Origin of the sequence: Nonomuraea jabiensis (assembly GCF_014204795.1) — a bacterium.
Taxonomy (GTDB): domain Bacteria; phylum Actinomycetota; class Actinomycetes; order Streptosporangiales; family Streptosporangiaceae; genus Nonomuraea; species Nonomuraea jabiensis.
Map to the genome: position 1 here is coordinate 4527337 of NZ_JACHMB010000001.1, position 57671 is coordinate 4585007.

At 71.3% G+C, this 57671-nt stretch carries 47 protein-coding genes, 1 other RNA gene and 1 pseudogene (2 of these 49 only partly in view); 32 read left to right on the forward strand and 17 right to left on the reverse strand.

The window, feature by feature from the left end:
• Positions 1–1602 carry the 5' portion of a zinc-binding dehydrogenase gene (locus HD596_RS61865; RefSeq protein ID WP_246554673.1) on the reverse strand. The gene continues 63 nt to the left of window position 1, outside the view, so 1602 of the gene's 1665 nt are visible here — the first part of the coding sequence; it begins with the start codon at positions 1600–1602; the stop codon falls past the left edge of the window.
• An 88-nt stretch (positions 1603–1690) separates the two neighbouring features.
• Between HD596_RS61865 and HD596_RS20885 the strand changes: the two genes are divergently transcribed.
• The 5 genes from HD596_RS20885 to rhaS all read left to right on the forward strand — a co-directional run bounded on the left by HD596_RS20885 (position 1691) and on the right by rhaS (position 7467).
• Positions 1691–2632, forward strand: coding sequence for an AraC family transcriptional regulator (locus tag HD596_RS20885; RefSeq protein WP_185071024.1), 942 nt, complete (start codon positions 1691–1693; stop codon positions 2630–2632).
• A 152-nt stretch (positions 2633–2784) separates the two neighbouring features.
• Complete coding sequence (locus tag HD596_RS20890; RefSeq protein ID WP_185071025.1) at positions 2785–4281, forward strand: sugar ABC transporter ATP-binding protein; 1497 nt, start codon at positions 2785–2787, stop codon at positions 4279–4281.
• A gap of 48 nt (positions 4282–4329) precedes the next feature.
• A complete protein-coding gene (locus tag HD596_RS20895; protein WP_185071026.1) occupies positions 4330–5412 on the forward strand; it encodes an ABC transporter permease in 1083 nt (360 codons plus the stop codon).
• Positions 5402–6385 (forward strand): ABC transporter permease, encoded by a 984-nt coding sequence (locus HD596_RS20900; RefSeq protein WP_185071027.1) that lies wholly within the window; start codon positions 5402–5404, stop codon positions 6383–6385. Before HD596_RS20895 ends, HD596_RS20900 begins: the two co-directional genes overlap by 11 nt.
• A complete protein-coding gene (gene rhaS / locus HD596_RS20905; protein WP_185071028.1) occupies positions 6382–7467 on the forward strand; it encodes a rhamnose ABC transporter substrate-binding protein in 1086 nt (361 codons plus the stop codon). Before HD596_RS20900 ends, rhaS begins: the two co-directional genes overlap by 4 nt.
• A 32-nt stretch (positions 7468–7499) precedes the next feature.
• Here the strand turns inward: rhaS and HD596_RS20910 are convergent, their stop codons facing one another.
• Both HD596_RS20910 and HD596_RS64820 read right to left on the reverse strand, forming a co-directional pair.
• Positions 7500–8165, reverse strand: coding sequence for a response regulator (locus tag HD596_RS20910; protein ID WP_185071029.1), 666 nt, complete (start codon positions 8163–8165; stop codon positions 7500–7502).
• Complete coding sequence (locus HD596_RS64820; protein ID WP_221519424.1) at positions 8162–9484, reverse strand: sensor histidine kinase; 1323 nt, start codon at positions 9482–9484, stop codon at positions 8162–8164. Before HD596_RS64820 ends, HD596_RS20910 begins: the two co-directional genes overlap by 4 nt.
• 134 nt (positions 9485–9618) lie before the next feature.
• Here HD596_RS64820 and HD596_RS20920 point away from each other — a divergent pair, with 134 nt between their 5' ends.
• The 4 genes from HD596_RS20920 to HD596_RS20935 all read left to right on the forward strand — a co-directional run bounded on the left by HD596_RS20920 (position 9619) and on the right by HD596_RS20935 (position 13830).
• Positions 9619–10536 carry an ATP-binding cassette domain-containing protein gene (locus tag HD596_RS20920; protein ID WP_185071030.1) on the forward strand — a complete coding sequence of 306 codons (918 nt, stop codon included), beginning with the start codon at positions 9619–9621 and terminating at the stop codon, positions 10534–10536.
• Positions 10533–12086, forward strand: a complete 1554-nt coding sequence (locus HD596_RS20925) for an ABC transporter permease subunit (RefSeq protein WP_185071031.1) — start codon at positions 10533–10535, stop codon at positions 12084–12086. Before HD596_RS20920 ends, HD596_RS20925 begins: the two co-directional genes overlap by 4 nt.
• Entirely contained in the window at positions 12083–12859 is a 777-nt protein-coding gene (locus tag HD596_RS20930; RefSeq protein WP_185071032.1) for an ABC transporter permease, read from the forward strand. Before HD596_RS20925 ends, HD596_RS20930 begins: the two co-directional genes overlap by 4 nt.
• A gap of 134 nt (positions 12860–12993) precedes the next feature.
• Entirely contained in the window at positions 12994–13830 is an 837-nt protein-coding gene (locus HD596_RS20935; RefSeq protein WP_185071033.1) for a L,D-transpeptidase family protein, read from the forward strand.
• Here HD596_RS20935 and HD596_RS20940 read toward each other — a convergent pair.
• The 5 genes from HD596_RS20940 to HD596_RS20960 all read right to left on the reverse strand — a co-directional run bounded on the left by HD596_RS20940 (position 13827) and on the right by HD596_RS20960 (position 20188).
• Positions 13827–15260, reverse strand: a complete 1434-nt coding sequence (locus HD596_RS20940; protein ID WP_185071034.1) for an FAD-binding oxidoreductase — start codon at positions 15258–15260, stop codon at positions 13827–13829. The two genes, HD596_RS20935 and HD596_RS20940, sit on opposite strands and share 4 nt — an antisense overlap.
• An 89-nt stretch (positions 15261–15349) precedes the next feature.
• Positions 15350–16996 carry an NADH-ubiquinone oxidoreductase-F iron-sulfur binding region domain-containing protein gene (locus tag HD596_RS20945; RefSeq protein WP_313044630.1) on the reverse strand — a complete coding sequence of 549 codons (1647 nt, stop codon included), beginning with the start codon at positions 16994–16996 and terminating at the stop codon, positions 15350–15352.
• A 49-nt stretch (positions 16997–17045) separates the two neighbouring features.
• Positions 17046–17909: a hypothetical protein gene (locus HD596_RS20950; RefSeq protein ID WP_185071035.1), complete on the reverse strand. Its 864-nt coding sequence runs from the start codon at positions 17907–17909 to the stop codon at positions 17046–17048.
• Positions 17910–17978: 69 nt separating this feature from the next.
• Positions 17979–19526, reverse strand: coding sequence for a DUF1996 domain-containing protein (locus HD596_RS20955; protein ID WP_246554677.1), 1548 nt, complete (start codon positions 19524–19526; stop codon positions 17979–17981).
• 14 nt (positions 19527–19540) lie between these two features.
• Positions 19541–20188: a DUF4142 domain-containing protein gene (locus HD596_RS20960; RefSeq protein ID WP_185071036.1), complete on the reverse strand. Its 648-nt coding sequence runs from the start codon at positions 20186–20188 to the stop codon at positions 19541–19543.
• 109 nt (positions 20189–20297) lie between these two features.
• Between HD596_RS20960 and HD596_RS20965 the strand changes: the two genes are divergently transcribed.
• The 4 genes from HD596_RS20965 to HD596_RS20980 all read left to right on the forward strand — a co-directional run bounded on the left by HD596_RS20965 (position 20298) and on the right by HD596_RS20980 (position 26865).
• Positions 20298–20852 (forward strand): sigma-70 family RNA polymerase sigma factor, encoded by a 555-nt coding sequence (locus tag HD596_RS20965; RefSeq protein ID WP_221519425.1) that lies wholly within the window; start codon positions 20298–20300, stop codon positions 20850–20852.
• Positions 20852–21049, forward strand: coding sequence for a zf-HC2 domain-containing protein (locus HD596_RS20970; RefSeq protein ID WP_185071038.1), 198 nt, complete (start codon positions 20852–20854; stop codon positions 21047–21049). Before HD596_RS20965 ends, HD596_RS20970 begins: the two co-directional genes overlap by 1 nt.
• Before the next feature lie 99 nt (positions 21050–21148).
• A complete protein-coding gene (locus HD596_RS64825; RefSeq protein WP_221519426.1) occupies positions 21149–21952 on the forward strand; it encodes a tryptophan 2,3-dioxygenase in 804 nt (267 codons plus the stop codon).
• A 38-nt stretch (positions 21953–21990) separates the two neighbouring features.
• Complete coding sequence (locus HD596_RS20980; RefSeq protein WP_185071039.1) at positions 21991–26865, forward strand: NAD-glutamate dehydrogenase; 4875 nt, start codon at positions 21991–21993, stop codon at positions 26863–26865.
• Positions 26866–26949: 84 nt separating this feature from the next.
• Here the strand turns inward: HD596_RS20980 and HD596_RS20985 are convergent, their stop codons facing one another.
• The 3 genes from HD596_RS20985 to HD596_RS20995 are packed head-to-tail and all read right to left on the reverse strand — an operon-like array spanning position 26950 to position 28752.
• Positions 26950–27432: a Clp protease N-terminal domain-containing protein gene (locus HD596_RS20985; RefSeq protein ID WP_185071040.1), complete on the reverse strand. Its 483-nt coding sequence runs from the start codon at positions 27430–27432 to the stop codon at positions 26950–26952.
• Positions 27429–27659, reverse strand: coding sequence for a hypothetical protein (locus HD596_RS20990; protein WP_185071041.1), 231 nt, complete (start codon positions 27657–27659; stop codon positions 27429–27431). Before HD596_RS20990 ends, HD596_RS20985 begins: the two co-directional genes overlap by 4 nt.
• Positions 27660–27705: 46 nt before the next feature.
• Positions 27706–28752 (reverse strand): DUF8094 domain-containing protein, encoded by a 1047-nt coding sequence (locus HD596_RS20995; protein WP_185071042.1) that lies wholly within the window; start codon positions 28750–28752, stop codon positions 27706–27708.
• A gap of 122 nt (positions 28753–28874) precedes the next feature.
• Here HD596_RS20995 and prfB point away from each other — a divergent pair, with 122 nt between their 5' ends.
• Positions 28875–29993 (forward strand): peptide chain release factor 2, encoded by a 1119-nt coding sequence (gene prfB, locus HD596_RS21000; protein WP_185071043.1) that lies wholly within the window; start codon positions 28875–28877, stop codon positions 29991–29993.
• On the opposite strand, the gene HD596_RS21005 is transcribed toward prfB, so the two are convergent.
• Positions 29990–30181, reverse strand: a complete 192-nt coding sequence (locus HD596_RS21005) for a hypothetical protein (protein ID WP_185071044.1) — start codon at positions 30179–30181, stop codon at positions 29990–29992. The genes prfB and HD596_RS21005 overlap by 4 nt on opposite strands.
• A gap of 203 nt (positions 30182–30384) precedes the next feature.
• Here HD596_RS21005 and ftsE point away from each other — a divergent pair, with 203 nt between their 5' ends.
• From ftsE to HD596_RS21055, 10 genes are all read left to right on the forward strand, one after another.
• Positions 30385–31074, forward strand: coding sequence for a cell division ATP-binding protein FtsE (gene ftsE / locus HD596_RS21010; protein ID WP_091079803.1), 690 nt, complete (start codon positions 30385–30387; stop codon positions 31072–31074).
• Positions 31075–31094: 20 nt separating this feature from the next.
• On the forward strand, positions 31095–32006 hold the full coding sequence (gene ftsX, locus HD596_RS21015; RefSeq protein WP_185071045.1) for a permease-like cell division protein FtsX: 912 nt from the start codon (positions 31095–31097) through the stop codon (positions 32004–32006).
• 22 nt (positions 32007–32028) lie between these two features.
• Positions 32029–32496 (forward strand): SsrA-binding protein SmpB, encoded by a 468-nt coding sequence (gene smpB, locus HD596_RS21020; protein ID WP_185071046.1) that lies wholly within the window; start codon positions 32029–32031, stop codon positions 32494–32496.
• Between the two features lie 19 nt (positions 32497–32515).
• A complete protein-coding gene (locus HD596_RS21025) occupies positions 32516–34393 on the forward strand; it encodes a penicillin-binding transpeptidase domain-containing protein (RefSeq protein WP_185071047.1) in 1878 nt (625 codons plus the stop codon).
• A 289-nt stretch (positions 34394–34682) separates the two neighbouring features.
• Positions 34683–35066: a transfer-messenger RNA gene (ssrA, locus tag HD596_RS21030) on the forward strand.
• Positions 35067–35153: 87 nt separating this feature from the next.
• Positions 35154–36494: a WD40 repeat domain-containing protein gene (locus HD596_RS21035; protein ID WP_185071048.1), complete on the forward strand. Its 1341-nt coding sequence runs from the start codon at positions 35154–35156 to the stop codon at positions 36492–36494.
• 163 nt (positions 36495–36657) lie between these two features.
• Positions 36658–37494: a hypothetical protein gene (locus HD596_RS21040; RefSeq protein WP_185071049.1), complete on the forward strand. Its 837-nt coding sequence runs from the start codon at positions 36658–36660 to the stop codon at positions 37492–37494.
• Positions 37491–38096: a hypothetical protein gene (locus tag HD596_RS21045; protein WP_185071050.1), complete on the forward strand. Its 606-nt coding sequence runs from the start codon at positions 37491–37493 to the stop codon at positions 38094–38096. The genes HD596_RS21040 and HD596_RS21045 overlap by 4 nt, the downstream gene beginning before the upstream one ends.
• Positions 38097–38246: 150 nt before the next feature.
• Positions 38247–39626 (forward strand): hypothetical protein, encoded by a 1380-nt coding sequence (locus HD596_RS21050; protein WP_185071051.1) that lies wholly within the window; start codon positions 38247–38249, stop codon positions 39624–39626.
• A complete protein-coding gene (locus tag HD596_RS21055; RefSeq protein WP_185071052.1) occupies positions 39623–40765 on the forward strand; it encodes an ARPP-2 domain-containing protein in 1143 nt (380 codons plus the stop codon). Before HD596_RS21050 ends, HD596_RS21055 begins: the two co-directional genes overlap by 4 nt.
• On the opposite strand, the gene HD596_RS21060 is transcribed toward HD596_RS21055, so the two are convergent.
• Positions 40759–41166, reverse strand: a complete 408-nt coding sequence (locus tag HD596_RS21060) for a hypothetical protein (RefSeq protein ID WP_185071053.1) — start codon at positions 41164–41166, stop codon at positions 40759–40761. The two genes, HD596_RS21055 and HD596_RS21060, sit on opposite strands and share 7 nt — an antisense overlap.
• Before the next feature lie 100 nt (positions 41167–41266).
• Between HD596_RS21060 and HD596_RS21065 the strand changes: the two genes are divergently transcribed.
• Complete coding sequence (locus HD596_RS21065) at positions 41267–42229, forward strand: GlxA family transcriptional regulator (protein WP_185071054.1); 963 nt, start codon at positions 41267–41269, stop codon at positions 42227–42229.
• An 80-nt stretch (positions 42230–42309) separates the two neighbouring features.
• Here HD596_RS21065 and HD596_RS21070 read toward each other — a convergent pair.
• Positions 42310–43502: pseudogene (locus tag HD596_RS21070) on the reverse strand (RNA-guided endonuclease InsQ/TnpB family protein); the annotation flags it as partial.
• Between the two features lie 149 nt (positions 43503–43651).
• On the opposite strand from HD596_RS21070, the gene HD596_RS21075 reads away from it, so the two are divergent.
• The 4 genes from HD596_RS21075 (at position 43652) to HD596_RS21090 (ending at position 49252) form a co-directional block, all read left to right on the forward strand.
• Positions 43652–45205, forward strand: coding sequence for a serine/threonine-protein kinase (locus HD596_RS21075; protein WP_185071056.1), 1554 nt, complete (start codon positions 43652–43654; stop codon positions 45203–45205).
• A gap of 13 nt (positions 45206–45218) precedes the next feature.
• Entirely contained in the window at positions 45219–48065 is a 2847-nt protein-coding gene (locus tag HD596_RS21080; protein WP_185071057.1) for an AfsR/SARP family transcriptional regulator, read from the forward strand.
• A 73-nt stretch (positions 48066–48138) separates the two neighbouring features.
• Complete coding sequence (locus HD596_RS21085; protein WP_185071058.1) at positions 48139–48726, forward strand: hypothetical protein; 588 nt, start codon at positions 48139–48141, stop codon at positions 48724–48726.
• Positions 48710–49252: an OmpA family protein gene (locus HD596_RS21090; protein ID WP_185071059.1), complete on the forward strand. Its 543-nt coding sequence runs from the start codon at positions 48710–48712 to the stop codon at positions 49250–49252. The genes HD596_RS21085 and HD596_RS21090 overlap by 17 nt, the downstream gene beginning before the upstream one ends.
• 309 nt (positions 49253–49561) lie before the next feature.
• Here HD596_RS21090 and HD596_RS21095 read toward each other — a convergent pair whose 3' ends face one another.
• Positions 49562–50632: a trypsin-like peptidase domain-containing protein gene (locus HD596_RS21095; RefSeq protein ID WP_185071060.1), complete on the reverse strand. Its 1071-nt coding sequence runs from the start codon at positions 50630–50632 to the stop codon at positions 49562–49564.
• A 17-nt stretch (positions 50633–50649) separates the two neighbouring features.
• A complete protein-coding gene (locus HD596_RS21100; protein ID WP_185071061.1) occupies positions 50650–52080 on the reverse strand; it encodes an AMP-binding protein in 1431 nt (476 codons plus the stop codon).
• Positions 52081–52421: 341 nt separating this feature from the next.
• Between HD596_RS21100 and HD596_RS21105 the strand changes: the two genes are divergently transcribed.
• A complete protein-coding gene (locus HD596_RS21105) occupies positions 52422–53237 on the forward strand; it encodes a hypothetical protein (protein ID WP_185071062.1) in 816 nt (271 codons plus the stop codon).
• Positions 53238–53299: 62 nt separating this feature from the next.
• Positions 53300–55477, forward strand: a complete 2178-nt coding sequence (locus HD596_RS21110) for an acyl-CoA dehydrogenase family protein (RefSeq protein WP_185071063.1) — start codon at positions 53300–53302, stop codon at positions 55475–55477.
• 3 nt (positions 55478–55480) lie between these two features.
• Here HD596_RS21110 and HD596_RS21115 read toward each other — a convergent pair whose 3' ends face one another.
• On the reverse strand, positions 55481–57343 hold the full coding sequence (locus HD596_RS21115; RefSeq protein WP_185071064.1) for a hypothetical protein: 1863 nt from the start codon (positions 57341–57343) through the stop codon (positions 55481–55483).
• Between the two features lie 154 nt (positions 57344–57497).
• Between HD596_RS21115 and HD596_RS21120 the strand changes: the two genes are divergently transcribed.
• Positions 57498–57671 carry the 5' end (the start) of an MmpA family trehalose lipid delivery protein gene (locus tag HD596_RS21120; RefSeq protein WP_185071065.1) on the forward strand. It continues 1395 nt past the right edge of the window, so the window shows 174 of its 1569 coding nt (coding positions 1–174); the start codon lies at positions 57498–57500; its stop codon lies beyond the right edge, outside the window.

Consider the following 57671-nt stretch of genomic DNA (forward strand, 5'->3'; position numbering starts at 1 on the left):
CTCCAGCTCGGTCAGGGGGCGGTGCTCGGCCGCCTCCACCGCGAGCTCGCCCCGGTCGATGAGCGCGGCCAGCTCGGCCAGCTGAGCCGGGTCGTTGCGGGCCACGAAGTGGGTGCCGCCCTCGATCGGGGTGGCGATCGTGATCGTCCTGCGCCCGAGCCCGGCCAGGGCGGCGGCGTCCTCCTCGGGGAGCGCGGCCAGGTTCAGCACCACGTCCATGCCGCCGGGGAGCGGCGTGGTCGTGTAGTCGATCACCTCGTCGGCGCCGTACCGCTCGACCGCGGCCGCGCTGCGCGGGCTCGCCGTGGCGAACACGGTCGCGCCCGCGAGCTTGGCGAGCTGGACCGCGAACATGCCGACCCCGCCGCCCGCCCCGTTGATCAGCACCCGCTCGCCGCGGGCGAGGCGGGCGTGCTCGTGGATCGCCTGCCAGGCCGTGAGCCCGGCCACCGGGACGGCGGCCGCGTGGGCGAGCGGGATGCTCCGCGGCGCCCTGGCCAGGACGCTCGCGGGCACCGCCGCGTACCCGGCGGCGCCGCCGTCCGCCAGGCCGAACACGCGGTCACCCGGGGCCAGGCCCGTCACGCCCGCGCCGAGCGCGACGACCGTGCCCGAGACGTCCGCGCCGAGCGTGTACGGCAGGCTCACCGGCAGCACCTCGCGCAGCAGCCCCGCGCGCAGGCCGACCTCCGACGGGTTGAAGGAGGTGGCGGCCACTTCGAGCAGGACCTGCCCCGGACCTGGGCGCGGCGTGGGGATCCGGTCGAAGCGGATCTCGTCCCCGTATTCGTGGATGCGGGCGGCACGCATGGTCTCGGGCGGTTCGCCGGGAAGGCGGAACTCCTCGGCGTGGTCGGCCACCCAGGCGCCGAACGTGCGGGGCGCGGCCTTCGTGACCTCCTCGACCGCCGGCGTGACGGGGGCCGGGTGGCGGACGAGGTCCGCCTGGGCCTGGAGCACGCCGTCCACGGCCTGCGGGGGCCAGCCCATGGCCAGGAGCTCCGCGCGGGTCCGGCCGGGCGGGACCTCCTCCCAGCGCGCCGGCAATTTCGTGATCTGGGAAATGATGCGGACCTGGTCCGCCTGCGTGATCGACTCCGGGCCGGTCAGGTCGTGGACGGCGCCGTGGTGTCCCTCCTCCAGCAGTGCCCGCGCCGCCACCGCCGCGAGGTCCCGCTCGTCCAGCACGGGCAGGGCGGCCTGGCCGTACGAGCCGCGCACCACCCCCGCCCGCACCCGCGCCGCCCACCGCAGCGCGTTGGCCGCGAAGGCGTGCGGGCGCAGGACCGTCCACTCCAGCCCCGACTTCTCGATCAGCCGCTCGACCTCGCGTTCGTGGTCGCGTACCGCGGCGGAGGAGAGGTAGACCACCCGCCGCGCCCGGCGCGCGATCGCGTCGATCACCGCCCGCGCCCCCTCCGCCGTGGCGAACGGCCACACCAGGAACACCGACTCCACCCCGTCGAGCGGCAGCGACCCGGGGTCCGCCAGGTCGCCCTGGGCCCTGCCGAAGGGCCTGACCTCGGCCCCCGCCTCCGCCAGCTCCGCTGCCACTAGCCTGCCGACCGTACCGGTCGCGCCCATCACCAACACCGTTGTCATGCAGGCCACCGTAGGGGGCGGCGGCGAGACAACCAATGCGTCATCGACCCGGATTTCATACGCGATCGTCCTCCCGTAGGCTTCCCCCGTGGACGTGCTCAGCGACGTGATCGCCCTCATGCGCACCGGCAGCCCCCGATCGGCCCGCGTCGAATGGCGCGCGCCCTGGGGCCAGCGGTTCCCGTCGGTTCCCGGCTCCGCCGGGTTCCAGGTCGTCCTGCGGGGGTCGAGCTGGCTGATCCGGCCGGACGGCGACCCGATCGCGCTGTCGGTGGGCGACGTGCTCTTCTTCCCCCACGGCCACGGCTACGCCATGGCGGACTCGCCGACGACCCCGCTGGCCGAGCCCGACTGCGACCCGCTGGACGACGGCCCCGGCCTGTTCGCCTCGGCCACGGTGGATGAGGCCGCCGACGGGCCCGCGGCGACGGTGCTGCTGTGCGGCGGCTACCGGCTCGATCCGGGCCGGGCCCACCCGATCCTGCGCGAGCTGCCCGACCTGATCCACCTCCCGGCCGGCGTCGGCCTCCACACCGAGCTGCGCGCCGCCGTCGAGGCCCTGGGCGCCGAGATCCAGCGCCCGCGGCTGGGTGCCGACACGGTGGTGTCGTCCCTCCTGGACCTGCTGCTGCTCTACATCCTGCGGGCCTGGTTCGAGGGGGAGCACGGCCATTGCCAGGTCGGCGGGTGGGCGCAGGCGCTCGCGGACCCCGGCATCAGCGCCGCGCTGGACGCCGTCCACCGGGATCCCGCCCACCCGTGGACGGTCCAGGAGCTGGGCGCGCGGGCGGGGCTGTCGAGGTCGGCCTTCTCGCGCCGCTTCGGCGAGCTGATCGGCCGGCCGCCGCTGGCGTACCTCACCTGGTGGCGCCTGGCCACGGCGGCGCACCTCATGCGCGCGTCCGACGCCCCGCTGGGCCAGATCGCCGCCAAGGTCGGCTACACCTCGGAGTTCGCCTTCGCCAACGCCTTCAAACGGGAGTACGGCGTGGCGCCGGGCAGATATCGCCGCGAGATCTGCCCGGCCTGACTTCTTGCCCCTGCGTAAATAGGTTAAAACGTAACAATCTCCGAACGACTTCCGGCGCTTGGAAATCTTGTATTGGCCAGGCATTGACGCTTCGCCACTCGCTGATTTACGGTCCTCACACCGCTTAAAACGATTTTGCCGGGAGTGCGGCAATGAATGAGACTCCCGTTCTATCCCTTTCGCAGGTCAGCAAGGCGTTCGGTGCGGTGCGCGCCGTACGCGAGGTCTCTCTTGCGCTCTTCCCCGGCGAGGTGCACGCGCTCGCGGGGGAGAACGGCGCGGGCAAGTCCACGATCGTGAAGATCCTGTCCGGCGTGCACCGGCCGGACTCGGGCCGGATCCTGCTGGACGGCGAGCCGGTGGAGTTCGGCGGGCCCGCGGACGCGCAGCGGGCCGGGGTCGCGGTCATCTACCAGGAGCCGACCCTCTTTCCCGACCTGTCGGTCATGGAGAACATCTTCATGGGCCGCCAGCCCCGCGGCCGCCTCGGCATCGACCGGCGGGCCATGCGCGCCGGCGCCGCCGAGCTGTTCGGGCGGCTCGGCGTGCACCTCGACCCCGACCAGCCGGCCCGCGGCCTGTCGATCGCCGACCAGCAGCTCGTGGAGATCGCCAAGGCGCTGTCGCGGCAGGCGCGGGTGCTCGTCATGGACGAGCCCACCGCCGCCCTGTCGGGCACGGAGGTCGCCCGGCTGTTCGGCGTGGCCCGGACGCTGCGCTCGCAGGGCTGCGCGCTGCTGTTCATCTCGCACCGGCTGGAGGAGATCTTCGAGCTGTGCCGGCGGGTCACCACCCTGCGCGACGGCGCGTACGTGGCCGAGGACCTGATCGCCGACATCACCCCCGACGACCTGGTACGCCGCATGGTCGGCAGGGAGCTGGAGGCGCTGTTCCCCAAGCAGGAGACGGAGGCCGGCGAGGTCGCGCTCAAGGTGCGCCGGCTCACCCGCGAGGGCGTCTTCACCGACGTCTCCTTCGACGTGCGGCGGGGCGAGATCGTCGCGCTGGCCGGGCTCGTCGGGGCCGGGCGCAGCGAGGTGGCCAGGGCCGTGTTCGGCATCGACCGGTGGGACGCGGGCAGCGTCGAGGTGGACGGCAGGCGGCTGCGGCCGGCCAGCCCCACGGCGGCCATGGCGGCGGGACTGGCCCTGGTGCCCGAGGACCGGCGGCAGCAGGGGCTCGTCATGGACCTGTCCATCGAGCGCAACATCGGGCTCGCCGGCCTGGCCGACGTGCGGCGGGGGCCACTGGTCTCCCGGGCGGCCGAGCGGGAGCGGGCCCGGGACTGGGCGGTGCGGCTGCGGCTGAAGTTCGCGCGGCTGACGGACGCCGTGAGCGTGCTGTCCGGCGGTAACCAGCAGAAGGTCGTGCTGGCCAAGTGGCTGGCGCGCCGGCCGTCGGTGCTCATCGTGGACGAGCCGACCCGGGGGATCGACGTGGGCACCAAGGCCGAGGTGCACCGGCTGCTGTCGGAGCTGGCCGCTAGCGGGGTGGCGGTGCTGATGATCTCGTCCGAGCTGCCCGAGGTGCTGGGGATGGCCGACAGGGTGCTGGTCATGCACGAGGGGCGGCTGGCCGCGGAGATCCCGCGCGCGGACGCCACCGAGGAGAGCGTGATGGCCGCCGCCACCGGAAGGAGCCGCGCGTGACCGCCACCGGAAGGAGCCAGGAGTGAGCGCCACCGGAAGGAGCCGCGCGTGACCGCCACCGCCACCAGGACCGAGGCCGTGCGGCGCAACGGCGGGCGGCGGCTCGTGGACCGGGTCGCGCGGGTGCGCGAGCTCGGCATCGTGGTCGCGCTGGGCCTCCTCTTCGGCGTCACCGGCGCCGTCAACCCGTCCTTCCTCACCACCGCCAGCCTGCGCGACATCCTGCTGAACTCCGCCATCGTCGCCATGCTCGCCGTCGGCCAGACGCTCGTGGTCGTCACCAGGAACGTGGACCTGTCCGTCAGCTCCGTGGTGGGGCTGTCGGCGTTCGGGGGCGCGCTGGTCCTGGCCGACCACCCGGGCGTGCCGATCCCGGCCGTGATCGCGGGCTGCGTGGTGCTCGGCGCCCTGTGCGGCGCGGTCAACGGGCTGCTCGTCGGGGCGGCCAAGGTGCCCGCGCTGGTGGCCACCCTCGGCACCCTGTACGCCTTCCGCGGCATCGACTTCGCCTGGGCCGGCGGACGCCAGGTGAACGCGGCCGACATGCCCGAAGGCTTCCTGTCCCTGGGGACGCGCTCGGTGCTCGGCGTGCCGCTGCTCGCGCTGGTCGCCCTGGTCGTGCTGCTGGTCGTCGGGTGGATGCTGGGCAACCTGCGCGCCGGCCGCGAGCTGTACGCCATCGGCTCCAACCCCGAGGCGGCGGTGCTGGCCGGGATCCGGGTGCGGCGCAGGATCGTCGCGGCGTTCGTGGCCAACGGGGCGCTGGCGGGGCTGGCCGGGGTCATGTGGGCGGCCCGCTTCGGCACCGTGGACGCCACCGTGGCGACCGGCAAGGAGCTCGACGTGATCGCCGCCGTCGTGGTGGGCGGGGTGGCCATCTTCGGCGGCAGCGGCACGGTCTACGGGGCGGCGCTCGGGGCGCTGCTGCTGACCGGCATCACCAGCGCGCTGGCCGTGCTCCGGGTGGACGCGCTCGCCCAGACGGCCATCAACGGCGCCCTGCTGCTGGCCGCCATCGTCCTCGACCGCGTGCTCGCGCTCCGCGTCGCCGCGGCCCTGCGCCGCCGCAGATTCCACGAAACCACAGATCCTGTAGAGCCCGCTCCGGGGAGGACCGCCGATGGCAGCTGATCTCGCTCGGATGGCGCGCCGGTGGGAGGGGCTCATCCTCGTGCTGCTCGTCGGCGTGAGCGTCTGGGCCTCGCTCGGCGTGGACGGGTTCGCCAACGGGTCCAACGTCTCCTTCCTGCTCCTCGACACCACCGAGATCGCCCTCATGGCCCTGACCATGACGCTGGTCATCGTGGCGGCCGAGATCGACCTGTCGGTGGCCTCCACGCTGGGCCTGTCGTGCGCGGTGCTCGGCTGGCTCTGGAACGCCGGGCTCCCGATCGAGGCGATCATGCCCATCTGCCTGCTGGTGGGCGCCGCGTGCGGCGCGTTCAACGGGCTGCTCGTCACCCGCCTCGGCCTGCCCTCGCTGGCGGTCACCATCGGGACGTTCGCGCTGTTCCGCGGCCTGGCGTACGTCATGCTGGGCGACCAGGCGGTGGCCGACCTGCCGCCGGCGTACACGAGCCTGGCCACCGCGTCCATCGGCCCGATCCCGCTGGCGTCCGTGCTGGTCGCGGTGCTGGCGGTGGTGGCGGCCACGCTGCTGCACGCGACCGGGCTGGGCCGCTCGATCGTCGCGCTGGGCTCGAACGTGGAGGCCGCCTGGTTCGCGGGCGTCCGGGTCAAGCGGATCAAGTTCTGGCTGTTCGTGGCCTCCGGGGTGATGGCCTCGCTGGCCTCCCTCGTCTACACGTTCCGCTACGCCAGCGCCAGGGCGGACAACGGCGTCGGGCTCGAACTGGCCGTGGTGGCCGCCGTGCTGCTCGGCGGCGTGTCGATCTTCGGCGGGCGCGGCACGCTGCCCGGAGTTCTCATGGCGGTGCTGCTGCTCGGCGTCGTACGCAACGCGCTCATCCTCGCCGACGTGGCCAACGAGGTCCTGAACTTCGTGACGGGCCTGCTGCTCGTCGCATCCGTGCTGGCGCCGAACTTGGGGGCGGTATGGCGGCGGCGCACATCACCACAAGTGGAAGGGAAGCCCGCTTCATGAAAACGCGTACCCCTTGGCGGCCCACCGCGCTCCTTGCCGGACTCGTCCTGCTGACGGCCGCCTGCGGCGGCACCACCAAGAGCGACGTGGCACAGCAGTCCTCCGCCTCCGCCACGGCCGCCGCCTCCTCGGCCCCGGCCGCGGATCCGAACGCCCCGCTCAAGCAGGGACTGAAGATCGCGTTCCTGCCCAAGCAGGTCAACAACCCGTACTTCACGATCGCCGACAAGGGCGGGATCGAGGCCGCCAAGGAGTTCGGCGGCGAGGGCAAGGAGGTCGGGCCGTCCGACGCCAGCGCGTCCTCGCAGGTCTCCTACATCAACACGCTGATGCAGCAGAAGCAGGACGCCATCGTCATCTCCGCGAACGACCCCAACGCCGTCGTGCCCGCGCTCAAGCAGGCCATGGCCGCCGGGGTCAAGGTCGTCAGCTACGACTCCGACACCGCCCCCGAGGGCCGCCACGTGTTCGTCAACCAGGCCGGCGCGGAGGACCTGGGCCGGACCGAGGTGCAGCTGCTGGCCGAGCAGATCGGGCACAAGGGCAAGATCGCCGTGCTCTCCGCCACCCCCAACGCGACGAACCAGAACACCTGGATCGACTTCATGAAGGACGAGCTCAAGAAGCCCGAGTACAAGGACATGGAGCTGGTCAAGGTCGCCTACGGCAACGACGACGACGACAAGTCGTTCGCCGAGACGCAGGGGCTGCTGCGCTCGTATCCGGACCTGGCGGGCATCATCTCGCCCACGACCGTGGGGATCGCCGCGGCGGCCCGCTACCTGTCGGACTCGCCGTCCAAGGGCAAGGTCAAGCTGACCGGGCTCGGCACCCCCAACCAGCTCAGGAAGTTCGTCAAGGACGGCACCATCGAGGCGTTCGAGCTGTGGAACCCGGCCGACCTGGGCTACCTGGCCTCGTACGCGGCGGCGGCGCTGGCCTCCGGGCAGGTCACCGGGGCCGAAGGGGAGAAGTTCAAGGCGGGCAAGCTCGGCGAGTACACGATCGGGGCCAAGGGCGAGGTGCTGCTGGGCAAGCCGACCGTGTTCAACAAGGACAACATCGACAAGTTCAACTTCTGAGGCTTCTGACGCTTCTGAGGGCTTCTGAACGCTCACGCCCGGCCGCGCGGCACGACCAGGCCCGTCTCGTACGCCATGACGACGGCCTGGGTCCTGTCGCGCAGGCCGAGCTTGTTCAGCACCCGGCTCACGTGGGTCTTGACCGTCTCCTCGGTGACCACCAGCCTGGCCGCGATCTCGGGGTTGGACAGGCCCTCGGCGACCAGCCGCAGGACCTGCGTCTCGCGCGGGGTCAGCGCGGACAGCGCCTCAGCCTCCGGTCTCGGGCCGCCCATGCGGGCGAACTCGCTGATGAGGCGGCGGGTGACGGCCGGGGCCAGCAGCGCCTCGCCGGCGGCGATCACGCGTACGGCGTCGAAGAGGCGCTCGGCCGTGACGTCCTTGAGCAGGAAGCCGCTGGCTCCGGCGCGCAGGGCGTCGTAGACGTACTCGTCCAGGTCGAACGTGGTCAGGATGAGCACCCTCGGCCCGCCGTTGAGGCGCCTGGTGGCCTCGATGCCGTCCATGACCGGCATGCGGACGTCCATGAGCACCACGTCGGGGGACAGCTCGCGGCAGATCCGCACCGCCTCGGCCCCGTCGGCGGCGGTGCCCGCGACCTCGAAGTCCGGCTGGGTGTCGAGCAACTCGGCGAACCCCGTCCGCACCACCAGATGGTCGTCGGCGATCACGATCCTGAGCCTGGCGGGCTCGCTCATCCGCCCTCCTCGTACCGTCCGGGCAGGCGGGCCTCCACGAGGAAACCGCCGCCCTGGGCGGGGCCCGTGCGGAGCTCGCCGCCGACGGCCGCGGCCCGCTCGCGCATGCCGGACAGGCCGTGCCCACCATTGGGCCCACCACTGGGCCCACCTTCGGCGTTCGAGGGGCCAGGGCCATTGTCGCGGACGAGCAGGCGCAGGCCGGGCCCGGTGTAGTCGAGCTCCACGTCCACGGCGGCCCCGGGCGCGTGGCGGCGCGCGTTGGTGAGCGCCTCCTGGATGATCCGGTACGCGGCCAGCTCCACGCCGGGATCGAGCTCCACCGGCGAGCCCCGCAGGACGAGCCGGGTGGTCGTGCCCGACGCCTCGCGCGACTCGTCGAGCAGCTCGTTCAGCTCGTGCAGGCGCAGCCCCGGCTGGGGACGCCAGGCCGACTCGGCCTCGGCGTCCTCGCGCAGCACGCCGAGCAGCCGCCGCATCTCGGTCAGCGCGGCCCTGGCGGTGTCGCCGATGGCCAGCAGCTTCTCCGCGCCCGCCGCCGGCATGCCCGGGACGGCCAGCCGGGCGGTCTCCGCCTGCACGGCGACCATGGAGATGTGGTGGGCGACCACGTCGTGCAGCTCGCGGGCGATGCGGGCGCGCTCGCCGCGGGCGGTGTGCTCGACCAGCCTGTCGGCCATGACCTGCCGGGCGGCGGTGTCGGCACGGTCCCTGCGGCGGGCCCGTACGGCGATCCCGGCCAGCGCCACCGCCGGGGCCAGGCAGGCGAGCAGCAGCGTGAGCGCCCGCACGCGCTCGCCCGGCCCGATCGCCACCGCCAGCACCGGGTACGGCACCGCGACGAGCACGGCCACCCCCGGCGCACCGTGGCGGCCGGCCCGATAGCCGGTGACCAGCTGCGCCACCGCGCCCGCCACGGTCAGCGTGTGAAAGGCCAGGACCGACAGCGCGCCCGCCCCGGTCGCCAGGAGCGCCGCCACGGACGGCTGGGCCCACAGGAGGGGGAGCGGCAGCGTGGTGGCCAGCGCGAGCAGGGGGAACACCATGAGGAGCAGCGGGGCCGGGCCGTCACCGGCCGATGGCGGCGCGTTCACGGGCTGACCGCCCACCGGGGCGCTCACGGTCTCCGAGAGCGGGAGCGCGCTCCCGGCCTGCACGACCGACTCGGCCACCGCGAGCACCGCCAGGACCACCGCGAGCACGACCGGCAGGTGCCGGGCCGCGGCCGGCCCGTACGGCACGGCCGCCCCCATCCGGCGCACCCACGCGACCGGCACCGCGACGGCGCGGCTCCACCTCCGGTCCTGCACTCGTTCCACCAGGTCATTGTCCCGGGCGCGGGCAATTGTGGCATCCCTCGTAAGAGGGACGAGGCGTAGCTGGCGCCAGCCACGCCGCAGATCGCTCCGCCGCGTGACGACCCGGGCCGGGGCCGCTGCCTAGTCTTCCTGCCGTGGAAGCAACCATTGAAGTCAGCGGCCTGCGCAAGCGGTTCGGCCAGACCCGGGCGCTGGACGGGATGACGTTCACCGTGCTGCCCGGCCAGGTCACCGGGTTCGTCGGGCCGAACGGCGCGGGCAAGTCCACCACCATGCGGGTGGTGCTCGGCCTGGACGCGGCCGACGAGGGCCACGCCCTGGTCGGCGGGCGCCCGTACGCGAGCCTGCGCAGCCCGCTGAGCCACGTCGGCGCGTTGCTGGACGCGGCCGCGCTGCAGCCGGGCCGCACCGCGCGCAACCACCTCCTGTGGCTGGCCCACTCCCAGGGGCTGGGCGCCGGGCGGGTGGACGAGGTGATCGAGCAGGTCGGGCTGACGCCGGCGGCCCGGCGCCGGGCGGGCGGCTACTCGCTGGGCATGCGCCAGCGCCTCGGCATCGCCGCCGCGCTGCTCGGCGACCCGCCGGTCCTCATGCTGGACGAGCCGTTCAACGGCCTCGACCCCGAGGGCATCGTGTGGATCCGGGGCTTCCTGCGGTCGCTGGCCGCGGAGGGGCGTGCCGTGCTGGTGTCCAGTCACCTGATGAGCGAGCTCCAGGACACCGCCGGCCATCTCGTGGTGGTGGGCAGGGGCCGGGTCGTCGCGGACACCAGCGTGGCCGACCTGATCGCGACCGCCTCTCGGGACCGGGTCACGCTGCGTACGCAGGCGCGTCCGGAGGCGATGTCGGTGCTGGCCGCGGCCGGGGGCACCGTGACCGTCACCGATCGCGACACGCTGGTCGTCTCCGGGCTGGCGGCCGAGCACATCGTACGGCTGCTCTCCTCGCGGGCGGTGCCGTTCTCCGAGGTGGCGGCCCACCGGGCGTCGCTGGAGGAGGCGTACCTGGACCTCACCAGGGACGCGGTCGAGTTCAAGGGGGCGGCGCGATGACCACCGTGACCCCCTACCGCCCGGGCCCGCGGGCCGGGCGTGACGGCTTCGCCCAGCTGCTGCGGGCCGAGTGGACCAAGCTGCGCACGGTACGCGGCTGGATGGCGGGCCTGACGCTGAGCACGCTGCTCATCGTCCTGCTCGGGGTGCTCTTCGGGAGCGGCAGCCGCTCCTCCTGCATGAACGGGCCGATCGAGGTGCCCTGTCCGCCGCCGCCGATCGGGCCCGGCGGCGAGGCCGTGCAGGACCGGTTCTACTTCGTGCACCAGCAGCTCGACGGCGACGGCAGCATCACCGTACGCGTGAACAACCTGACCGGGCAGCTCCGCAAGCCCGACGTGACCCCCGGCGTCCGGAACGTCGTCCCCGGCGTCACGCCGTGGGCCAAGGCGGGGGTCATGATCAAGCAGAGCGTCCGCCAGGGAGCCTCGTACGCGGCGGTGATGGTCACCGGGAGCCACGGGGTGCGGATGCAGCACGACTTCACCGAGGACGTGGCGGGGCGGCCCGGCGGGGCTCCGCGGTGGCTGCGGCTGACCCGCACCGGCGGGACGGTGGTCGGCGAGGAGTCGGCCGACGGCTCGCGGTGGACCAGGGTGGGCACCGCCCGGATGGCGACCGGGAAGGTCCGCATCGGGCTGTTCGCGGCCTCTCCCGGCGACCTGACCGTGACCTCCAACCTGATCGGCGGGGCCGCGACGGCCTCCCGCTTCGCCGAGGTCACCGCCGACATGGACCAGGTCAGCGTGCGGGGCGTGGCGGCCGGGGGCACGTGGACCCGCGACGACATCGGCGTCTCGCTCGAGGCCGACGGCACCCCACACCACCCGGGCGGGCTCGTGCGCTCCGGTGACACGTTCAGGATCACGGGGGTCGGCGACATCGCGCCGTCCCAGGAGGGCATGCCCGCCGAGCGCGTCCTGGCCGGGGTGCTGGCGGGGCTGGTCGTCGTCATCGTGGTCGCGGTGGCCTTCGTCACCGCGGAGTACCGGCGCGGGCTCATCCGCACGACCCTGCTGGCCAGCCCGCGGCGCGGCCGGGCGCTGGCGGCCAAGGCCGTCGTGATCTTCGTGGCCGTCTTCGTCTTCGGGCTGGTCGCCGCCGCCGTCACGGTGCCGGTCGGGCGGGCGCTCCTGGCGGGCAACGGCAACCTCCTCGCCGCCCTGCCGCCGCTCACCGCGCTGCGGCTGGTCGCCGGGACCGCCGCGCTGCTCGCCGTGTCGGCGGTCTTCGCGCTCGCCCTCGGGTCGCTGCTGCGGCGCAGCGCCGTGGCCGTCATCGCGGCCATCGTGGCGATCATCGTCCCGTACCTGCTGGCGACCGCGTCCCTGCTGCCCGACGAGGCGGCGCGGTGGCTGCTGCGGCTCACCCCGGCGGCGGGCTTCGCGATCCAGCAGACCACGGTCACGTACGAGCAGGTGACCGCCCGCTTCGCGCCGGCGGAGGGGTTCTTCCCGCTGGCGCCCTGGGCCGGGTTCGCGGTGCTGTGCGCGTACGCCGCCCTCGCCCTGGCCCTGGCCGCCCACCGGCTGCGCCGGAGGGACGTATGAGACGCGAGGTGCACGCCGAGTGGACCAAGCTGCGGACGGTCGCGGGGCCCGGGTGGCTGCTGGCCGGGACCGTCGTGCTGACCGTGGCCCTGAGCGCCCTCGTGGCGGCCGTCGTGCCCTGCGCGGCGGCGGGCTGCGGGCAGGACGCGGCCAGGATCAGCCTCGCCGGGGTCCAGCTGGGCCAGGCGATGGTGGCCCTGCTGGCCGTGGTGGCGGTCTGCGGCGAGTACAGCACCGGCATGATCCGCACCAGCCTCGCCGCGATGCCGCGCCGGGCCACCGCCCTGGCCGCCAAGGCGGTGGTGGTCGGCGGGCTCACGCTGGGCGCGGCGACCCTCGCCGTGCTCGGGTCCGTGCTGGCGGGGCGGCTCCTGCTGCCGGGCAGCGGCTTCACGGCCGCGCACGGCTACCCGCCGCTGTCCCTGGCCGACGGGCCGACCCTGCGCGCCGCCGTGGGCTCGGTCCTCTACCTGGTGCTGATCGCGCTGCTCAGCCTCGGCCTGGCCACCGCGGTGCGCGACTCGGCCGCGGCCGCCGGGGTCGTGCTCGGGCTCCTGTACGTGTTCCCGGTCGTGATCCTCATGGTCTCGGACTCCGGGGTGCGGCGGTTCCTGTGGACGCTGTCCCCGACGAACGCCGGGCTCGCCGTCCAGACGACCGTGGATCTCGCGTCCCTCCCCGTCGGACCGTGGGCGGGCCTCGGCGTGCTCGCCGCGTGGTCCGCGGCCTCCCTCGTGGGCGGCGGGCTGCTCCTCCGGTACCGCGACGCGTGACCGAATGACGAATAGAGGGGAAATGCCAGTATTTACTGGGATTGATATTCTCGCGGACTTTGCTTGACAAAACCTCCCGTTGGATGTGAATTATCGGCGATCTGGGTACGCGTCGATTTATGAGCATAAGGGGAATGGCGGCGCTGGCCGCGGGATGTTTTCTGCCGCTGTTGGCCGCGGCGCCCGCTTTCGCGGACGAGCCCTCGCCGGGGGACACGGGCGTCCAGACCGACACGGGCATCCCGGCGGTGCAGGCGGTGCCGGACGTGATGCCGGTCCCGGCGGTGGAAGCGGAGCCGGAGGCGGTGAAGGTGGTGAAGCCGGTCCCGGCGGTCAAGGGCGTCAGGGGCGCCCGCGCCGGGAAGATCGGCGTGCTGCGGCCGGGCGACCGGGGCGAGGCGGTCAGGCTGCTCCAGCGGCGCCTGCACGACGGCGGCTTCTACTTCGGCCCGGCGCACGGGATCTACGACGACCAGACGAGGTACGCGGTCTGGGGGTTGCACAAGAGCAGGGGGATGGTGCCGAGAGGCGAGGTGGGGCCGAAGACGTGGGCGGCGCTCAGGCGGAGCAAGAGCCTGCGCCCGCTGGTGCCGCAGGGCGGCGCGGACCGGGTCGAGATCAGCCTGACCCACCAGCTCCTCACCGTCTATCGCGACAACCGCCCGGCGCTGGTCACCCACATCTCCACCGGCGCCGAGGTGCAGTACTGCGAGAAGGGCCACTGCGGCAACGCGGTCACGCCGGTGGGCGACTTCCGCGTGACCAGGAAGGCGCCCGGCTGGACGACGAGCCGGCTGGGCTCGATGTACAACTCGCTCTACTTCGTCGGCGGCATCGCCATGCACGGCTCGACGGAGGTGCCGCTCAGGCCCGCCTCGCACGGCTGCGTCCGCATGCCGCTGTCGACGTCCGTGCGCGTGTACAACATGGTGAAGGAGGGGGAGCCGGTGTACGTACGCGGACAGATCTAGATGCCCTGGGGCAGCCGGAACAGCCGGCCGGGGTCGTACGTGGATTTCACCTCGGCCAGCCGGGCCGCATTGGGCCCGTAGTACGCATTCCGCCAATTACTCAGATCGGGGTCGATGTAATTAACGTAAGCATGATCACCGAAAAATGGGGACATGTCGGAATGTAGTCCGCGCAGCCACCGCCGATCCGTCCCCTCCGCGTAATACTGCACGCTGTAAAGCGCCGCCCGGTGGGGAAACGCCGTGTCCGCCGGACCGACCCGCCCGATGGCCCCGCCCATGGCGTCCAGCAGCACCGAGTGCCGCCCGCCGCGCGCCACCCCGTCCACCAGCGCCCGCACGCCGTCCGCCGGCAGCTTCCGGTACGCCATGTGCGACTTGGCCGCGAACGCCTCCCGCGGCATCCGCCGGCACTCGGCGATCGACATGGCCGCGCAGCCGCCCATGATCTTCATGCCGTCCAGGTAAGGGACCGTCCGGGCCGAGCGGGAGGAGGGCCGCCCGATCTTGTCGACGAGCGGGGCCAGCAGCCGGTCGAGTGCGGGCTTGCCGCCCACGTACGTGCCGACGATCGCGACGTCCAGGCCGCCGCCCGAGCGTCCCAGGTGCAGCGAGGACCACAGCTCGTCCGGCGCCGAAGGCCCCCACGACTGCCATGCCCTGACCGCTGCTCCCGCCCTGGCCCACGGCCAGTGCAGGAAGAACACGGTGACGTCGCGTGCGGCGAACGTCCTGAAGGTGAAGGAGACGGCCACGCCGAAGTTCCCGCCGCCACCGCCCCTGCAGGCCCAGTAGAGGCCGGCGTTGCGCGTGGCGTCGCAGTCCAGGGTCCGGCCGTCGGCCGTGACGACGCGTACCGACTGGAGGTTGTCGCAGGTGAGACCGTACTTGCGGGACACCACGCCGATGCCGCCGCCCAGCGTGAGGCCGCCGACCCCGACCGTGGGGCAGGAGCCGGCGGGGATGCTCACGCCGTGGCGGGCGAGCCGGTCGTAGACGTCGATCAGCTTGGCGCCCGCGCCGATCGTGGCCCGGCCGCCCGCATAGACGACCGAGCTCATCCTGGACACGTCGATCACCAGCCCGGGCCCTGTGGACCAGCCCGCGTAGGAGTGACCTCCCGAGCGGGTGGTGACCGGCACGCCGCCGGTGCGCGCGAACGTCAGGCACGCCGACACGTCGGCCGCGCTCGTACAGTAGGCGACCCCGCCCGGCCGGATCCGGTCGTAGGCGGGGTTGTACAGGCGGCGCGCGGTGTCGTATCCGGCGTCGCCCGGCAGCACGAGCGTGCCCTTCAGCTGTCGCCGCAGCCTCGCCCAGTTCGGCGGGGGCGCGGAGAGCCCGGACGTGCCGGTAGGCCGCCCAGTAGACGGCACAGTGGCGGCCAGCGGGGCGAGCGCGGCGACATGCAGGAAGTCCCGGCGGTCCATGGACGCCTCCGTGGTGATCGGTGTTGAGCCGCTCGGTGAGACGTCCGGATGACCCGCCAGGTTTGGTCACATCTCCATCACTTCGGGGCTCACCCGGCGCTCCCTCCGAACGCGCTCCTGGGGGTGACGCCCCCCACCCGGGTGAGCCGCGGCGGGCCGCTCTTCTCGGCCTTCTTGTTGAGGACTCCGTCCTTGACGAGCCGCAGCGGTGAGGCGGACGGCTTCGGAGCCGGACCGCCATGACCGTCTCCCGTCGTCTGGACCATGCGCAGGGCCAGCGCGGGGCACATCTCGACCGTGCGCCGCGCCTCCTTGGCCATCCAGCCCGGGACGGTCCTGAACGACGGGAACCCGTAGTCGTCCAGCTCCACGAACTCCGGGAGCAGATGGGCGCAGAGCCCGTGTCCCGCGCACCGGGACCAGTCGACCTCCAGCCGGTACTCGACGTAGTCGTTCTCGGGCTCGGGCATCGGCAGCACGCCGCGGACCGGCCGGCCGCACGAGCCGTGCTCCAGGTGGAGCGCGATCTCGCTCTCGAACGCGTCCAGCGCCGACAGCACGAACTTGGCCGTGCCGTCCGGGTGGAAGCACGCCCCCCGCCGCTCGACGCCGCGCACGCAGCGCCGTACGGCGTCCACGGAGCCGCTCCCCTCGACCAGCGAGTTCATGGCCCAGGCCAGGTCAGGCAGGCCGAGCCGGCAGGGGCCGCACTGGCCGGCCGACTCGCCCGCCAGGTAGGAGGTGACCCGGGCGGCCTCGCCCAGCGAGCACGTCGACTCGCCGAGCGGGACGATGATCCCGGCCCCCAGGGTCGCGCCGGCGAGCTTCATGCCCTCGCGCGAGATCACGGCCGTCTGGGCCACCTCGGCCGACAGCCACGCGCCGTGGTAGCCCCCGATGAGCACCCCGTCGCCGATCTCGGCCTCGGTGAGCGCCAGCACGTCCGCCAGGTACGTGCCGGTCGGCGCCTCGATGACCGCGCCGTTGGCCGCGCCGCCGCTGACGGTGAGCAGGATGGTGCCGGGCTCCTTGGGGGTGCCGACCTCGGCGTACCTCTCCGGGCCGAGCTCGGCCAGCAGTGCCAGCTGCGCGTACGTCTCCGTGTTGGACAGCAGGGTCGGCAGGCCGTCCACGCCGCTGATCGCGGCCCGCCTCTTGCGGCCGGGCGGGATGCCTATCTCGCCGTTGACGGCGTTGACGAGCGCGCCGCCCTCGCCGGAGATGAACCGCTCCTTGATCCCGACCACCCGGATCGGGATGCGGCTCTCCGCGCCGCCGGCGACGTTCGCGGCCCGGCGCTCGTCCACGGCGGCGTTGACGGACGCCTCGGCGACCTCGCCGCCGGCCGTGGCGAGAACCACCTCGCGGGCGCCCAGCGCCTCGGCGGCCAGCACGGCGCCGTCGAGCACGAGGTGGGGGTTGCGGGTGAGGAGCATGGCGTCCTTGGAGCTGGCCGGCTCGCCTTCGGCGCCGTTGATGAGGACGACGCACTCGCCGCTGGAGCCCACCGCGTCGGCGACGGCCCGCAGCTTGCGCGCGAACGGGAACGCCGCGCCGCCGCGGCCGCGCATGTCCACCTCGTTGGCCATCGAGATGAGCTGGTCCAGGTCGCGCGGCTTGGGGGAGCCGTGGAGGGTGCGGTGGGCGGGCAGGTCCAGCCGGCGGGTCTGGTCCAGCCCGGCGGTCAGCCGGGCGGGACCCATCCGTAAGACCCGCGGCACTCGGGCCGGAATCACGATCGCTCCTGTCGGGTTGCGGGGGTCAACCGGGTCTCCTGAGGCGGTCTCATCCGGCCTCCCGATACCTGCGCCGCTCGGCGAGGCTCACCGGTGCGTTCCTTCTCGGGGCCGCTGCCGCTGCCGCTGCGGAGGCCGCGGCTGCGGCCGCGGCGGCGGCGTTGCCCGCCGCGACCTTCTGCGGCTGCTCGGCGGGTACGCCCACGGCGGCGGGGTTGGTCACCGCCGGCCCCTGGATCTTCTCGAGTGTGATCGGCGGGCGGAAGGCCGCGGCCAGCACGCGGATGACCAGCGCGCCGCCGACCGCCGCGATGCTGGCCACGTAGGACCAGGCCACCCAGCCGGCCGGCGGACGGCCGGCCGTCAGGCCGTGCATGATGGCGACGGGCCAGCCCAGGTACGCGACCGAGTGCATCACCCGCCACATCCACGGCCTGGCCTTCGCCGCCCAGCGCCTCCTGAGCAACCCCGTGACCACAGCCACGATCATCATGTCGAAGGCCAGGATGCCGAGACCCTTGTTGATCCCCGCGATGGGGACGACCGCCGCGCCCGGTGGCACGTGCCCCAGGCTGATCATGAGTGAGATGTGCGTGATCAGGAAGATCATCCCGAGAAGGCCGAAGGCCTTGTGGGCGAGCTGGGACCTGACCCGGTTGACCGGGGACAGGAAGACCCGCTCGGTGGTGATGATGCCGAGCGCGACGGTCGCGGTGAACGTCACCAGGGCCATCACGCCCACATAGAACTCGAGGAAGCCGACCACCCGGCCAAGGATCGCTATGCCACGGTCCGTCCTCGTCAGCGCGAACGCCGACAGCACGACGGCCATGACCATGGCGCTGGCTCCCAGCCGGACACTGCGCGTGTCCAGCTTGGTGGGAGTGTGCCGGGGGTGTCGTCTGTGGAGCATCTAAGGTTCCCTCCAAGGTCGGGTGAGGGTGCGACTCGGAAGGCTGGGTAGCCCGCGAGGGCCTTCAGATCAGCATCGGCGGCCCCGGTTGATGCAAGAGACGACGAACTGCATCAGCCGATCGGGCATCACGTTCGCGAAGTCCGCGTGGTCGGTGATCGGGTTGTGCTTCTGTTCAGGGAAGGCGTCCACGGCGTATGACGGGCCCTGCGGCACGGAGTACGTGAGGGTCATGCGCAGTGCCGGCACCGCCTTGGTCCCTTGCGGGCAGGCGCCACCCTGACCGGGGAAGACCACGTGCGTTCGGTGATTGGCGCTGTCAGTGTTCTGGCCGTCCCAGCAGCTAGGGAAGTCCAGAATACGAACGACTTGGCTGCCGCGCGGGCAAAGCGGATATTTATCGGGACTTATACGGTTTTGGAATCCCGTGCAGGTCCAGGCGGCCCTGGCGTTGCCGGCGCCGTTGGTGGCGGCCTTGGCGTCACCGGTGATCAGCCTGAGGAACCTCGGCATCGCGACGACCTGCGAGGTGGCGTTGCCGCGGAACTGGAGCGTCACGGAGCGCGCACGCAGCACCTGGCCGACGTTGCCGTCCGCGTCCTCGGTGTTCACGTCCACCTTGCGGTCTCTGAGGACCGGCCAGAAGTAGGTGGATTTGTCGCCCAGCCGGCATGTGGTGCCCGCGGCGGCCAGGCTCTCGTCGGTGGAGAAGCCGTCCGTCGACAGGTTGCCCACGTAGTCGTGGAGGTGGTGGGCTCCGTTGCTCACGCCCGGCGCGACGATGAAGTTGTCCGGGTTGTTGTGGCCGTTGCGGTTCGTGCCGCAGGCGGAGACGAAGGAGCCGCGCGAGCCGCCCCTGCCGATGCGGGCGTCAAGCTGACGCGGCGCTACCCGGCGGATGTCGACGAAGTCCTCGACGAACGGGCCCAGGTCGGCGCATTCGTTGTGGTCCTCGGACGCTGTGGGGGACGGGCTGGGGGAGGCGTTGCCGTTGTTCCCGTTATTGCCGTTATTACCGTTGTTCCCGTTGTTGTTGCCCTGGCCGGGGTTGCGGGTCGGCCGGTTGCGGCGGCCGAAGGTCTCGGCGGTCTGCTCCGGGGCGGGGTTCTGGGCGTCGGAGTTCTGAGCGTCGGAGTTCTGGCCGTCGGAGTTCTGGGCGTCAGAGTTCTGGCCGTCGGGGTTCTGGGCCGGGTCGAGCACGGCACGCCCGCCGCCCTGGCCCTGCTGGTCGGCGTTCTGCTGCTGGTCGCCGTTCTGGTCCTGCTGCTGGTTGTTCTGCTGGCCGTTCTGCTGCTGGCCGTTCTGCTGGTTGTTGTTCTGCTGGTTGTTGTTCTGGTCCTGCTGGTTCTGGTTCTGGTCTTGGTTCTGGCCGTTCTGATCCTGGTTCTGGTTCTGATCCTGCTGCTGCTGGTCCTGATCCTGTCCCTGCTGATCTTGATCTTGTTGGTTCTGATCTTGGTTCCGGTTCCCGTTCCGGTTGTTCCGCTGCTGGCCCTGCTGCTCCTGGGAGGCCTGGGCGGGGTCGCAGTGGTCGGCGCGCGCGGGGCCGACGCCGATGACGGCCGCGGACACCAATCCGCCAGCCACCACGGCCAATGCGGACATGGCCGCGGCCATGCGTCTTGATCTCGTCATGCGTCTCTCCTCTTTTCGACCGCCATCGCGACGGGTGGAGCTGGTGAGGGCGTCGGAGGCTCGGGCAACTGCGTGTGATCGACCAGGCCGGTGGACTCCAGGAGCGTCATGTGGCGCATGACGAAGTTGATGCCTTCCTGGGCGAACTTCCTGATCTCCGCGTTGCGGGTACCTGCCCGTACGGCCGCCACCACGGTGAAGACCTTGCCGTGCGCGGCCCGCAACAGGTTCGCGAAGTCCTTGTCGAAGGCGGGCCCGCGCTCCGAGGCCAGCTGGGCCATCCAGCTCTGCTGGTCGGCATTGGGCTCGCTGGGCAGTGCCACCCCGAGCTTCTTGGCGGTCTGCCGCGTCAGCAGGTCCAGCTTCTGGTGGTCCTGCATGATCAGCCTGCCGACTTCCTTGACGCGCTGGGACTCCGCGCGGGTCTGGGCATAGTCGCCCACGGGCATCTCCCAGAGGCCGGCCTGCCGCACCTTGATGAGCAAGTCACGGTCGGCGGCCGTGACGGGCCCCGATGATGTCTGGGTCGCCGCAGTGGCGGCGGGATCGATCGAAGGTGGCATGACCAGCACGATCGTCACCGCGGCCGCCACGACGAAGCCACCGAGCATGAACAGCTCGCCACCGCGCAAAAGCCTGTGCATGGTCGGAGGTACGCGGGCCTCTCCGGCTTGGTTCAGCACATGGCCGGAGATAGTTAGAAATGACTGGAGTTATCGGAGTGGCTACCGCCGAGATAACGAAGGTGTAAAGATGTGCCCCGTGCTAGGTCACCTCGACGGCAGGTTCGAGAGTGCGGATGCCGAGGCGGAGCATCGCATCGCGGTGCTTTACCAGGAGTTCGGCGGCCCTCTGCTGCGCCACGTACGCAAATCGACAGGTAACGACCTTCAATGGGCCGAAGACGTGGTGCAGGAGACGCTCGTCCGAGCCTGGAAAAACTCGGCAAGACTGCAGTGGGAACCAAGCCTTATATGGGCGTGGCTACTGACGGTAGCCCGCCGCATCGTTATCGATGGACGTCGACGGAAGAGCGTCCGGCCTCAAGAGGTCGAGCCGCCCGAAGTCGACATGATGGCCGTACCCGACGGCTCGGAGCGAGCCCTGTCGCGGATGGTCGTCGCCGACGCCCTTCGCAGCCTCTCTGAAGAACACCGCGAAGTCATAGAGCAGACCTACCTCCGAGACCGTACGATAAGTGAAGCGGCGGAGATACTGGGGATACCGCCGGGCACGGTGAAGTCCCGGCTCTATTACGGGATCCGGGCTCTCCGCGAACTGCTGCGGGACAAGGGGGTAGCCGGCTGATGCATGACGAGGTGGCTGCCTATGTCCTCGGAGTCCTCGATGAGGACGAGCACGAGGCCTTCGAACGCCACCTCGATACGTGTGAGAGATGCCAGGCGGAGCTGATTGAGCTTGCCGAGCTTCCGGAAGAGCTCGACGAGCTCAAGAACGCTCCCGCAGCCTCCGAGGACGACCCCCCGAGGTCGATGTCACGCTGACGTTTGTACGTTGACGTCTGTGCCCTTTTCGGGTGGTATCGGTACGGCGAGGCTTTGCGTCCGGTGTAGCGTGACCGGACGGTCAGGGGGAGGTGTTCGGTGGGCATCGACGGTGATGCGCCCGTTCCCCCGCATCGGCGGTTCGGCGAGGAAGGCGGCCGGCTGTCGTACGGCGGCTATCTTCGCCTGCCCGAGCTTCTCGCACAGCAACGGCCGCAGTCGGAAGCGCCCGACGAGCTGCTCTTCATCACCATCCACCAGGTCTACGAGCTGTGGTTCAAGCTGCTGCTCCACGAGCTGGAGAACGCCCGCGAGGCCATGTTCGCCGGCGAGCTCTGGCGGGCCAGGCACCTGTTCCGCCGGGTGCACGCGGTCGAGAAGGTGCTGATCGAGCAGGTGGACGTCCTGGAGACGATGACGCCCCAGGACTTCCTCACGTTCCGGGAGAAGCTGGCGCCAGCCAGCGGCTTCCAGTCGGTGCAGTTCCGGGAGCTGGAGTTCCTGTCCGGGCTGAAGGACGAGCGCTATCTCGGCAGCTTCAGGCACGCCAGCGACACGGAGCTCGCACGGCTGCGCCGCAGGCTGGAGGAGCCCTCGCTGTGGGATGCTTACCTCACCGCCCTCTCCCAGCGTGGCCTGCCGGTCTCCGACGACGAGATCATGGGCTCGCTGCTGGCCGTGGCGAGGGACCGCGGGTCGTACGACGACCTGTGGCAACTGGCCGAAGACCTGCTGACGCACGACGCGACCGCCGCGCAGTGGCGGACGCGTCATGTCCAGATGGTCGAACGCCAGATCGGCACCAAGTCGGGCACCGGCGGCTCGACAGGCGCCCCCTATCTGCGCGGCAGAACGCGTTTGCACTATTTCCCGCTGCTGTGGGAACTAAGGGCCTGGCTATGAACAGCTTTGGCAAACCCTCACAAAGGAGTGAGACGGAAATGCCCCTCGACGAGGCCAAGGACGAGCTGCTCCAACGAGCCGCGGACAGTTGCGCGGCGAGCAGCGAACATGTGGGCCCCGAGGAGGCCCTGTCCTTCCTCCGGTTCTACTACCGGCATGTCGCGCCGGAGGACCTGCTCGACCGCAACCCCGTTGACGTGTACGGCCCCGCGATGTCGCAGCGGCAGCTGGCCGAGGTCCGCCCCCAGGGCCGGGCGGTCGTCCGCGCCTACACCCCCACGCTGGACGAGAACGGCTGGGACCCGGGCCACTCGGTGGTCGAGGTGGTCACGGACGACATGCCCTTCCTCGTCGACTCCGTGACGATGGAGCTCGACCGCCACGACCTGGGCATCCACCTGCTGGTCCACCCCCAGATGCGGGTGCGCCGCGACATGACGGGCCGGATGCTCGGCCGCGGCCAGGAGGACGTCACCGGCCAGATGCTGGTCGAGTCGTGGATGCACATCGAGGTCGACCGGCAGACCGACCCCGAGGCGCTCAGGGCGCTCGAGGCCGACCTGCAGCGGGTGCTCACCGACGTGCGCCACGCGGTCGAGGACTTCAGGAAGATGCGGGCGCTGGCCGTACAGACCGCCGAGGACCTGAGCATGAGCCCGCCGCCGCTGGAGCCCGCGGAGGTCGAGGACAGCATCGACCTGCTGCGCTGGCTCGCCGACGGGCACTTCACCTTCCTCGGCTACCGCGAGTACCGGCTGGAGCACACCGACGAGGGCGAGGCGCTGCGGGCGCTGCCGGGCGCGGCGCTGGGCATCCTGCGCGACGACAAGATCGGCTCGGAGAGCTTCTCGGCGCTGCCCGCCGAGGTGCGCGCCAAGGCGCGCGAGAAGCAGCTCATGATCACCACCAAGGCCAACTCCAGGGCCACCGTCCACCGGGCGACCTACCTCGACTACATCGGGGTCAAGATCTTCTCGCCCGAGGGCGAGGTGGTCGGCGAGCGGCGCTTCCTCGGCCTGTTCACGCATGTCGCCTACAACGAGTCGATCTCCAGGATCCCCGTGCTCCGCCGGAAGCTGGCGGCCGTGCTGGACAGGGCCGGGCTGTCGCCCGACAGCCACGACGGCAAGGACCTGATCGAGATCCTCGAGACGTTCCCGCGCGACGAGCTCTTCCAGACCTCGGTCGACCAGCTCCTGCCGATCGCGCTGGGCGTGCTGCGGCTGCGCGAGCGCAAGCAGGTCAAGCTCTTCCTGCGCCGCGACGACTACGGCCGCTACATCTCCTGCCTGATCTACCTGCCGCGCGACCGCTACACCACCAAGGTGCGGCTGAAGATGCAGGAGGTGCTGCTGAAGGCCCTGGGCGGCAAGTCGCTCGACTACAGCGCCATGATCGGCGAGTCGGTGCTGGCCCGCCTGCACGTGGTGGTGCGGGGCGAGCGGGGCAAGCAGCTCCCGCCGCCGAGCGTGGACGTGGAGGAGCTGGAGGCCCGGCTGGCCGCCCTGACCCGCTCCTGGGAGGACGACCTGGCCACCGAGCTGGGGCGGATGACCTCCGAGGACGAGGCGCCCGGGCTCATCAAGCGGTACGCCTCCGCGTTCCCCGAGGGCTACAAGGCGGACTTCCCGCCCAAGGTGGCCGTCGTGGACCTGCGCCGCCTGGAGGACCTCGTGGCCGTGGGCGACGGCGCGGAGGTGGACATCAACCTCTACGAGCCGTACGACGCGGCCGAGGGGGAGCGGCGGCTCAAGATCTACAAGGTCGGCTCGCCGATCTCGCTCTCCGAGGCGCTGCCGCTGATCCAGCGGCTCGGCGTCGAGGTCGTGGACGAGCGGCCGTACGAGATCGACCGCGACAACGACCCCAACACGAAGAACGCCTGGATCTACGACTTCGGCCTGCGGTACACGCCGACGGAGGAGGTCGCCAGGGACGACTTCAAGCGGCTGTTCCAGGACGGGCTCGGCGCCCTGTGGAAGGGGCAGGTCGAGGCCGACAACTTCAACGCGCTCATCCTGAGCGCCGGGCTGACCTGGGAGCAGGTCGAGATCCTCCGGGTGTACGCCAAGTACCTGCGCCAGGCCGGGGGCACGTTCTCGCAGACCTACATGGAGCGGGTGCTGGCCGGGAACGTGCGGCTGGCGCGGCTGCTGGTGAGCCTCTTCGAGGCCAAGCTCGATCCGCGGCGTGGCGAGGACGTGCGGCTCGATCTCGCCGAGGCGCTCAGCGAGGAGATCCTGGGCGCGCTCGACGAGGTGGCCTCGCTGGACGAGGACCGGATCCTGCGGGCGTACCTGGAGATGATTCAGGCGACATTGCGCACGAATTACTTCCAAACGGTCGATGGACACCGCAAACCGTACATATCCCTCAAATTCGACCCGCAGGCGATCAGCGTCCTGCCGCTGCCGCGGCCGAAGTACGAAATATTCGTCTATTCGCCGCGGGTCGAGGGCGTGCATCTGCGCTTCGGGAAAGTGGCGCGGGGCGGGCTGCGGTGGTCGGACCGGATGGAGGACTTCCGTACGGAGATTCTCGGCCTGGTAAAGGCGCAGATGGTGAAAAACACCGTCATCGTCCCCACTGGGTCTAAAGGCGGATTTGTCGTTAAGAAGCCGCCTGTGTCCGGAACGCGGGAGGAGATGCTCGTCGAAGGCGTCGCCTGCTACCGGACGTTCATCTCCGGCCTGCTCGACGTGACCGACAATCTCGTGGACGGCAAGGTCGTGCCGCCGCCCGACGTGGTCAGGCACGACGGCGACGACACCTACCTCGTGGTCGCCGCCGACAAGGGCACCGCGACCTTCTCCGACATCGCCAACGGCGTGGCCAAGGAGTACGGCTTCTGGCTGGGCGACGCGTTCGCCTCCGGCGGCTCGATCGGCTACGACCACAAGGCCATGGGCATCACCGCCCGCGGCGCCTGGGAGTCGGTCAAGTACCACTTCCGGACCATGGGCCTGGACGTGCAGAGCACCGACTTCACGGTGGCCGGGATCGGCGACATGTCCGGCGACGTGTTCGGCAACGGCATGCTGCTGTCCCGCCACATCCGGCTGGTGGCCGCCTTCGACCACCGGCACATCTTCGTCGACCCCTCGCCCGACGCGGCCTCCTCGTACGGGGAGCGGCAGCGCCTCTTCGAGCTGCCGCGCAGCTCCTGGGAGGACTACGACGCCAAGCTGATCTCGCCCGGCGGCGGCGTCTTCCCCCGCACGGCCAAGTCCATCCACATCACGCCGCAGATGCGCGAGGCGCTCGGCATCCCCGCCGGGGTCACCTCCCTGGCCCCCAACGACCTGATCAGCGCCATCCTGCGGGCCCCCGTGGACCTGCTGTGGAACGGCGGCATCGGCACCTACGTCAAGGCCGGCTCGGAGTCCAACGCGGACGTGGGCGACAAGGCCAACGACGGGCTGCGGGTCAACGCCGGGGAGCTGCGCTGCAAGGTCATCGGCGAGGGCGGCAACCTGGGCTTCACCCAGCTCGCCCGCATCGAGTTCGCGCTGAACGGCGGGCTCGTCAACACCGACTTCATCGACAACTCGGCCGGGGTCGACACCTCCGACCACGAGGTGAACATCAAGATCCTGCTCGACCAGGTCGTGCGCGACGGCGAGCTGACCGACAAGCAGCGCAACCAGGTCTTGACCTCGATGACCGACGAGGTCGCCGACCTGGTGCTGCGTGACAACTACGCGCAGAACGTGGTCCTCGCCGCATCCCGCACCCAGGCCGTCGAGATGCTCCACATCCACTCCCGCTACCTGCGCCGCCTGGAACGGGACGGCCTGGTCAACCGGGAGCTGGAGTTCCTGCCCTCGGACAAGACGCTGGCCGAGCGCCGCCAGGCCAGGCTCGGCCTGACCGCGCCCGAGTTCTCCGTCCTGCTGGCCTACACCAAGCTGGTCGCCGACGCCGAGCTGCTGGGCTCCGACCTGCCCGACGAGCCGTACCTGGCCTCGTGGCTGGTGTCGTACTTCCCGTCCGCGCTGCGCGAGCGCTTCCGCCCGTACATGGACGCCCACCCGCTGCGGCGCGAGATCATCACCACCTGCGTGGTGAACGAGCTGGTCAACTCCATGGGCACCACGTTCATGTACCGCTTCGGGGAGGAGACCGGGGCCTCGACCCCCGACATCGTGCGGGCCTACCTCGTGGCGCGCGAGGTGTTCGACCTGCCCAGCTTCCACCGGGCCGTGGAGGCGCTGGACAACAAGGTCGACACGGCCACCCAGATCGCCATGCTGCTGGAGGCCCGCAAGCTGGCCGAGCGCGGCACCCGCTGGCTGCTGGCCAACCGCCGCCCGCCGCTGGACCTGGCCGGGTCCGTCGCCTTCTTCGTGAAGGGCGTCAACGGCCTGCTGACCCACATCCCCAAGCTGCTGACCGGGCCCGACCTGGCCGCCTACGAGGAGCGCCGCGACTCGTTCGTGGCCAGGGGCGTGCCGCTGGAGCTGGCCGAGCGGGCGGCCGCCATGGTGCCCGCGTACTCCATGCTGGACCTGGTGGAGGTGGCGTCGCTGACGGGCCGCCCGGTCACCGAGGTGGCGGAGGTCTACTTCGACCTGGCGGACCGGCTCCAGCTGGCCCGCCTACGGGAGCGCATCATCGCGCTGCCCCGGGACAACCGCTGGAACTCGATGGCCCGCTCGGCCCTGCGCGACGACCTCTACGCCGCGCACGCCTCGCTGACCCGCGACGTGCTGGCTCACAGCACGCCGGGGCTGCCGCCGGAGGAGCGGCTGGCCCGGTGGTCGGAGGCCAACTCGGCGGCGGTCTCCAGGGCGCGGCAGACGCTCTCGGAGATCTGGGAGAGCGACCACTTCGACCTGGCCACCCTGTCGGTCGCCCTGCGGGCGATCCGCACCCTGGTGGCGGCCAGCAACCTCCCGCACACGGAGGCGTAGCCGGGCCGCCCCGCCTGCAGGAGCCCCGGTGGTGCGCCCGGAGCGCCGCACGGCGTGGGGCGCCTTCCGGGGCGCCCCAGGGGGTCACCAGCTCCCGTCCGCCAGCACCTCATGGAGCCGGGTCGTCAGCGCGGCCCGGTCCACCCCTGCCAGGGTGAGCGCGCGGCGCACGGTGCCGACCTCGGCCTCCAGGATCCCGAGCACCAGGTGGCCGGGTCTGAGGTCCTTCTTGCGCTTGGCGTGGGCGAAGCCGCGTTCGAGGCAGAGTCGCCCCGAGGCGCCCAGGCTCACGCGGCGGTCCGGGTCGGGGGTCGGCGCGGGGAGGTCGAACGAGGCGGGCGACACCCCGGCCGTGCCCAGGCTGTGCTCGAACTCCCGGTCCAGCGCGTCGCGGATCGCCTGGCGGTCCAGGCCCGCCGAGGTCAGGACCTCGCGCGCGGCGGTGCCCTCCTGGGCGGCGATGCCCAGGAGCAGGTGGTGCGCCTCGATCGCGGCGGACCCGTCCTGCCTGGCCTCGGTCTCGCCGTGCAGGATGACGGCCTGGATGTAGTGGTCGATCGCGCTCACTGTCGTCTCCTCAGCGTGACGCCGGCGGCGATGAGCCGCTTGGCGTGCTTCTTGTGCACCGCTTGACGGGTGACTCCGAGCGCCTCGGCGACCTGCGGCCAGCTCCAGCCGGCCCGCATCGCCTGCTCGACGGCGGCGTCCTCCAGCTGATCGGCCAGGCGCCGCAGGGCGACCACGGCCGCCAGCGCGTCAGCGGGCTCCTGGGTTACGGGAATGTCGGCCGGCATGCGAGCAACCATAGTTGCCTATAGGCAAATTAGTCAACTCAAGTTGCTATTGGCCCGAGGCGCGCGTCAGGGCGCCGTCGTGGGCGATGACCGGGGCGGCGGCCGGGGCCTTCAGGGGCGGCACCACGGTGGCGTACTGGTGCGTCTCGACCAGTCGCAGCGTCTTGCGCATCTTCGACTGGCCGAGCGCCCACTGGGCCGGATCGGGCACCGGGATCCCGTCGCCCTCGGCCGCCTTCGTCACGGCGGTCGTGGTCGATGTCCGCGACAGCGAATACTGGATCAGCGCCCCGCCGTTCGTGGTCCGTAGCGCGTACACGGGCCAGTTGTCGGCGCTGAAGATCGAGTCGTAGCTGTAGCCGCCCTGCTCGTCGCTGTTCTTGAGAACATCCCGCAGGTGGGCGATCTGCGCGGCCACCTCGGTCGTGTACGGCCCCGGCGCGAGGAGCCCGGCCGTGGGCCCGGCGGTCCCGGTCTCGGCCACGCTGGCGTGCACCGGACCCATGAACTGCGGGCTGATCGTGACCGTTCTGTCGTCGGGCGCCACCGCGGTCGCGTAGCCCTCGGCGTCGAGCTGGATCTCCGGCACCTCCTGCCCGGGCAGGAGTTCGGCCGCGGAGCTGAGCCGCCACCGGTCGGGGGACTTGGTGAACGTCAGCAGGGTCGGGCTGCCGTCGCGCGTCGCCAGCGCGCTGAACCAGGGCGCCTGCTCGGTCGGCGGGAACCTCGGCACGAACAGCTTCGGCGTCCCCCACTTGTAGCGCGGCGGCGCGAAGTCGTGGGACAGGAACGCCGCCGCGGTCAGCGGCGCCTGCCCGCCCGTCACGACGTCCTTCAGCTCCATGTCCAGCCGTCCCTGGAGCTCGTTCGGAGCCCGCAGCGTATCGTCGGTGGCCGTGAGCTTGAAGAACTCGTCGGCGGCCTCGGCCCGCGTGACGGCCGTCACGGGTGCGGAGGGCGCGGGGGACGCGGTCGCCGACGAGGTCGCGGCCGCCTTGGACGGCTCGGCCGGGGAATTGCCCGTGCAGGCGGTCGCCGCGGCCAGTACGCCGGCGGCGAGCGCCAGCACCTTCCGCCGACCGTATGCACGCACCTCGCCATGTTATTCGCGCCCGCGGGGCGGCGGGCCCTCCGGTGCCCGAACAGAAGCCGCCTTTTGACCACGTGTGCGGGGATGGGGGGCGCAGCTCTCCGGGGGAAGTAGGCTTGGGAGACGTGGCAGGCATCGATCCGGCAGAAGAGATCAACGAGCTCGCGGGCACGCTCCGCAGCATCCAGGACGTGCTCGACCTCGACGCGATGCGCAAGCAGATCGAGGAGCTGGAGCAGCAGGTTGCCGCACCTGACCTGTGGGACGACCCCGACCAGGCGCAGAAGGTCACCAGCAAGCTCTCTCACCTCCAGGGTGAGCTCAACCGCGTCGAGGGCGTCGCGCGCCGCCTCGACGATCTCAGCGTCCTCTACGAGCTGGCGGCCGAGGAGGGTGACGACGACACGCGCGCCGAGGCCGACAAGGAGCTTGAGACGCTCAAGTCCGACATCGGGGCTCTCGAGGTGCGCACGCTGCTCTCGGGCGAGTACGACGCCCGCGAGGCGCTCGTCACGATCAACTCCCAGGCGGGCGGGGTCGACGCCGCCGACTGGGCCGAGATGCTGCTGCGCATGTACCTGCGCTGGGCCGAGCGCAAGGGCTACGCCACCGAGGTCTACGACACCTCCTACGCGGAGGAGGCCGGCATCAAGTCGGCCACGTTCACGATCAAGGCGCCCTACGCGTACGGCACGCTCCGCGGCGAGCACGGCACCCACCGGCTGGTCCGCATCAGCCCGTTCGACAACCAGGGCCGCAGGCAGACCTCGTTCGCCGGGGTCGACGTCGTGCCGGTCGTCGAGCAGACCGACCACATCGACATCAACGAGGACGAGATCCGCGTCGACGTCTACCGGTCGAGCGGCCCGGGCGGCCAGGGCGTCAACACGACCGACTCGGCGGTGCGCATCACGCACCTCCCGACCAACATCGTGGTCTCCTGCCAGAACGAGCGCTCGCAGCTGCAGAACCGCGCCACCGCCATGAACGTCCTGCAGGCCAAGCTGCTGGAGCGCAAGCGGCAGGAGGAGGCGGAGAAGATGTCGGAGCTGCGCGGCGCCACCACGACGTCCTGGGGCACGCAGATCCGCAACTACGTCCTGCACCCGTACCAGATCGTGAAGGATCTACGCACGGGCACCGAAGCGGGCAACCCGTCGGCAGTGCTCGACGGCGACCTCGACGGGTTCATCGAGTCCGAGATCCGCTGGATGCGCCGCCAGGAGTCGGGGACCGCCGACTAGAGCCCGCTCAGGTGCTTGAGCACCAGGCTCACGAAGAGTAGGACGACCAGCAGCAGAGCGATCAGAGCGGGTGACAGCCCGGCGAAGCCGTGCTGGTGCATCCGCTCCCTGCTGGCACGGCAGGTGGGGCAGCGTCCCTCGATCACGGGGTGGGCGCACTGCGCGCATACGAGGTGTTCACAACTCATGACAGCCCCAAGTCTAGCCGCACAATCGTTTTGTTTCCGTTATGGACTTTCCATGCCAGTCTTCCCCCTAGACTGTCGTCTGGCCAATCGGAACGTCGATCATCAGTAAAGACCGCGTAACCCGATCGGCCGGTGGCGGGAAGTGGGCATGTGCCACCCTCGCTTCCGTCCTGACCCCTAGACTGGCATGCCGTGATGCTCTCGTGATCCATTTCGATAATGTCACCAAGGTCTACGCGAACCAGAACCGGCCCGCCCTCGACCACGTGTCCGTTGACGTGGACAAGGGTGAGTTCGTGTTCCTCGTCGGTCCCTCGGGATCAGGCAAGTCCACGTTCCTGCGACTGATCCTCAAGGAGGAGCGGCCCAACTCCGGCGCGATCCACGTCGCCGGCAAGGACCTGGCCCGCCTCTCCAACTTCAAGGTGCCGCACCTGCGCCGCCGCATCGGCTGCGTGTTCCAGGACTTCAGGCTGCTCCCGAACAAGAACGTCTACGAGAACGTGGCGTTCGCCCTCGAGGTCATCGGAAAGCCCCGGCGGTTCATCCGCAAGGTGGTGCCCGAGGTCATCGAGCTGGTCGGCCTGGAAGGCAAGGCCCACCGCATGCCCGACGAGCTGTCCGGCGGCGAGCAGCAGCGCGTCGCCATGGCCCGCGCGTTCGTCAACCGGCCGATGATCCTGCTGGCCGACGAGCCCACGGGCAACATCGACCCCGCGACGAGCATCGGCATCATGAAGGTGCTCGACCGCATCAACAGGACTGGCACCACGGTCGTCATGGCCACGCACGACGCGGCCATCGTCGACTCCATGCGCAAGCGCGTGGTGGAGCTGGAGGACGGCAAGATCGTCCGTGACCAGTCGCGTGGCGTCTACGGCCAGGCGTACTGACAGGGAGCTGCAGACAGAACATGCGGGCGAATTTCATCTTCTCCGAGGTCTGGATCGGCCTCCGTCGCAACCTGACCATGACGATCGCGGTGGTCATCACCGTTGCGGTCGGCATGGCGATGCTGGGCGTCGGCTTGATGATCAACGCCCAGGTCGGCATGATGAAGGGCTACTGGGACGACAAGGTCGAGGTCTCGGTCTACCTGTGCAGCAAGGGCACGGCCATGGAGTCGTGCAAGGGCAAGGAGATCACCAAGGCCCAGACGGAGGCGCTCCAGACGCTCATCAAGGGCACCCCGGGGGTCAAGGAGGTGTTCTTCGAGGACCAGTCGACGGCGTTCCAGAACTTCCAAAAGATGTACGCCAACTCCAACAAGGCCCTCCTGTCCGCCACCAAAGTCGAGGACATGCCACAGTCGTTCCGCATCAAGGTGGCAGACCCGAACAACTACACCTCTGTCGTGCAGGCCATGCAGGGGCAGCCGGGCGTGTCGCAGGTCGTGGACCAGGCCCAGTTGGTCGGTCCGTTCTTCGAGCTGCTCGACAAGCTGGCGTTCTACGCGCTCGCGGTGGCCATCATCCTGGTGCTGGCGGCGGCGCTCCTGATCGGCAACACGGTACGGCTCTCGGCGTTCAACCGGCGTAGGGAGACGGGCATCATGCGCCTGGTCGGCGCGTCCAACCTCTACATCCAGCTCCCGTTCGTCATGGAAGGCGTCATCGCCGGCCTGATCGGCGGGGTGTTCGCGGCGGTCATCCTGATCGTCACGAAGGTCTTCCTCTTCGAGGAGCTCGGAAAGTACCTGGGCGACACCACCGCGCAGCTGGGCTGGAACGATGTGGCCCAGACGATCACCATCACCATGGTCATCGGTGTGGTCATCTGTGTGCTGGCATCGTTCGTGACGCTCCGCCGCTACCTGAGGGTCTAGGGATCGCCGGTAAAGTCGAAGCATGCCACGTGAGACCGGGCGTAAGGTCATCGCCCAGAACAAGCGTGCCAGACACGATTACCTCCTCGAGGACACGTTCGAGGCGGGTCTCGTGCTCCAGGGCACCGAGGTGAAGTCGCTGCGCGAGGGCCGCGCCTCGCTCGTCGACGGCTACGCCAGCATCGACGGCGGCGAAGCGTGGCTGCTCAACGTCCACATCCCCGAATACTCCCAGGGGACGTGGACCAACCACGCCGCCCGCCGCAAGCGCAAGCTGCTGCTGCACCGCAAGGAGATCGACAAGCTCGCCGCCAAGACGAAGGAGGGCGGGCTCACGATCGTGCCGCTGACGCTCTACTTCAAGGACGGCAGGGCCAAGGTCGAGATCGCGCTTGCCCGGGGCAAGAAAGACTGGGACAAGCGGCAGTCGCTGGCGGAGCAGCAGGCGAAGCGGGAGATGGCCCGGGCCCTGCGGCACCGCAACCGATGAGACGGCGGCCCCGCACCCCATGACACGCGCTCGCCGCATCCTCTCCGCGGCCGCCACCCTGGTGGTCGCCGGCACGACCCTGACCGGCTGTTTCGAGGAGCCCTCACCGCACGACGCGGTGCGGGACTTCCTCGTGGGCTGGCAGTCGGGCGACTACGAGCTCGCCGCCGGCCGCACCGACGGCGACCAGGCCACCGTGCGCAAGACGCTGTCCGACGCCAAGCAGGAGCTCGACGCGGCCTCCTTCCGGTTCAAGATCAAGAGCCTCAGCATGACGGGCGAGGAGGCCAAGGCCGACTTCCGCGCCGAGGTCGACCTGGGGGAGAACAACCCCCTCTGGGAGTACGACGGGCTGCTCCCGCTCCACCTCGTGGACGGCACCTGGAAGGTGCGCTGGTCGCCTTCGGTGCTGCATCCGCAGCTCAAGGAGGGGCAGCGGTTCGCCGTCGACACCGACCCGAGGCCGCGCAAGCCGATCGTCGACCGCACGGGCGAGCCGCTGCAGGGCAACACCGTCTTCTACAGCGTGGGCGTCTACCCGGCCAAGCTCGGTGACAGGGCGGAGGAGGTCGCCGCCAAGCTGTCCAAGATCACCGACTATGCGCAGGACCGCCTGCTGAGCCGCATCAGGTCGTCGCCGCCCGACAAGTTCGTGCCGCTGGTCACGTTCGGCCGCTCTCGCTACCAGACGATGCAGTCGAAGCTCGACGCCATCGACGGGATCGAGACCGTGCAGCAGGACCAGCCGGTCAACCCCGAGCCGCCGCAGCAGATCGTCGGCAGCGTCAGCGCGCTCACCCCCGAGACCGAGCAGAAGCTCGGCGGGCCCGAGCGGGCCGGTGACTCGGTCGGCAGGAGCGGCCTCCAGCAGGCGTACCAGGACTACCTGACCGGTTCGACGCAGACCAAGGTGATCACGCTCGACCTGAAGACCGGCAAGCAGGTCGCCCTGCTGAAGGAGTGGCGGGGCCGGGAGAACGTCTCGGTGAAGACCACCATCGACCGCTCCGTCCAGGCGGCGGCCGAGCAGGCGCTGGGCGAGACGGAGGCGAGCCTGCTGGTGGCGGTGCAGCGCGACACCGGTCAGATCCTCGCGGTCGGGTCCCAGGGCGAGCTGACCCGGCAGAAGGACCTGAACCAGGAGATGGGCGCGCTGGCCGGCCGCTTCCCCGCGGGCACGGCGTTCTCGATCGTGGCCGCGGACGCGCTGCTCAAGAAGGACGTCAGCCCGAAGCTGCGGCTGGCCTGCCCGGACGAGCGCACGGTCGGCGGCGCCAAGTTCGTGCAGGCCGCGGAGTCCACCGGCGTCACGCCCTCGGCCACCTTCCAGGAAAACTTCGCCAAGGGCTGCGTCACCGCGCTGGCCTCGCTGGCCCGCCGCGTCACGGCCGACGACCTGTCGGCGAGCGCCAAGGCGCTCGGCGTGGGCCTGCCGTGGCGGCTGCCGCTGAAGTCCTTCAGCGGCTCGCTGCCGCAGCTGGCCGGCGACGCCGACAAGGCCAAGGCCATCGCGGGCCAGAACGTGGAGGTCAGCCCGCTCGGCATGGCGCTGGTGGCCGCCGCGGTCGCCTCGGGCACCTGGCGCCCGCCGGTGCTGGTCACCGACCCCAGGTCGCCCGATCCGGCGGCGGAGGCGGCGCAGACCCCGCAGCCCGCCCCCGTGCCCATCGACCCGAAGGTCCTCGCGCCGCTCAAGCGGATGATGGCGGCCGGTGCGACCGGCACGCCCGCCCAGGCGGGCAAGGGCAGGGTCTACGGCGTGACGGCCACGGCGGGCAGCCAGCTCAAGTGGTTCGTGGGCTGGCAGGGGGAGGTGGCGGTCGCCGTGCTGGCGCGCAACCACGACCCCGGAGCGGTCGCGGGCGGCTTCTTCTCGGCCCTTCAGAACTCTCAGTGAAATTGTGGTCACTGTGAGCAACCATTCGAGGGTCCGGCTGCGTCTTACTGAGTGACTGGACCCGCTCGGGGGGTTGCGGATCCAGTCGCCGTGATGAGATCAGGACTTCATCTCGGGGGAAGTCCTGCCGTCCGGACCGGCTCGACCCTGCCGGTCGGCCCCCGGGGGCGCGCGCCGTTGTGCCGTGCTCCCGGGGGTTTCGTCATCGGGAATCAAGTTGGCGTTGGGGGCGTTGTTCCCTGTAGATTCTTGTTGCTCACCTCCTCGGAGGTGTGTTGACAACTGCACAGGGGGTGACTGGCTTCGACTTCGACTTTGCAAGCCAGGTGAAGCGGGCCGAGGACTGCGGACATAACCTCGTTAATCCTGTGACCGCAAACAACAAGTGCCAATTCCAAGCGCACTGTGGCTGCCCAGGATTCCCTGGGCCTCGCTGCCTAAGTAGCGAAACCACTGTCAGCCCGGGAGTGCCTTCGGCCCGGTGTCTGGCATCGTTAGAAGGCTCAACCGCTCGACCCGGCCACGGGGAAGAGCGGGAAATCAAACAGTGGCTGAGCCCGTCGGCGACTCGCCTGCGTGATCGCCGGGGCTGAGAAAAGCACAGCAGGCTGCGCCCGGAGAAGCCCTGACTTGGGGTTGAAGGACGCGGGTTCGATTCCCGCCACCTCCACAGATCGTCCAAGGGCGGCCGGTCGGCGACATCGCCGACCGGCCGCCCTTGATCTTTGCCTGGGCATGAATGGCTTCGAATGGAGCACAGGTGCACCTCCCGCACGCTGACCGGACACGGTGGTTCCTGGCCCTCCTGGTCGTACTGGCCGTCTCCGCGTGGAGTACCGCTGTCGAAGCAGGCGAGCGCCATGACGTCGAACGCGTGGCGTTGGCGCGGAAACTGGCGCTCAAGGGCGCACAACTGCGCGAAGTCGATGCCGGAGATGCCAGATGGCTCGGAGCGGCAGCCGTACGCCTGCACGCCGATGCTCAGACGCGGGAGGCCCTGGCCGACACCCTCGCCAACGACGGGCTTTTCGACCTCAACGATGTCACCCGAGCCGATGAGGTGGCGATGACCTCGGACGGATCCTTCATGCTGGCCCTTCCCTTCGATGAGAAGGTGCACCGGTGGGAGCTGTCTCGCGAGCACACGGAGAGGGACGTCCTCGATAAAGATGTGCTCGATCGCAAAGGCTCCGAAGTCGTCGAGATGGCGATGTCGGCAGATGGGACAACCGTCCTGACCGCCGAACACTATGAGGGCCTGACCGTGTGGGACCTCGACGATCGAGCGCATCCGCGCAAAACAGCTTTCCTGTCGCGTGCGGAGTTCTTCTATGAGATCGCCCTGTCTGGTGACGGGACAACTGCCTTGGTCGCATACGAGGGCCTGGATGGTGGTGTGATTGCGGAGGTATGGGACTTCAGGCGTCGGTCCCATCCGGCCCGCCGATCGACGCTGAAGGTTGCCGGTGACTATCTCTACGGCATGGCCGTCAGCGCCGATGGCAAGACAGCGGCAGCGGTTGGGGGCAACGGGGCGCTCGTCTGGGATCTGACGGATCCGGCCCATCCCGTCGAGCTCTATGCCAATGATCAAGGAGAGGAATCCGTCGCGTTCAGTCCTGACGGTCGCAGAGCCGTGTTCGGCACCGGACGTGGAGCGGACGTCTGGGACCTCAGCGACCGCACGAAGCCTGTGCGGGTGGCGACGATGGGGGGCGACTTCCATGACGTTTTCGCTGTCGCCGTGGCCCGCAAGGGAGAGCTGGCACTGACCGCTGACTATAGCGGGCGTGCCGTCCTGTGGGATCTGTCAGAGCCGTCGAGACCCGTGAGGTTGGCCGGCCTGAAGACGGGGGGTCGTGCCGTGCACGCGGTGGCCCTCAGCGAGGACGGACGAACTGCGGTGATGGGCAGCCCGTGGGGTGGCCCCCGCATCTGGGATCTTTCAGGCGTGGACCGGGACCCGCTCAGGAGCTTCTGCCGTCGAGATGGCGGCGCGGTTCCGGGCGAGCTCTGGGAGCGCTACGCCGACGGGCAAGGCTCCGCATATGTTGACGAGGACGGAGACTTCCAGCTTTGCGATGGTGTGCTCACTCGATAGCGGGGGTCGTCCACCAGGCGCAGGGCACCGATCCAGCACATTTGGTACCGCTGACACCGCAGACCGTAACCAACGCGTGTTTTACATGTGCTTAGGTGGATCTCTGACATTTTGCGTGCCGGAGTGAGGGTAAAGAGTGTCAAGGTACGGCTGGCGTCACTCGGTGTTCGCGCCTGTAGTGGGCCTGGTGTTCTCCGCGCTGCTGATGGCGGCCGGAATGGTGGAAGCGCTGCTGGTGTCCGTGGGCGCGACCACGGCCCCCGTGGCGGCGGAGCTCGTGGTCACGCTGATCATCGCGGTGTTCCTGACCGCGGTGCTCAGGATCGTCAGGGCCGTGCCGGACATCCGGCGGGAGAACGCCGCGACGGCTCGGGCCGTGTCGAACGTCCACGCGGTGAAGCCGACCGACGACACGTTGGTGGCGCGGCGGCTCAAGCTGTTCAAGGAGGCGGCCGAGGCCGGGAACGACTGCGAGGCGGTGCTGAGCGCCCGGTCCGCGCTGGACGAGAGCGAGATGGCCAACAAGCACCACCTCGACCACGCGCTCATCTGGGCGCTGCCGGTCTTCGGGTTCATCGGCACCGCGCTGACGATGGGCGCGATGGTCAACTCGTTCTCGAACGCCCTGGACCGCGAGGGCGACCCCGGGGTGCTGATCGCCGCGCTCAAGCAGCACGTGCTGCCCGAGCTGGCCTCCGCGTTCGGCGTGACGCTGATCGCGCTGTTCCTGAGCGTGCTGGCGTTCGGCGCGATGGCCCTGGTCGAGCGGGGCGAGCGGGCCGGCGTGGTGGCCGCCGACGAGGTGTTCCTGATCTACATCGCGCGGCTGCCCGCCAAGCAGGCGGCCCCCGCCATGCACGGGCTCACCCAGGAGCTGGCCCAGTCCAGGGGCCGGACCGAGGAGCTCGTCAAGGGCCTGGACGCGCTGCGTACCGCGGTGGAGCGGCTGAGCGCGGCCGAGAGCCGCCCGCAGAAGTACACGCTGGTGAGGGAGCCGTGAGGAGGCGGCCCGCCCGATCGTTCGCCCCGCCGCTCGATCTGCGCTTCATCGACCTGTTCATGGCCATCGTCCTGGCGCTGTCGTTCGTCGCGATCATGCTGACCGTCGTGGCGCGGATGCTTCCGACGGACGCCCCCGCGACTCCTCCGCGCCAGGAGAGGAGTGTCGCCCAGCTGAAGAAGCAGCTCGACGCGGCCGTGGAGGCCAAGCGGAAGGCCGAGGTGGAGCTGCGGACCACGCAGCAGCAGATCGCCGACCAGACCGCCTTCGCCCTGCCCTGGTGGCTGATCGGGTTCTGCGCCCTGCTCGGCGTGCTCGCCGTCTTCATGGGCTGGCGGATCCGGCTGTGGAACAACGGGAACCTGCCGCGCCTGCGAAGCTGGCTGCTGGTCACCCTGGTGGTGGCCGTGGTCACGGCGGTGATCAGGTCGATGGGCGACGCCGACGGCTATCTGCTGCTCGCCGAGATTCCCTGGTGGGCCGCCGACGCGCTCTGTCTCGGGCTGCTGCTGGTCGCGTACGTGCTGATCTCCGTCATCCGGGAGAGCCACACCACGCTCGGCGAGATCAAGGCCCGCACCGCGCGCACCGAAGCCCGCTAAATACCGTCGCATCGGTGCGAAAGGCCCGGTAAGGTCCGGACCAGACTGGCCGCGGGACTCAGGTACGACTTCCGGAACCCGCCTCTACAGCGATGCTTCGCAGCTCGTGCCTCCACTCCCCGGCCAGTCCGCCGACCCCCGGGGGAGCCCATGGAGACCTACGCCGACCTCATCGAGTGCGAAGACGTCCTGCTCTTCGCGAACGCGGCCATCACCTCCACCGGCCAGCGAGAGTTCCACGGCACGGCCGGCGAGCAGCGGCTCTCCCTCGACTTCCTGCACCGCTACGTCCAGGGCAACTATCCCGACCTGTACGCCGCCACGCTGGCGCTCGACATCAACGACCACAACGCCGCCCTGATCATCGCCAACCTGCTGGCCGAACGCGCGGGCGACGGCCGGCTGATCGCCTGGCGGCTGGAGCGGATGAGCCCGCCCAGGGTCTACCGGTTCTTCCGGCGCCTGCGCCGCGACGGCGTCAACAACCGGCGCACCAGGGCCGTCGTCCGCGACTGGCTCACCGGCCGCCCCGACCTGGCCTTCGACGCGGTCAAGTATCGCGCGCAGGTGAAGTCGGCCGTGCGCCACGCCCACCTGCGGCTGCCGGGCGAGCTGGGCGACTTCCTGTTCGCGCCGTTCAGCCGGGCCCGCTACGAGACGCCCGTCCTGGAGGCGTGGCGCCGCGCGCACTTCGACAAGAGCGCCCTGTACGACCTCCCGTACACCGTCGCCGAGGGGTTCGCCGCGCGCCACGGCATCGGCAGGGAGATCTTCCTGGAGCGCATCGCGCCCCGGCTGACCAGGCTGGAGCGGCTGCGGCTGGCGGAGTCGGCGAGCCGCGGCAAGGTGGACACCGAGGCCGATCTGGCCGCGATGCCGCTGGTCAGGCTGGCCTCGTACATTCTGTCGCTGCGCGCCGACGTGCGCACGAGCCGTCGCGCCGAGCTGGTGGGCGCGCTGCGGGCGGCCGCGGCCCGCGTGGCCGGGGCACGGGCGGGCACGTGGGAGAGCGTCGCGGCGGTGCTGGACGACAGCTTCTCCTCGTTCGGCTCGCCGGTGAAGCGCCGCCGGCCGCTGGCGGTCGCGCTGGCCTGCCACTACCTGCTGGAGGCCCTGGCCGGCGACTACCGCGGCCTGTGGCTGTCGCGCGGCACCGACCCGCTCCAGGTGCGGCCGTACGGGCCCACGCCGCTGGGCCGGCGGATCCTCGACGCGCTCGAACACCGGCCCGGCCTGCTCGTCATCGTCTCCGACGGCTGGGACAACGCGCCGCCGGGGCTGGCGGGCGAAGTGCTGCGCGTCTGGCGGCGCAAGCTCGACCCCGGAGGCGAGGTGGGCATCGTGCACGTCAACCCGGTCTACGACGCCGACCGGTTCGACGTGCGGCGGCTGTCGCCCATGGTGCCGACGGCCGGCATCCGCGACGCCGAGGACCTGCCCGCGCTGGTGGAGCTGGCCCGGTTCGCGGAGGGGCGCACCGGGCTCGGGGAGCTGCGGGCGTACCTGGAGGATCGGGCGGCACGGCGATGATGGATCTCACGGGGCTGGAGACCCGGCCCGCGCAGACCTGGGGAGGGCTGCGGCTGGTGCCGCTCGTGCGCCGCGAGCCCATCGAGGACCTGCGGCTGCACGCCAAGGTGTACGGCGACGAGCTGTCCATGGTCCACCTGCCGGACAGGACCCTCTACACGGCGTACGTCCCGCACGCCTTCGTCGCGTCGTGGACCGGCGACGGGACCCCGGCGGCGGCGTACGGCACGCAGCTCGGGCAGCCGCTGCGCCACATGTGCATCAGGACCAGGCGCAGGATGGCCCGGCGGGTGGACCGGAACCGGCTCCGGTTCCTGCCGCTGCACCTGGCCGTGGAGGGCTACCTCGCGCTGCACTTCGGCGGCCCGGTGGTCGCCTGGGAGGAGTGGTCGCGGCAGGCCCTCGCCCACGGCCTGTCGTCCCGCTGCGAGGAGGCCTACACCGGGGCGGAGGTGCGCGGGCTGGAGGACGCGCTCAAGATCTTCGAGATCCACCCGGGGCAGTGCGGGCTGCTGCTGTACGCCGGTGACACGCTGGCCGGCGCTTTCGTGGTGCCGCACCCGGAGGACTACCGGGCGCTGCACCCGACGCTGGTCCGCGACATGTACGGCGAGCTGATCCACGACTATGCCCTGTTCTACCCCGCCAGGGACTTCCCCGCGGTGATCGACGAGAGCGCGGTCGCCTCGCTGGCCGACCTGCGGGCCGAGGCCGTACGCGCCGAGCGGGACTGGGCCGGCTTCCACGACTCGGTGATGGCCGCGGGCCTCCTCCGCGCCCCCGCGCGGGTGGAGGAGGTCTACCGGATGGGCAGGTTCACGCTGAGCCGGTTCCTGCCCGCGTTCGAGCGGAAGAGCGAGAACCACATCGGCGAGACGGTCACCGACGCCGACGGGCGGACGGCCTACCTGAAGACGTTCAGGCTGTCGGAGGCGCAGGTCAGGCGCGGTCACCTGCTGAGCACGCTGGCCGAGCACGGCTGGAGCCTGCCCGCCGCCGCGGAGAGCCTGCGGGTCGGCGCCGCGGAGCTGGGGCTGCGGCTGGAGCGGGCCGGGTTCGGGCACCTGCTGCGGCAGGATGTCCTGGACGGCTACCGCAAGGCGCTCAGCGAGCGTGGCCGGCGTACTCGTGCTCAGTGAGCGCAGCCCGCGTACTCGTCGAGGCGGCGCAGCATCGCCGCCAGCATGAGCGGGAACATCGCCACGTGCGCCGCCGCCATCATGATCCCGGCGTCGATGGCGCCCAGCCAGAGCAAGGGGAACAGCGGCACCACCGGGACGAACATCGCGGCGCACATCTCCAGCGTCGCGGGCCAGCCGTGCCCCCGGATCCGCATCCACGCGGCCATGCCGATCGACATGTCGACCGCCATGAGCAGGTACGCGAGCTCGGGCTGCTGCTCGTGGGACAGGCCGAGCCCGAGGGCGGACCGCAGCATGCCGAGCGCCAGCATCCCGACGAACATGGCGACGATCATCTCGACGTAATGGAGGGCGAACCTGCCCCAGCGGCGACCGGTGCGGGTGTCTGTCGTTGTCATGCCCACGACTGTCCCGGCAGGGCCGCCGCGTGCCAAGGGAGGTGGGCCGAGGAGGTCCGGAAACTTGGGCTCCCTGTCCTTCGGCCCTACAGTCGTGACCATGGAGGTACGACGGGTCGTCGTCGTGGCGTACGAGGCGGTGGGGTTACTCGACGTCGCCTGCGTCACCTCGACGCTGGAGGAGGCCAACTGGCACGGCGCGGCGCCCTGCTACGAGGTGCGCGTGGCCACGCCGGGCGGGCACCCCGTCACCTGCGGCACGGGGCTGACCGTCCAGGCCCAGCAGGCGCTGGAGCGGATCAGCGGGCCGCTCGACACGCTGGTGGTGTCCGGCGGGGTCGGCCACGACGACGCCGCGGCCAACCCGCTGATCGTCGGCCACGTCCGCAGGCTGGCCCGCGAGAGCCGCCGCGTCGCCTCCGTCTGCACCGGCGCGTACGTGCTCGCCGCCGCGGGGCTGCTCGACGGGCGGCGCGCCACCACGCACTGGCAGGTCGCGCACGACCTGGCGGCCCGGTATCCCGCGGTGGCCGTGGACGCCGACCCGATCTTCATCCGCGACGGCAATGTCGCCACGTCCGCCGGCGTCACCGCGGCCCTCGACCTCACGCTCGCCTTCGTGGAGGAGGACAACGGCCCCGAGCTGGCCCGCACGGTGGCCCGCAACCTGGTCACCTACCTGCAGCGGCCCGGCGACCAGGCGCAGATGAGCATGTTCGTCAGCGCGCCCGTCCCCGCGAACAACCTGGTCAGGCGGACCATCGAGTACATCGCCGCGCACCTGCGCGACGACCTCACCACGCCCGCGCTGGCCAACGAGGCGGGGGTCAGCGAGCGGCATCTCACCCGGCTGTTCCTCCAGCACCTGCAGCTGACGCCCGGGCGGTATGTCCGGCAGGTCCGCACCGAGGCCGCCGCGCACCTGCTGGCCTCCACGTCGCTGCCGATGGCGTCCGTGGCGGTGCGGTGCGGGTTCGGGACGGCGGAGACGCTGCGGCAGGCGTTCGTCGACCGGTACGGGATCCCGCCGTCGCGCTACCGGCTGACCCAGGCGGCAGGGTGACCCGATCCGGGCAGACGCCGGGATCTGGCTAGTCTGTCTGCGTTGACCTCCTCCCCCTCGTAAACGAGAGGGATTCCAACCGTCGCCGGTTGGCCTTCCTGCTTCACCGCCGGTCGCCCGCCCGAGAGGACTCTCGTTGAGGTCTTACACCAGCTCCACAGGCGTTTCAGCTCTCCGCCAGCCCGGCGGCGAGCACGTTGCGTGCGGCGTTGACGTCCCGGTCGTGGACCGCGCCGCAGCCGCAAATCCATTCCCGGACGTTCAGCGGCAACGCCTCTTGCAGGGCCCCGCAGGCCGAGCACAGCTTGGAGGAGGGGAACCAGCGGTCCACCGCCACCAGCGTGCGCCCGTACCAGGCGGCCTTGTACTCCAGCATCATCCGCAACTCGCGCCAGGCCGCCTCCGAGATGGCGCGGGCCAGCGAGCGGTTCTTGACCATGTTGCGGACGGTGAGATCCTCGATCACGACCGTTTGGTTCTCACGGACGAGCCGAGTCGAAAGCTTGTGCAGGAAGTCACGCCGCCGGTCGGCGATGCGGGCATACACCTTCGCCACGCGCAATCGGGCCTTGGCCCGGTTGCTCGATCCCTTCTGCTTACGGGCGAGCGATCGCTGAGCCTGGGCGAGCTTGCGCCGGTCGGCGCGCTCGTGACGCGGGTTGACGATCTTCTCGCCGGTCGAGAGCGTGGCCAGCGCCGTGATGCCCGCGTCCATGCCCACCGCTGCCTCGATGGGCGGCAGCGGCGCAATCTTCTCCTCGAGGAGGATGGAGACGAACCACCGCCCGGCCGCATCCCGGGAGACGGTGACCGTGGACGGCTCGGCCCCCTCGGGCAGCGGACGCGACCACACGATGTCCAGCGGCGCGTCCATCTTCGCCAGGAACAGCCGGCCCTGACGCCAGCGGAACGCCGAGCGGGTGTACTCCGCCGACGCGCGTGCCTTCTTCCTGCTCTTGAACGTCGGGTACTTGGCCCTGCGTTGGAAGAAGTTCGCGAATGCCGCCTGCAGGTGGCGCAGCGCCTGCTGCAACGGCACCGACGACACCTCGCCCAGGAACGCCAGCTCTGGGGTCTTCTTCCACGCCGTCAGCGCGGCGGAGGACTCCACGTAGGAGACCCGCTTGCCTTCCAGGGTGTAGGCGCGGGTCCGCTCTTGCAGGGCCTTGTTGTAGACCAAGCGCACGCAGCCGAACGTCCGGACAAGCTCATCAGCCTGCTCGGGAGTCGGGTAGAAGCGGTACTTGTAGGCCCGCTTCACCAGCTGCGCCACGCCTCACATTCTACAAAGAGATCAGTTAATTACCGCTCGATTGTTGTAGACGGCGGTCCGCCTGGCGGCGAATCGCCTGCTCCTGCCCTGCTTCGCAGGAGTCCGATTCCTCCCCCGCCTGAAGGCAGGGGTCTCCGCGGAAGTATCAGATGAACGAGGTCATTGGCGGGTACACGCTGCGGCGCCTGCTCGGGCGCGGCGGCATGGGCGAGGTGCATCTCGCCTCGACACCCACCGGCGGCCTGGCGGCGCTCAAGGTCATCCATCCGGCGCTGGCCCGCGATCCGGCGTTCAGGCGGCGCTTCGAGCGGGAGGTCGCGGCGGCCCGCCGGGTGGCCAGGTTCTGCACCGCGCCCGTGCTGGACGCGGGGATCGACGGCGACGTCGCCTACCTCGTCACCGAGTACGTCAAGGGGCCCGACCTGGCGCAGGCCGTGAAGGAGCAGGGGCCGCTGTCGGGCGGGAACCTGGAGGCGCTCGCGGTGGGCATCGCCACCGCGCTGAGCGCCATCCACGGGGCCGGGGTGATCCACCGCGACCTCAAGCCGTCCAACGTGCTGCTCTCGCCGCTCGGCCCCCGGGTGATCGACTTCGGCATCGCCCAGCTCGTGGAGCACGACAGCCTGGCCAGCCAGGCGATACTCGGCACGCCCGCGTTCATGGCGCCCGAGCAGGTGCGCGGGGAGCCGCTGACGCCCGCGGCCGACGTGTTCGCGTGGGGCGGGGTGATCGCGTTCGCGGGCACGGGGCGGCTGCCGTTCGGGGGCGGGGCGCCCGGCGAGGTGCTGTACCGGATCACGCAGGACGGGCCCGGGCTGGACGGGCTCGACGAGGGGATCAGGCAGGTCGTGGAGCGGGCGCTGGCCAAGGATCCCCGTCTGCGGCCGACGGCCCAGCGGCTGCTGGCGGACCTGGTCGGCGGCACCCGCCTGGCCACGGCCACCGAAGTGGTGCAGCGCACCTGGACGGGCACCACGCCGGCCGACGTGCGACCCGGCCCCGACCCGCGACCATCGTCCGGTGTGCCGCCTGCCCCGCCCGGGTCGATGGTGAAGCCGAAGCGGAGGCGGAGGTGGTGGCCGTGGGTCGCGGGGGCCGCCGGGCTCGTGCTCGCCGTCGCCGCCGCCGTGACCGTCCCCGCGCTGTCGCAGGAGAACTGGCCGTACGAGGCCGATTTCGCCGACTCCTGGGCGATCGGCGCGTCGGAGGGCGGGAGCGCCCGGCAGGCGCGCTCCGGCTACGAGCTGACCGTCAAGCCGGGCTGGCGGCTGTGGAAGTCGGCCCCCAGGCAGGAGCCGGAGGGCGGCGTGGTCGTCAGCGCGAAGGCCACCCTGGAGGAGGGGAGCGGGGAGTACGGTGTGTGGTGCCACGGCTCGGCGCGCACCGGAGACCGCTACGAGTTCGGGGTGAGCGGCTCGGGCAAGGTCACGATCGTCAAGCGCCGCACGGGCACCCGGGGCACGACCCTGTACGGCCCGGCGGACGCGCAGGTCGCGGCCGTCAACCGCGTCGTCGCGGAGTGCGGCGGGAGCGAAGGCAAGGTGACCCTGCGCATGTGGCTGAACGAACGCCTGGTCGCGCAGGCGTCCGACTCCGACGCGCCCTACGGCCCCGGCGAGTCCGGCGTCCACGCCGCCTCCGGCGCCACCGGGTCCGCACGCGTCCGCTTCGACTCCTTCGCGCTCAGGCCGGCGGGCACGTGATGCTGAGAGGTGCGTGAACGTGCGCTTCGGCGTGCTCGGGCCGCTGCGGATCGAGGGCGGCCAGGTGCCGGGACCGGCCAAGCACCGCACGTTGCTGGCCGCGCTGCTGCTGTCGGCCGGTGAGACGGTCCCGGTCGAGCGGCTGATGTCCGTGGTGTGGGACGACCGGCCGCCGGCCTCGGCCGGGTCGGTGCTCCGGGTGTACGTCAGCGCGCTGCGCAAGCTCGTGGCCGGCATCCGTACGGTGCCGGGCGGTTACCTGATCGACGTCGAACGGGACGACGTCGACTGCCACCGGTTCGAGCGGCTGGTCGGCGGGGCGCGGCAGGCTCGGGCGGCGGGCCGGGTGGCGGAGGCGGCCGACGGTTTCAGGGCGGCCCTGGCGCTGTGGCGGGGGCAGGCGCTGGCCGGCGTCGAGTCGTCCGTGTTGCGCCGGACGCACGCCGTACCGCTGGAGGAGCTGCGCCTGGCCGCGCTGGAGGAGCGGGTGGAGCTGGACCTGCGGCTGGGCCGGGGCGCGGAGGTGATCGGGGAGCTGCGGGCGCTGGTCGGGGCGCATCCGCTGCGCGAACGTGCCTGGGTGCGTCTCATCGAAGCCCTCCAGCAGGCCGGACGCCGGTCGGAGGCGCTCGGGGCCTACCAGGACGCGCGCCGGACGCTGGTGGACGAGCTGGGCCTGGAGCCGGGCGCCGAGCTGGCCGACGCCCACCGGCGGGTCCTGTCCGGCGAGAGCCGCCCCTCGGCTCTGGCCGGGGAGGGCCGCGCCTCGGCTCTGTCCGGCGAGGGCCGCCCCGTGGCGCCTGCCGGTGGCGACCGCGGTCCGGTGGACGAGCTGCCGCCCGACATTTCCGACTTTGTCGGCCGATCGCCCGTACTCGACTGGATCGTGCGGACGGCCCGCGAGCACGCGTCGGCCCCCGTACACCTCGTCCTGCACGGCCCGCCCGGCTGCGGGAAGTCGGCCGTCGCGGTCCACGCCGCCACCGGGCTCGAACGCCCGGACGGCCGGCTCTACGCCTCGCTGGGCGCCCGCCCGCCGGGTGCCGTGCTGGAGGACCTGCTGCGCTCGCTGGGCTGCCCGGACGGCGCGGTCCCGCCGGCGCTGGACGAGCGGGTGCGGCTCTACCGGAGCATGACGGCCCGCAAGCGGCTGCTCGTCGTGCTGGACGACGCCGCCGACGAGGCCCAGGTGCGCCCGCTGCTGCCGACCGGTCCCGGCAGTCTCACCCTGGTGACGAGCCGGTCGCCGCTGGCCGGGCTGGAGGCGGCGCGGGCGTACGAGATGGGGGTGCTCGACGGGGACGAGGCGGTGGCGATGCTCGGCGAGGTGGCCGGGCACGAGCGGGTGCGGGCCGAGCCCGAGGCCGCCCTGCGCATCGTACGGCTCTGCGGCCACCTGCCCCTGGCCCTGCGCATCGCCGGCTCCCGGCTGGCCAGGAAGCGGGGCTGGACGCTCGACCACCTGGCGGGCCGCCTGGGGGACGAGCGGAGCAGGCTCGACGAGCTCAGCGCGGGCGACCTCGCCGTGCGGGGCAGCCTCGCGCTCGGCTACCGGGGCCTGGCGGACCCGGAACGGCGGCTGCTGCGCGGGCTCGGCGCGCTGTCGGCGCCCGACTTCGCGTCGTGGGTGTTCGGCACGGACCTGGAGCCGCTGGCGCAGGCCGGGCTGCTGCAGTCGCGCGGCCTGGACGAGGCCGGCCAGGAGCGGTACGGCTGGCACGACCTGACCAGGCTCTACGCCGCCGAACGCCTCGCCGAGGAGGAGGGCGGCCCGGAACGCGTGCTGGCCGTCATCGCGGGCGCGATCCTCGAACGAACCCGGCAGGCCAGGGCCTCCCTCCTGCCCGCCGAGCCCGGTACCGGCCGCACCGAGGTCCACCTGCCCGGCACGGGGCCTCTGGAGACCGGGTGGCTGCGGCACGAGGCCCGCTGGCTGAGCGCCGAGCGCCGCTTCCTGGTGGCGGCCGTCGGGGACTTCTACCAGGTGGGCCTGTACGAGGCCGCCTGGCGGCTGGCCTTCTACCTCACCCCGCTGTTCGAGCTGGGCGCGCACCACGACGACTGGCATGCCACCACGGCGACCGGGCTGGACGCGGCCAGGGCGGCGGGCCACCGGCACGGCGAGGCGCTCCTGCTCCGCGGCCTGGCCGACCTGCATCGAGCCGAAGGGCGCACGGAGTCGGCGGCCGCGGCGCTGCGGGCGGCCCAGCCGCTGGTGGAAGGGCTGGAGCTGGCCAGGATCACGCTCCGGCTCGGCCTGGTCCAGTCCCGCCCGGCGCAGGCCGAGCAGGCGTTCGTACGGGCCCTGCGGGTCTTCGAGGAGGCGGGCGACCGGCGCGGAAGGGCCGATGCCTTACGGGCGCTGGGCGCGTTGCGCCGGGACGAGGGCCGGCTCAAGGAGAGCCTGAGCGCGTACCAGGATCTCGGCGACCCGCGGGGCGAGGCGGAGGCGCTGCTGGACCTGGGCAGGCTGCACCTGGGCGGGGGCAGGCTCGCCGAGGCGCGCGGGTGCGTGGAGCGGCGGCTGCGGATCAACCGCCGCCTGGGCGATCGGCTGCCCGAGGCGGGGGCGCTGCTCGTACTGGCCGAGATCGCCAGGGCGGAAGGCACGCCAGGGGCGGCGGCCGGCTCGGCGAGGGAAGCGCTGGAGACGTTCGTCGCGTACGGGGACCGCCGGGGTGCCGCGCGGGCCCTGGTGGCGCTCGCCCGGGCCGAGCTGGACCTCGACGATATCGACGGGGCGGTTGAGACGCTTACGCGCGCTATGGGAGAGTTTGACCGCCTCGGTGACGAGCAGGGCAGAGCGGAGGCCGACCGGCTCGCGCAGGAGGCCCGCAGACGTGGTGGCCCGCGGATATAGCGCACTATGCGGATCCTGAACGCCGCTTCCCTACGGTGAGGGCCACATCCCCGACAACGAAGGTGATCTCAGAATGCGAAAGACGATCGCGCTGGCGGTCGCGGCCGTCGCGCTGGCCGGTTGCGGCGCGCTCCCGGGGCGGCAGGTCGGCGGCGGCGGCGAGGAGAAGCAGCCCCAGACCGTCGCGGAGTCCACCACCGAACCCCCGGCCACCGCCAAAGCGACAGAGGCGCCCCCGCAGGAGACGAGGGCGATCGCCAGCCGCGAGGCCGACGTGTACGCCGGCGACAACGGCAAGGCCCGCGCCCGCGTCGACATCACGGCGCTCAAGCGCCAGGGCAGGACCCTCAGCCTCAACTGGACGGTCACCGCGCTCGAAGGCAAGGTCAACGTCCACAACGGCCTGGGCACGGGCCCGCTCGACATGACGGTCTCGGCCGTCTCCCTGATCGACCCGGTGAACGCCAAGCGCTACCGCGTGGCCCGCAACGGCACCGACCAGAACGCGCAGTGCGTCTGCTCCGGCACCCAGGGCCAGTTCCTGGACAAGGGGCAGACGTCCACGCTGTACGCGGTCTTCGCGGCGCCTCCGGCGGACGTCACGAAGATCAACATTGAGATGCCCATGATCGGCGTGCTCACCGATGTTCCGATCTCTTAGCGTCGCCCTGGCCCTCGTCCTGTCGCCCACCCCCGCGCCCGGCGCGCCGTCCGACGCCGTCGGGGTGGTCGAGGACCTGGTGCTGCCCGTCGAGGACATCATCGGCGAGGTCGAATCGCTGGACGGCACCGAGAGCGAGACCAAGCAGGGGCGCCAGGTGACGGTCTCGCTCACCAGCGACGTGCTGTTCGCGCTGGACAAGTGGCAACTGACCGCGAAGGCCAGGCAGCGGCTGCGGGAGGTCGCCGCGAAGGTGAACGCCGACGGGGCGGGCGGGGTGGTCAGGATCGAGGGGCACACGGACGATCAGGGGAGCGACTCGTACAACCTCACGCTGTCGCAGCGGCGGGCGCAGGCGGTGGAGACGGCCATGCGCGGGCTGCTCACGGGGGCGGGGGTGAGCCTGGAGGCGCGAGGGTACGGCGAGAGCCGGCCGCGGCGGCCCAACGTGGTGGGCGGGAAGCCGGTCGAGAAGAACCGGGCGCAGAACCGGCGGGTCGAGATCGTCTTCACCACCAAGCAGTGACCCTCCGCACTTCGGCCGGGGCCCTTCGGGAGGGGCGGCGGCACACCTCCGGGACGCTCGTTGGCTGAGGGCCCGGGAAGGGCGGCGGCGCGGCCCCCTGGGGGCTTGGCTGAAGGGCCCAAGGAGGGCGGCAGCGCTTCCCGCAGGGCGTCCTTTGAGCGCCGGTGCGGCGAGGTGGCGTGCGGTGGGGGTCGGCGCAACGCGTGCGGTGGCCGGACCACGGGGCGGGCGCGCTCCTCATAGGCGGCGTGACGGATCCCGGGGGTGGGGGGTCAGGCGGGGCAGCGCGGCGGATCCCGGGGGTGGGGGTCAGTCGGTGCGGAGTTGGCTCAGGGTGACGGCGACCGTGGTCGTGGTGCCGTCGGAGTGTTGCACGCCGACCTTGGCTTGGTCACCGGGCCTGAGGGTGGCGAGGGCCTCCGCGAGGGACGCCATCGTCGGCGTGTTCTTGCCGTTGATCGAGACGATCACGTCACCGGCCCTGATCCCCGCCTTCTCCGCCCCGCTGCCCGGTTCGACCCGGATGACGCCCACCCCGATCGACTGCCCGTCCGCGCTGATCACCGTGCTGCCCTGGATGCCGAGCGCGGCCCGGTGGCTGTTGGTGACCTTGCCGTACTTGACGATCTGGGTGGCGATGTCCCGGGCGGTGTTGCTCGGGATCGCGAACCCGATGCCCGGCGCCGCGCCCCCGCCGAGTTCGGGGTCGGTGGCCGCGAGCGTGGGGATGCCGATCACGCTGCCCGACAGGTCCACGAGCGCTCCGCCGCTGTTGCCCGGGTTGATGGCGGCCGAGGTCTGGATGGCGCCGGCGATCGTGGCCCCGGGGGAGCCCGCCTCCTGGGGCTCGGAGACGGTACGGCCGAGAGCCGAGACGATCCCGTTCGTCACGCTGCCCGACAGGCCCAGCGGGTTGCCCATGGCCAGCACGATCTGCCCGACCCGCAGCTTGGCCGAGTCCCCGAACCGCGCCGGTCGCAGCCCGTCCGGGTTGTCCACCTTGATCACCGCCAGGTCCCCCGCGTTGAAGGACCTGACCAGCCTGGCCGAGCGCGGCGGGCCGCCGGTGGCCAGCGTGACCTCCATCTTGGTGGCCTGGCCGACGACGTGGGCGTTGGTGATGATGTGTCCCGCCGTGTCGAGCACGATGCCGGACCCGAGCCCGACCTTGGTGGTGATCTGCACGATGGACGGCAGGACGTCGGCGATGACGTCCTCGTACGCCGACTCCAGCGAGTGCAGCGACAGCGGCGGGGGAGAGGCCGTCGGCGAGCTGTGCGGGGTCGCCGTCGACGGCGTGGCGCTGGAGGTGGGAGGGGGAGCGCAGCCCGCGAGCAGCAGCACGAAAGCGGTGGCCAGTCCCGCGGCGATCCTCCTCATGGGAGGACTGTTCCCAGTCAGCCGGAAAGATACGCTTCCCGCACATCGTGCCTGCTCAGCTTGCCGGTCGGCGTGCGCGGCAGCGACTCCCGGTACTCGATCACCCGGGGATGCTTGAGCCTGGCCAGCCGGGGCGCGCAGTGCCGCAGCAGCTCCGCCGTGAGCTCGTCCCCGGCCGCCGCGCCGGACGCCGGCTGCACGAGCGCCACGACCTTGTGCCCCCACTCCGGGTCCGGTACGCCGATCACGGCCACGTCCGCCACGGCGGGGTGTTCGAGCAGCGCCGCCTCGATCTCGGCCGGGTAGATGTTGACCCCGCCGGAGATGATCAGGTCGGTCCGCCGGTCCAGCAGGAACAGGTAACCGTCGTCGTCGAGGTAGCCGATGTCCCCGGGCGTGTACGCCTGGCCGCGCATCGCCGCCGCCGTCTTGTCCGGGTCGCGGTGGTACTCGAACCGGTTGATCCCGCCGATGTAGACCAGCCCCGGCGAGCCCGGCCCCACCTCCTGGCCGTCCTCCCCGACGATGGTGAACGACATCCCGTCCAGCGCCCTGCCGACCGTGCCCGGCCTGGCCAGCCACTCCTGCGAGGACACCATGGTCGCCACGGCCGCCTCGGTGGACCCGTAGTACTCCCACAGCACGGGCCCGAGCCAGTCGATCATCGCCTGCTTGGTGGCCGGCGGGCACGGGGCCGCCCCGTGGTACAGGTGGGTGAGGGACGACAGGTCGTACGACTCCCTGTCCGGCACCCCCAGCAGCCGGTGGAACATCGTGGGCACCATGAACGCGTTCGTCACCCGATGCCGCTCGATCAGCCGCAGCGCCTCGACGGCCTCGAACCGCTCCGGCGCCACGATCGCGTGCCCCAGCTGCAGCGCCATCATGGCCTGCCCGTACGGCGCCGAGTGGTAGAGCTGCGAGCACACCAGGTGCACCCCGCCGAACGGCAGCCCGAAGTGGCGCCAGCTCTTGCGCATGAGGATCGGGTACAGCTCCTCCGGCGTCAGATCCAGCAGCCGCCGACGTACCCCTTTGGGCCGTCCCGTCGTCCCGGAGGTGTAGAGCATCATGGACCCGGCCCGCCGGTGCGGCGGCGCGGTGGCGGGCTGCCCGTCGGCGAGCTCGGCGACCGTGCGGGCATCCGGCGAGACCACCACCCCGGCCCCGCAGTCGGCCACGATGTAGTCGATCTCCTCGGCGGTGAAATGCCAGTTGACGGGCACGAGGTAGGCGCCGGTCTGGTACGTCGCGAGCATCATGGTGAGGGCGTCGAGCCCGTTCTTCAGCACGGTGACGACGCGGTCGCCGGGGGCGACTCCGCATGCCGTCAGCCCGTTGGAGACCTGGTTCACGCGGGCGAGAAGTTCACCGTAGGTGGCGCCGGTGTCACCGAGGAGCGCGGGACGTTCAGGGTCGTGGGCTGCGATCTCGTAAAAACCCCTCATGTTCGCAGACCTTACAGAATTAGATTCTGCAGGGGTATTGGAGGAATTATCCAGCTCTCTTGTGACGTAACCTCATGGCCATGGCGGACGTCGGCGACAAGAGACCTTCATACGATTCACCCACCACTCCGTTCCGCAAGGTCGTCCTGCCTGCCGAGGAGACGGTCAAGATCCCCCGCCCGCCGGCGGCGGGTCCGTCCGTCCCTCTCAGGCCCCCGGCGGGCGGCCCGCCGGTGCAGCAGCCCCCTCCCCATCAGGCGCCTCCTGCGCAGCCTCCGGTGCAGCCTCCGGTGCAGCCTCCTGTGCATCGAGGCGGTCCCGGCCCGCTCCCGCAGCCTCCGATGCGGCAGCAGCCGCTGTATCCGCCCCCGTCCCCGCCCCTGCCCGTCCCCAAGCCGCCGAGGCGCGGCATCGGCGACATCCCGATCAAGGTGGTCTATCTCCTCGGTGCCATCCTTGTCACCGTCCTCGCCGTGTTCCTGATCTTTATGGTCTTCTCCGGCGACGTGCCCACCAACAAGGCGTCGGTCGAGCGGGTGGCCCCCGTCGCCCCCGTGCCGAGCTCCGCCGCCCCTTCGGCGTCGGCCGTGCCGACCGCCACCGAGAGCCCGATCGCGCTGCCGCCGGTGCCGAAGAGCAAGGCGTACCCGACCCTGGCGGGCACCGCCTCCGTGGTCACCGGCATCATCAGCGACACGAACACCGGGATCACCTACCCCAGGCTGGCCGCGCCGTGGAAGGCCAAGTCGTTCCCGCCGTTCTCCGTCGCGCAGCGCATCGGCAAGGTGGCCGTCCCGCACACGGTGATCGCCTCGGCCATGTTCCCGGGTGACTCGCCCACGACGAAGCCCTCGAAGGACGCCGACTACCGCGAGCTGGCCACCCAGGGTGCCCGCTGGTCGCTCCGCACGCAGTATCCCGCGGGCGCCACGCTCGCCTGGACCGCCTCCCAGAAGATCCCGGTCGGCAAGGGCTGGACGCTCGGCTACCAGGTCACCTACACCCTCAACGGCAAGCAGCAGGTCGCCCAGGCCATGGTGACGGTCGTCGAGGTGGGCAAGACCAAGCCCGCGATGCTCCTGGCCTCCATCCCCGAGACGAACAAGAAGCGCTGGCCGGACATCAACACCCTCGTCCAACGGGTTCGACCGCTCTAGGCCAGAAGCATCCTCTAGAATATGGTTCTAGGTATGGGCCGGACCTGGCATGGAGGATGAGCATGGCGATCGGGTTGAGCGAGGAGCACGAGGCGCTCCGTGAGTCGGTGAGCGGCTGGGCCGAGCGGAACATCCCGTCCGAGCTGCTGCGTGCCGGGACGGACGGGCGTCCGCCGTTCTGGGCGGGCCTGGCCGAGCAGGGGCTGCTCGGCCTGCACGTGCCCGAGGAGTACGGCGGCTCCGGCTACGGGTTGCTGGAGACGGCCGTGGCCGTCGAGGCGCTGGCCGAGCGCATGGCCCCGGGGCCCTACCTGCCGACCGTGCTGGCCAGTGCCGTGATCAACGCCTCCAAGCGCCCGGAGCACCTGGAGTCGTTCGCCGACGGCACCCTCACCGGCGCCGTGGCCCTGACCGGCTCGCTGACCGGCACCCGCACCGAGGACGGCTCCCTGGTCGTCTCCGGCACGGCCGACCCGGTGCTCGGCGGCTCGCTGGCCGACGCGCTCGTGCTCCCGGTCGCCACGGACGACGGCGAGGAGTGGATCCTCGTCGACGCCTCCGCCGTCACCGTCACCGAGGTCAAGTCGCTGGACCTGACCAGGCCGGTGGCCAGGGTGGAGGTGTCGGAGCTGGTGGTGCCCGCCGAGGGCATCCTGGGCGGCGTCCAGCGTCCCGACGTGCTGAACCTGGCCGCGATCCTGCTCGGCGCCGAGGCCGCGGGCCTGGCCTCCTGGTGCGTCACCGCCGCCGCCGAGTACGCCAAGGTACGCGTGCAGTTCGGCCGCCCGATCGGCCAGTTCCAGGGCATCAAGCACAAGCTCTCCCGCATGCTCGTCGCGCTGGAGCAGGCCCGCGCGACCGTCTGGGACGCCACCAGGGCGGAAGGGAGGGAGCTGGAGTACGCCGCCGCCGTCGCGGGCGTGATGGCCCCCGACGCGGCCGTCCAGTGCGCCAAGGACGCCATCCAGACCTTCGGCGGCATCGGCTACACCTTCGAGCACGACGTCCACCTCTACTACCGCCGCGCGCTCACCCTGCGCGCCCTGCTCGGCTCCTCGTCGGAGTGGGCGGCCAAGGTGACGGACCTGGCCCTGGAGGGCGTCGCCCGCGAGATGCGGATCGACCTGCCCGAGGACGCCGAGGAGCTGCGCGAGTCGATCCGGGCCGAGATCGCGGAGATCGCCCGGCTGGAGGGCAAGGAGCAGAAGCGAGCCCTGGCCGACCGCGGCTTCGTCATGCCGCACCTGGCCAGGCCGTGGGGCCGCGACGCCAAGCCGCTGGAGCAGGTGCTGATCGCCCAGGAGCTCAAGGCCGCCAAGGTCAAGCTGCCCGCGATGATCATCGGTGCATGGGTGGTGCCGTCCGTCGCCGCGTACGGCACCCGGGAGCAGCAGGAGCGCTTCCTGCCCAAGACGCTCAGCGGCGAGCTGATCTGGTGCCAGCTGTTCTCCGAGCCCGGCGCCGGGTCCGACCTGGCCTCGCTGCAGATGAAGGCGGAGCGGGTCGAGGGCGGCTGGAAGCTGACCGGGCAGAAGATCTGGACCTCCGTCGCCCACGTGGCCGAGTGGGGCATCTGCATCGCCCGCAACTCCAGCGAGGGCTCCAAGCACCAGGGCATCACGTACTTCCTGGTGGACATGAAGTCCCCGGGCGTCACGGTCCGGCCGCTGACCGAGATGACCGGCGAGAACCTGTTCAACGAGGTCTTCCTCGACGACGTCTTCGTCCCCGACGACCTGGTCGTGGGCGAGGTCGGCGACGGCTGGAAGGTCGCCCGCAACACGCTCTCCAACGAGCGCGTCTCGCTGTCGTCCGGCTCCGGCGGCACCGGCGCGTCCGTACCCGACCTGCTGGGGCTGATCGGCCGGCTCGGCCGCGAGCTGACGCCGGCCGAGGCCCAGCAGGTGGCCGCGGTGGTCTGCGAGGGACACTCGATCAACGCGCTGTCGCTGCGGGTCACGCTCAAGCAGCTCGCCGGGGCCGAGCCGGGCGCGGACGCGTCCGTACGCAAGCTGCTGTCCACCTCGCACGCCCAGCACGTCTCCGAGACGGCGGTCGACCTGCTGGGTCCGGCGGCGGTCGTGGCGGCCGACATGAAGCTCGGCGACCCGGGCTACTGGAACCGCGCGGTGCTCGCCACCAGGGCGATGACCATCTACGGCGGCACCACGGAGGTGCAGCTCAACATCATCGGCGAGCGCATGCTGGGCCTGCCCAGGGACCCGGAGCCCGGCAAGTGAGTGTCATCCCCCCACGGGCTGCGGGGGGACGGCGGTGGCGTTCAGGGCCGGCCTGGGGATGCCGACCCTGATCTCGCCGACGCAGGCGGACCGGCCGTCCAGGGTGCGCAGCACCAGGTCGGTCCCGCCGCCCTCGACGGCCGCGTACGTCGAGCCCAGGTCCTTGCCCGCGGGCACGCGCGTCTCGGTCCCGCCGAGCCGCACGGACAGCGTGGTCTCCACCGGGTTCAGGTAGCCGATCTGGGCCGTCCACGCGCCCTTGGGCAGCGACAGGGGGAGGCGGAAGTGGACCCCCGCGGGGCCCACCCGCGTGCAGGGGGACCGGCCGGGGACGACGGCGCCCTCGATGGACACCGGGCGCAGCCGCCCCTGGTCGTCGAAGACGAGCGGGCCGCTGACCGGCCCGTTCAGCCGGCCGGTCCAGGTGACCGGGTGCGCGGCGATGGGGCCGAGCACCTTGGACGTCAGCGCGTACTGGTAGAAGAACGTGGCCACGACCACCTTCGCCGGCACGTACGTGTCCACGATGACGGCGCCGGGCGGCGTGCGCTTGAGCGCCACCCGTGCCGTCTCCACGTAGCTCTTGACGTGCTGCCCGAGGGGCAGGTGGCCGTAGGCCGTCACCGACCAGATCGAGCCCGCCGCGACGACGGCGGCCAGCGGCACCCACACGAGCCTCAGCCGGGGTGCGGGGCGCAGCCAGGGCCGCTCCTCGTCCCGCAGCGGGATGAACGCCAGGCCGATCACCAGGGCCAGCACCATGGACGTGGAGGAGACGTAGCGCAGCTCGTAGCCGCCCAGGTCGGGGCCGAGCTGCTCCACGCGCCCGATCAGCACCGGCACCACGTCGGCGAGCAGCACGTAGCCGAGCAGGATCAGCCAGGCCAGCCAGGCCCGCCTGCGGTAGCGGATCGACACCGCCACGGCCACGGCCGCCAGCCCGAGCGCCGCCCAGGCCAGCGCGGGCGGCGTGGCGGCGATGGCGTAGTCGTCCCCGATGGGCAGCCACTTCCACGGCCCGCCGAACGTGCCGGGCGCCAGCGAGCCCCACAGCAGCGTCCAGGCGAACCGGGCCGCGACCGACAGGCTCGGCAGGCTCGGCCGCACGGTGTCGTCCGTGAGCTGCACGGAGGTGAAGAGCTGCCGGAAGAAGACCACCGCGTAGACCGCGACCACCCCGGCGTACAGCGCCCAGGCCGGCCACTGACGGGGGCGGCGCAGCCACCCCACGCTCAGCGCGAGCGCGAGCACCAGGATGAACGGCGCCTTCACGAAGAAGGCCATGCCGGCCGCCGTCCACGCCGCGGCGGCCAGCGCGTGCCCGAAGCGACCGGTCCGCGCGTAGTGCACGTGCGAGCTCAGCGCCATCGGCAGCGCGATCTGGAACGGCAGCGTCTCGATCAGCACCGCCCACCACGACAGCGACGAGATCGTCAGCGGGGTCAGCAGGTAGAACGCGAGCGGCACCAGGATGGCCGGGCGCGGCCCGAACAGCAGCCGCAGCAGCCGCAGGAGCGCCAGCCCCGCGGCGCCGAGCAGCGTCATCGCCACGGCGTGGGCCAGCACGTCGTTGTAGACCCCCAGCCGGCCCAGCGCCCACTGGATCGCGAACGGCCCGGGCACGAGGTGGCCGTAGTCCACCCGCATGAGGTAGTCCCAGGTCAGGCCGTGCTCCAGGCCGCGGGCGATGAAGGTGAAGTCGTCCTGCCGGAAGTAGGAGCGCCGTACCAGGTCGAACTTCCAGACCAGCTGGACGGCCACCATGACCAGCCCGGCGGCCAGCACGGCGTCGCCGCGCGTCCACGGGCGACCCTCGGCGCCGCGCGTCCGCGGGCGGCTCTCGGCCGTCGTCTCGCTCGTCGTCACCGGTCCCTCTGGCCCCGTCGCTCGCGTGGATCGGTCCCGCGCCGCTCCCTTGCGCGGCGTCGTGTCGCCGAGAGAGCACCTGGATCTGCGGAAAGATTAACAACCGGGGGACATGCCGGGAATGTCTGTGGCTGGGTTGTGATGTCATAGCGGGATGCCGCAGACCAGGAGGGCCGGAGCAGCCTGCGCGCTGCTCGGTCTCGTCCTGGGTGCTCTCGCCCTGGGGCCCGCGCTGGGCTGGGGGTTCGTCCTCGTCCAGGACATGGTGTTCGTGCCGGAGCCGCGTTTCTCGCCCTTCACCTTCGGGCTGGCCGGCGGGGCGCCGCGG

Bases quoted from the DNA above. Each gene is read 5' to 3' on its own strand.
- HD596_RS20935 (WP_185071033.1), top strand. From the start codon at position 12,994: ATGGCGGCGCTGGCCGCGGGATGTTTTCTGCCGCTGTTGGCCGCGGCG.
- HD596_RS20960 (WP_185071036.1), bottom strand. From the start codon at position 20,188: ATGCACAGGCTTTTGCGCGGTGGCGAGCTGTTCATGCTCGGTGGCTTC.
- HD596_RS21095 (WP_185071060.1), bottom strand. From the start codon at position 50,632: ATGAGGAGGATCGCCGCGGGACTGGCCACCGCTTTCGTGCTGCTGCTC.
- HD596_RS20925 (WP_185071031.1), top strand. From the start codon at position 10,533: ATGACCACCGTGACCCCCTACCGCCCGGGCCCGCGGGCCGGGCGTGAC.
- HD596_RS21090 (WP_185071059.1), top strand. From the start codon at position 48,710: ATGTTCCGATCTCTTAGCGTCGCCCTGGCCCTCGTCCTGTCGCCCACC.
- HD596_RS21065 (WP_185071054.1), top strand. From the start codon at position 41,267: ATGGAGGTACGACGGGTCGTCGTCGTGGCGTACGAGGCGGTGGGGTTA.
- HD596_RS21060 (WP_185071053.1), bottom strand. From the start codon at position 41,166: ATGACAACGACAGACACCCGCACCGGTCGCCGCTGGGGCAGGTTCGCC.
- ftsX (WP_185071045.1), top strand. From the start codon at position 31,095: ATGCGGGCGAATTTCATCTTCTCCGAGGTCTGGATCGGCCTCCGTCGC.
- HD596_RS20970 (WP_185071038.1), top strand. From the start codon at position 20,852: ATGCATGACGAGGTGGCTGCCTATGTCCTCGGAGTCCTCGATGAGGAC.
- HD596_RS21075 (WP_185071056.1), top strand. From the start codon at position 43,652: ATGAACGAGGTCATTGGCGGGTACACGCTGCGGCGCCTGCTCGGGCGC.
- HD596_RS20965 (WP_221519425.1), top strand. From the start codon at position 20,298: ATGTGCCCCGTGCTAGGTCACCTCGACGGCAGGTTCGAGAGTGCGGAT.
- HD596_RS21100 (WP_185071061.1), bottom strand. From the start codon at position 52,080: ATGAGGGGTTTTTACGAGATCGCAGCCCACGACCCTGAACGTCCCGCG.
- HD596_RS20930 (WP_185071032.1), top strand. From the start codon at position 12,083: ATGAGACGCGAGGTGCACGCCGAGTGGACCAAGCTGCGGACGGTCGCG.
- rhaS (WP_185071028.1), top strand. From the start codon at position 6,382: ATGAAAACGCGTACCCCTTGGCGGCCCACCGCGCTCCTTGCCGGACTC.
- HD596_RS21025 (WP_185071047.1), top strand. From the start codon at position 32,516: ATGACACGCGCTCGCCGCATCCTCTCCGCGGCCGCCACCCTGGTGGTC.
- HD596_RS21055 (WP_185071052.1), top strand. From the start codon at position 39,623: ATGATGGATCTCACGGGGCTGGAGACCCGGCCCGCGCAGACCTGGGGA.
- HD596_RS21105 (WP_185071062.1), top strand. From the start codon at position 52,422: ATGCGGCAGCAGCCGCTGTATCCGCCCCCGTCCCCGCCCCTGCCCGTC.
- HD596_RS20890 (WP_185071025.1), top strand. From the start codon at position 2,785: ATGAATGAGACTCCCGTTCTATCCCTTTCGCAGGTCAGCAAGGCGTTC.
- HD596_RS21050 (WP_185071051.1), top strand. From the start codon at position 38,247: ATGGAGACCTACGCCGACCTCATCGAGTGCGAAGACGTCCTGCTCTTC.
- HD596_RS20950 (WP_185071035.1), bottom strand. From the start codon at position 17,909: ATGCTCCACAGACGACACCCCCGGCACACTCCCACCAAGCTGGACACG.
- smpB (WP_185071046.1), top strand. From the start codon at position 32,029: ATGCCACGTGAGACCGGGCGTAAGGTCATCGCCCAGAACAAGCGTGCC.
- HD596_RS20910 (WP_185071029.1), bottom strand. From the start codon at position 8,165: ATGAGCGAGCCCGCCAGGCTCAGGATCGTGATCGCCGACGACCATCTG.
- HD596_RS20990 (WP_185071041.1), bottom strand. From the start codon at position 27,659: ATGCCGGCCGACATTCCCGTAACCCAGGAGCCCGCTGACGCGCTGGCG.
- HD596_RS20955 (WP_246554677.1), bottom strand. From the start codon at position 19,526: ATGGCCGCGGCCATGTCCGCATTGGCCGTGGTGGCTGGCGGATTGGTG.
- HD596_RS21110 (WP_185071063.1), top strand. From the start codon at position 53,300: ATGGCGATCGGGTTGAGCGAGGAGCACGAGGCGCTCCGTGAGTCGGTG.
- HD596_RS20900 (WP_185071027.1), top strand. From the start codon at position 5,402: ATGGCAGCTGATCTCGCTCGGATGGCGCGCCGGTGGGAGGGGCTCATC.
- HD596_RS21005 (WP_185071044.1), bottom strand. From the start codon at position 30,181: ATGAGTTGTGAACACCTCGTATGCGCGCAGTGCGCCCACCCCGTGATC.
- HD596_RS20940 (WP_185071034.1), bottom strand. From the start codon at position 15,260: ATGGACCGCCGGGACTTCCTGCATGTCGCCGCGCTCGCCCCGCTGGCC.
- HD596_RS20980 (WP_185071039.1), top strand. From the start codon at position 21,991: ATGCCCCTCGACGAGGCCAAGGACGAGCTGCTCCAACGAGCCGCGGAC.
- HD596_RS21085 (WP_185071058.1), top strand. From the start codon at position 48,139: ATGCGAAAGACGATCGCGCTGGCGGTCGCGGCCGTCGCGCTGGCCGGT.